We start from the raw sequence: 56,452 nt of genomic DNA on the forward strand, positions 1-56,452 counted from the left end.
GCCGCCCAACGGCGCGGGTTGCCCACCCCGGTCCCGGCCTGGTTCGACGAGCAGCTCGCCGAGCTGGACGCCCGGTGGGACGCCGACGCGGGCTGGCTCGACCGCCGCGCCGACGGCGACCGGATCACCGCGCTGCGGGACGCCGTCGACGCGCTGGTGCTGGTCGAGGGCCTGCCGCCGATCGCGGTGCTCCGCCCGCCGCCCGGCGCCGCCGCCGTCGGGCACGCCGCCGTGGCGGCCACCGGCTCCCGGATGCTCGACCGGGTACGCGCGCTGCTGGCGAAGGCCGAATCGACCGGCTACCCGGCCGAGGCGGAGGCGTTCACCGCCAAGGCGCAGGAACTGATGTCCCGGCACAGCATCGACGCGGCGCTGCTCGACGCCGCGGCCGAGCGGCCCGACCGCCCGGGTGGCGTACGCATCGGCACCGACGCCCCGTACGCGGCGGCGAAGGCGCTGCTGATCCAGGAGGTGGCGGCGGCGAACCGGTGCGAGTCGGTCTGGTCCGACGACCTGGGTTTCGCCACCGTGCTCGGCTTCCCGGCCGACCTGGCCGCGGTCGAGCTGCTGCACACGTCGCTGCTGGTGCAGGCGACCGCCGCGATGCTGCGCGGCCGGCGCGACCGGGGTAGGGGCAGCGGGCGGCGCACCAAGGGCTGGGACGAGTCGTTCCTGAACGCGTACGCGTTGCGGATCGGGGAGCGGCTGCGGGCGGCCAGCGAGGCGGCGACCGAGGAGCACGCCGACGACCGTCTGTTGCCGGTGCTCGCGGCCCGCTCGGACGCCGTCCGGGAACGCGCCGACCAACTCTTCCCCGGCACCACCCGCCACCGCCTCCAGGTACGCGACTCGGAGGGGTGGACCTCCGGCACCACCGCCGCCGACCAGGCCCACCTGAACCCCGCCCACCCCGCACCCCGCCCCCTGGCCCCCGGCCGCCCCACCCCGCAGCGTCGATCATGAAGTTAGCGGCCCCGGCAGTCCGTCTGGCCGCCGCCAACTTCATGGTCAACACGAAAAGGCGGGGAGCTGTCGGATTGGGCCGGCCGGCTCCGACCCGTTCGCGAGGCGTCACCGACGGTGGCCCGTACCCGAGGAGTGGACCGTGAAGTACATGCTGCTGATCTGGAACCGGCCCGGCTTCGTGGAGGAGCTGTCCGAGGCGGAGCGCAACACGATCTTCGGTGAGGTCGACCAGATCATGAAGGAGCTGACCGAGTCCGGCGAGCTGGTCGGCGGGGAGGCGCTGGCTCATCCGGCGCAGACCCGGACGGTGCGGTCGACGGCCGGTGGCACCGAGATCACCGACGGGCCGTTCGTGGAGAGCAAGGAGCAGTTCGCCGGCTATCTGACCGTCGACTGCGAGACGCCGGAGCGGGCCGTCGAGATCGCCGCGAGCTGGCCGGACGTGCGGCACGGCTGCGGCGTGCTGGAGGTGCGCCCGGTGATGGAGCAGACCGGGACCGACGTGTGACCTCCCGGGCGGTCGAGGACCTGCTGCGTACGCTCGCACCGCAGGTCCTCGGCGTGCTCGTGCGCCGGCACGGCCAGTTCTACGCCGCCGAGGACGCCGTGCAGGAGGCGCTGCTGGCCGCCGCTACCCGATGGCCGGCGCAGGGCGTGCCGGACCATCCCCGCGCCTGGCTGGTCACGGTGGCGACCCGCCGGCTCACCGACGAGTGGCGCAGCGAACACGCCCGCCGGGAGCGGGAGGTCGCGGTGGCGGCCCGGCAACCGGCGTACGCGGCGGTCGCCCCGGCCGCCGACGAGGAGCCGCCGAGCGGGGACGACACGCTGAAACTGCTGCTCCTCTGCTGTCATCCGGCGCTGCCGGTCAGCGCCCAGGTGGCGCTCACGCTGCGGGCGGTGGGCGGGTTGAGCACCGCCGAGATCGCCCGGGCGTACCTGGTCCCGGAGGCCACCATGGNGTGCTGCGCGTGCTCTACCTCGTCTTCAACGAGGGCCACACCGCGTCGAGCGGGGACGCGCTGCACCGGGTCGAGCTGACCGGGGAGGCGATCCGGCTGGCCCGGGAGGTGCACCGGCTGCTGCCGACCGACGGCGAGGTGACCGGGTTGCTGGCCCTGATGCTGCTCACCGACGCGCACCGGGCGGCGCGTACCGGCCCGGACGGGATGGTGGTGCCGCTGGCCGAGCAGGACCGCAGCCGCTGGGACCGGGCCGCGATCGAGGAGGGGATCGCGCTGGTGACCGAGGCGTTGACCTGGTCGCCGCCCGGCCCGTACCAGGTGCAGGCGGCCATCGCCGCGGTGCACGCGGAGGCGCCCACGGCCGCGACCACGGACTGGCCGCAGATCGTGGCGCTCTACCGGGTGCTGGCCCGGATCGCGCCGAACCCGATGGTGACGCTCAACCAGGCGGTGGCGGTGGCCATGGTGGACGGCCCCCGGGCCGGTCTGGCGCTGCTCGCGCCGCTGGACGCCGACGTCCGTGTCGCCGGTCACCACCGGCTCGCCGCCGTCCGCGCACACCTGCTGGAACTGGCCGGCGACCGGGCGGACGCCCGGTCCGCCTACCTGGCCGCCGCTCGCGCCACCACCAGCCTGCCGGAGCGCCGTTACCTGGAGGTACGCGCCGCCCGCCTGGTGACGGACAGCACGCCGGGCCGGTCCTGACGGACCGGCCCGGCGTCGTGTGCGAGGCGTACGTCAGCTCTTGAAGGCGTCCTTGATCTTCTCGCCGGCCTGCTTGAGCTTGGCGCCCGCCTGGTCGTTGCGGCCCTCGGCCTCCAGGCGCTCGTTGTCCGTGGCCCGGCCGACGCCCTCCTTGACCTTGCCCGCGGTGTCCTGGGAAGCGTTGTCGATCTTGTCGTCGAGACCCATGGGAACCTCCAACTCAGCAGTTGCGTGACGACAAGGGGTTACCCAGCGGAGTCGCCGCCCAATCCCACTCATCCGATCGGGCGGAAGCTTCGCAGCCGCAGACTGTTCGCCACCACGAACACCGACGAGAAGGCCATCGCCGCCCCGGCGAGCATCGGGTTGAGCAGCCCGGCGGCGGCCAGCGGCAGCGCGGCCACGTTGTAGGCGAACGCCCAGAACAGGTTGCCCTTGATGATCGCGAGCGTGCGGCGGGACAGCCGGATGGCGTCCGCCGCGGCCAGCAGGTCACCCCGGACCAGCGTCAGGTCGGCGGCCTCCATCGCCACGTCGGTGCCGGTGCCCATGGCCAGCCCGAGGTCCGCCCGGGCGAGCGCGGGGGCGTCGTTGACCCCGTCGCCGACCATGGCGACCACGCGGCCCTCACGCTGGAGCCGCTCGACCACCGCCACCTTGTCGGCCGGCAGCACCTCGGAGATCACCTGGTCGACGCCGACCTCGGCGGCCACCGCCCTCGCCACGGTCGCGTTGTCGCCGGTGAGCAGCACCGGGGTGAGGCCCAGCCCGCGCAGCCGGGCGACCGCCGCCGCGCTGGTCGGCTTCACCGCGTCGGCCACCGCGAGCACCCCCCGGGCCCGCCCGTCCCAGCCGGCCACGACCGCCGTCCGGCCCCCGGCCTCCGCGTCGGTCACTGCCCGCACGACCTCCTCGGGTACGTCGAGACCGCGCTCCCGCAGCAGCCGGAGCCGCCCGACGACCACCGTGCGGCCCTCGACCACACCGGTCACGCCCAGACCTTCGGCGTTGGCGAAGTCGTCGACCGGAGGCAGCGGACCGGCCGCCGAGTCGGCCACCGCCCGGGCGATCGGGTGCTCGGAGTACGCCTCCAGCGCGCCGGCCACCCGGAGCAGCTCACCGACGTCCTCGCCGGGCGCGGGCAGCACCTCGGCCAGGGTCATCCGGCCGGTGGTGACGGTGCCGGTCTTGTCCAGCACCACGGTGTCGACCCGGCGGGTGGACTCCAGCACCTCCGGCCCCTTGATCAGCACGCCGAGCTGCGCGCCGCGCCCGGTGCCGACCAGCAGCGCGGTCGGCGTGGCCAGGCCGAGCGCGCACGGGCAGGCGATGATCAGCACGGCCACGGCGGCGGTGAACGCGGCGGTCGGCCCGGCTCCGGTGCCCAGCCACCAGCCGAGCGTCCCCACCGCCAGGGCGATCACGATCGGCACGAAGACGCCAGAGATCCGGTCGGCGAGGCGCTGCACCGCCGCCTTCCCGGTCTGCGCCGCCTCCACCAGCCGGGCCATCTGGGCGAGCTGGGTGTCCCCGCCGATCCGGGTGGCCCGCACCACGAGCCGCCCGCCGGCGTTCACGGTCGCGCCCACCACGGCGTCGCCGGGACGAACCTCGACCGGGACCGACTCGCCGGTGAGCATGCTGGCGTCGACCGCCGAGGTGCCGTCGACGACCACGCCGTCGGTGGCGATCTTCTCCCCGGGGCGGACCACGAACCGGTCGCCGACCGCGAGTTGGTCGACCGGGATCCGGACCTCCTGCCCGTCGCGCCGCACCGCCACGTCCCGCGCGCCCAGTTCGAGCAGGGCGCGCAGGGCGGAGCCGGCGGTGCGCTTGGCGCGCGCCTCGAAGTAGCGCCCGGCCAGGATGAAGACGGTCACCCCGGCGGCGGCCTCCAGATAGATGTTGCCGGCCCCGTCGCTGCGGGTGATGTCGAACCGGAACGGGTGGGTCATCCCGGGCATCCCGGCGTCGCCGAGGAAGAGTGCCCAGAGCGACCAGCCGAACGCGGCCAGCGTGCCGAGCGAGACCAGCGTGTCCATGGTCGCCGCGCCGTGCCGCAGGTTGACCAGCGCGGCCCGGTGGAACGGCAGCCCGCCCCAGACCACCACCGGCGCGGCCAGCGTGAGCGAGGCCCACTGCCAGTAATCGAACTGCCAGGCCGGCACCATGGCCAGCAGGATCACCGGCAGGGTCAGCGCCGCGGAGACCCGGAGCCGGGTACGCGCCACGCGCAGCTCGTCCACCGGCTCGCCGGCCACGGTCGCCTCCGCCGAAGCGGGCGGTGGCGGCACCACGGCGGTGTAGCCGTTCTTCTCCACGGTGGCGATCAGGTCGGCCGGGGCCACGTCGTCGGCGTACCGGACGGTGGCCTTCTCGGTGGCGTAGTTCACCGTCGCCTCGACGCCGTCCATCCGGTTGAGCTTCTTCTCGATCCGGGCGGCGCAGGAGGCGCAGGTCATGCCGCCGATCGCCAGTTCGATCAGGTTCGGCGCGGTCGGCAGCGCCTTTCCCGTGGTGGTCATCGCGGCACCTCCCCGCTCGGGTCGCCGGCCACGACGGTGAACTCGGCGGTGTGCACCGCGTCGCCGTGGCGGAAGTCCAGGTAGAGACGGTACGCCCCGGCCGAGGGGACCTCGGCGGCGAACGTGACCGCCGGCCCGGCTGGCGTCCGCCCGTCGCCGGGCGTGCCCTCCGGGTGTACGTGCAGGTACGCCAGGTCGCCCTGGCGCAGCGCCACCAGGTGCCCGTACGCCCCCAGGTAGGGCTGGAGGTCGGTGACCGGACGGCCGTCCCGGCTGACCGAGAGCGTCAGCCGGCTGGTGCGGCCCGGCTCGGGCGTGCCGGTGAGCGTGACCGTGTAGTCGTCGACCGTGGTGCTGGTGGCCGGCGGCGGCAGCGGCCGGGCGGCCAGCGGGCCGGGGACGGTGACGTCGACGCCGAGCGTCAGCGGCTCCCCGCCGGCCGGCGTGAAGTCGGCGAACGCCCGCCAGACGCCCGGCCCGGCGAGCGGCGAGGCGACCCGCCAGGTGCCGTCGTCGCCCAGCTCCGGGTGGACGTGCCGGAAGCCGGAGAGGTCACGGCGGGCCACGATCAGGTGCATGCGCTTGTCGTGGGCCACCTCGTAGCGGGTCACCGGCCCACCGTCCGGACCGGTGACCCGGAACGCGAACTGGCCCGCCGGGCCGGCCGTGGGCCGGAGCGTGTAGCCGCGCTCGGAGACGAGCAGCCCGCCGGGCAGGTGGGCGTCGCCGCCCCCGTGGTCGTTGCCGGTCGCGTCGTGTCCGCCGGCGGTGGCGTCGTGGTGTGTCTCGACGTCGGGAGTGGCGGGACCGGTCAGGTGGCCGATCCCGTACGTGGCGCCGAACACCGCCGCGAGGCCGAGGGCGAAGCCGCTGAGCTTCGTCGCCGTGTTCATCGCATCCTCCGATCCTGATACCCCCCAGGGGTACGATCCGAACCGTAACATACCCCCGAGGGGTACGCTATCCTCGACGGTATGACCTCGCCGTCCACCCCGACCCGGGGCTACACCGCCAGCAAGGACCAGCTCCTCGCGCGCCTGCGCCGGATCGAGGGGCAGGTGCGGGGCATCGAGAAGATGGTCGAGGACGACCGCTACTGCATCGACGTGCTGACCCAGATCTCGGCGATCCAGGCCGCGCTCGACAAGGTCGCCCTGGGCCTGCTCGACGGGCACGCCCGGCACTGCATGCACGAGGGTGCGGCCGAGGGTCGCGCCGACGAGATGGCCACCGAGATGATGGCCGCCGTGGGCCGCCTGATGAAGCGCGGCTGACCCCCACCCGGGCCGGCCTGGCTACCATGGGCCGGCGATGCACCGGGCGTGGTCAGGACNGCGCCGACCACACCCGTCCCGCGTCTCCCGCGCCGCCGCGCGTACGCCGGCTCCTGCTCGTGACCGTGGTGCCGCTCTTCGTGCTCACCGTGATCGCGGCGCTGGCGCTCTGGCCCCGGTACGACCGGGAACCGGCGGACGGTGCGAACCTGCCGCGCTACCACGGCACGGTGACCCGCGTGGTGACGCAGCCGTGCCCGCCGACCCCGGAGACGCCGGAAGGTGGGGGGCGCTGCGGCACCGTGACCGTCGCCGCCGAGCAGGGCCCGGACGCCGGCCGGCAGGTCGAGACGCCGATTCCCGCCGGGCCCGGTGCACCCCGCGTCGAGGTCGGCGACGAGGTGATCCTGGTCGTACTGGTCGACCCGGCCGATCCGACGGTGAAGAACTACGACATCGCCGAGCACCAGCGCGGCACCCCGCTGATCTGGCTGGTCGCGCTCTTCGCCGCCGCGATCGTGGCGTTCGGGCGCTGGCGCGGGCTGGCCGCGCTGGGCGGGCTGGTGGCCAGCTTCGCCATCCTGCTCGGGTTCGTGCTGCCCGGCATCGGCGCCGGCCGGTCCCCGCTGCTGGTGGCGATCGTCGGCGCCGCGCTGATCATGTTCGTGGTGCTCTACCTGACCCACGGGTTCAGCGCCCAGACGTCGGTGGCGGTGCTCGGCACCCTCGGCAGCCTGGTCGTCACCGGCGCGCTCGGCACGCTGGCCACGGCCGCCACCCACCTGACCGGCTTCGGCAGCGAGGACGCCACCACGCTCTCCCTGTTCCAGGGCGACGTGGACCTGCACGGGTTGCTGCTGGCCGGCATCGTCATCGGCTCGCTGGGCGTGCTCGACGACGTCACGGTCACCCAGGCGGCCACCGTCACCGAGCTGGCGCACGCCAATCCGGAGCTGACCCGGCGGCAGCTCTACCGGGCGGCGACCCGGGTCGGCCGGGCCCACATCGCCTCCGTGGTCAACACCATCGTGCTGGCGTACGCGGGCGCGTCGCTCCCCCTGCTGCTCCTGCTGGTCGCCGACTCCCGCCCGGTGAGCGAACTGCTCACCAGCGAGTTCCTGGCCCAGGAGATCGTCCGCAGCACGGTGGCGACNCCGCCGGGCGACGCGACCGGGACGCCGGGTCGACGACGCCACCCGCACCCCGGCCGCCGGCCGGGCGGGACGACGACGCGCTGGCGGCGCTGGGCGGGGCGGCACCCGTCCAGCGGTGGCCCGGCGACGGCAAAAGCACGCAGAACGCATGGTGACACTCCGCAGCGTGACGACCGTTCCCAAACGCGACGCTGGTCACATGGGGTGACGTCGAATTCTCGCGATTGGTCGGCATCCGGACGTAGAACCTCGATGGGACTCTCGGGTAACCTCGCTGCCGGTCACCGCCGAAGGCGCGCACCGGCGCCTGCGGTGCCGCCGCCCAATCGCCCACGGGCGAGCCGGGGAACCAGGAACACGGGGTGAATCCGCGCGAGCGGTAGGGGCCGCTTCCGTCCCGAACCCGTCAGCTAACCCGGTCGGCGGCCGACGGAAGGGAACACTGTGACGGCACCCCTGCGCCGCTGGTCGACACCCGTGGTGGCCGTGCTCGCCGCGCTCGCCGTACTGGCCGGACCCACCCCGGCGACGGCGGCCCCCGGCACCGCGGTGCCCAACCCCTCGGGGCACGCGGAGGACGACGACCCGCCGCTGATCAGCGAGGCGGTCAACGCCGCCAACCGCGCCTACCTCCAGGCCAAGGCGAAGCTGAAGACCTCACAGGACCGCCAGAAGCGGCTGGCCGCCGAGAAGGCGTCTGCGGAGGCCGAACTGGAGGCGCTCAGCCCGCAGATCAACCAGATCGCCGCCCAGTCCTACCGGACCGGTCGGGTGGGCGCGTTCGCGCTGCTGTTGGAGAGCGACTCCCCCGACTCGTTCGTCCAGCGCGCCAGCACCCTGGACGAGCTCAACCTCTTCAACGCGCAGCGGCTCGCCGCCATCAACGCCGCCCGGAACCGGGCCGAGCAGGCGAAGCTCGCCGCCGACGCCGAGGTGCGCGAGCAGGAGAAGCAGACGAACGCCATGGCCCGCGAGAAGGTGGAGGCGCAGAAGGCGTTGAAGCTGGTCGGCGGCCTGGGCTTCACCGGCGGCCTGGTCTCCGCCACCTCACCGGTCGCGAAGGTCGGCCCGGGCCGCGGGGCCGACGGCAATTGGAAGTCGGAGTCGTGCAGCGAGGACGACCCGACCACCTCCGGCTGCATCACGCCGCGCACGCTGCACGCGTACAAGGAGGTCCGGCGCGCCGGGTTCAAACGCTTCGTGGGCTGCTACCGGCCCGGCGGCCCGTGGGAACACCCGAAGGGCAAGGCCTGCGACTGGTCGTTGCAGAACAGCGGCTTCGCGCCGTGGCACGACAACGACACCCGACGGTACGGCAACGAGGTGGCCGCCTTCCTGATCCGCAACGCCGACCGGCTGGGCATCTACTACGTGATCTGGAATCGGCAGATCTGGTTCCCGGCCAGTGGCTGGAGTTCGTACAGCGGACCGTCCAACCACACCGACCACGTACACATGTCGTTGCTCTGACGCTCGCGGGAACGCGGAAGGGGCCGCCGGTCGGCGGCCCCTTNAGCGCCGGGTCCGCCGGCGCGGCCGGCGCGGGCAGCGCGGACGGGGACTGCGCCACCGTCCGCACCTCGCCACCGCTGAGCCGGTACGACATGCCGACCACCGCGCACGCACCGCCGGCCACCCGCTCGGCGAGCACGGTGGACCGGGCGAGCAGGGTCTCCACGGTCTGCGCGATGTGGACGTCGATGATGTCGTCGAGCGACTCGACGCCCTGGCGGCCGGCGCGCAGCAGGCTGGGCGAGACGGCGTCCACCACCGCGCCGAGGTGCCCGACCGGGGCGGAGCCGGTGCGGACCGCCTCGCGGGCGGCCTGGACCGCACCGCACGAGTCGTGGCCGAGCACCACCACGAGCGGCGTGCCCAGCACGGTGACCGCGTACTCCACGCTGCCGAGCACCTCGGGGCCGGCGGTGTGCCCGGCGGTGCGCACCACGAAGAGGTCACCGAGGCCCCGGTCGAAGATGATCTCGGCGGCGAGGCGGGAGTCGGAGCAGCCGACGATCACCGCGAACGGGTGCTGGCCGTCGGCGACCGCCGCACGGTGCCCGGCGTCCTGATTCGGGTGCTGCGGCACCCCGGTGACGAACCGGTGGTTACCGGCACGCAGTTCGGCGAGTGCCTCTTCGGGATCAGTCGGGCTCACTGCTGCTCACCTCGTCCTCGCGCAAACGACCAGGCCGGCCGGCGGTGTCGGCCCCGCGACCCACGGTCACACGCCGCCGAAGGCACGTCAAGATTTCGTGATACGCATTTCATGCGTTTCGTCCGACCGGTGCCGGGGCGGGAACGACGACCGGGCGGGCCATACGATGGCCACCATGGCGACCACACCGGGCGAGGAGGGAAGCCGCCGCAACTGGACCTTCCTCACCAATCACGGGCACGTCCTGCTGGCCATCGCGCGTAACCCCACCGCGCGCCTGCGGGACGTGGCCGACGAGGTCGGCGTCACCGAGCGGGCGGCCCAGGCCATCGTCGCCGACCTGGAGGCCGGTGGTTACCTCCGTCGCACCCGGGTCGGGCGGCGCAACGAATACACGATCAACCCGACCGGTCGCTTCCGGCACCCGGCGGAGGCCGACCAGCAGGTCGGCGCGCTGCTCGCCCTCTTCGCCGCCGAGCCGGCCCGGGACGCCACCGCCCGAAGCTGACGCCGGTCCCTCCACCGTGGACACGACCGCCCGTGGGACGGCTCACCCAATCCGGGAGGATCGTCGTGCTGCGCGATCCGGCGATGACCGATAGGTTGAGACGGTGCTGCCCGTAGCGTTCGCCTCGTCCACCTGGACGGCGATGCTGCGCCGGATCGTCCGCACGACCGTGGCCAGCCTGGCGCTGATCATCGGCCTGCCGGGCGTGACCGTCACACCCGCCGACGCCGCTCTCACGACGCGGCCGGCGGTGACGATCGTGGTCCTCTCCGGTCCGATCGCGACCGACGCCGGGCCCACGCGCACCGCGCCCGTCCGGGCGGGAATCGACGCATCGGCCTTCGCGGCCTCCTCCACCACCGCTGCGCGGGTCGCCACCGGCCCGGCCGTCGCCGGCCCCACCGACGCCGACCCCGACTCCGCCGGGCCGGTTCCCGGCGTCGAGACCGTCGTCGCCGCCGACCCGGGTGGGGCGACCATCGCCCGCCGCGGGCCGCCGCGCGCCTGACCGGACCACTTCCCGGTACGCCCGGCGCAGGCCCCACCCCGGGGCCGCCACCGCCGCCCGTCCGTCCGGTCCCGCCGCGACGCCGTACCCGCCCGTGACCGGGCCCCTGTCGTTGTTCCCGATCCTTCCACCACGAGGTGCTGGTGATGCAGACCGTCTTCTCCACCGTCCTGCCCGACGTCCCCGCCGCCGCCGTCATCTGGCTGGCCCTGCTCGCCGTGGCGACGATCGTGGTCGCCGCGCTGGTCGCCCGCCCGACCCGGTTCCGCTCCGTGTTCGGCGAACGGATCAGCGAGGCCGCCCGGCCGAGCAGCATCGACCTGGCCCAGCAGGCGCGGGAGCAGGACCGGGAACGGCGGCGGTACGCGGACGAGGTGGCCGTCGCCGCGTCCCGCGCGACGGTCACCGCCGAGCGGCGGCGGGCCGAGTGGCTGACCGCCCAGGAGCAGGCCGAGACCGCCTGGCAGGCGTACCAGACGGCCGAGCAGGACGTCCGCCGGCTCGCCGCCGCCGCGGCGCTCCCGCTGCCCCGGACCGCCCGCACCCCGGCCGAGTACGCGGACCGCGAGCGCTGGCTGCACCGGGCGGCGCTGGACGCCCAGTGGCGCGACGAGATCACCGTGCGACAGCTCAGCGACATCCTCGGTGGGCACGGCTGGGACCCGAGCCGGCACCCGGTCGAGCAGGAACTGCTGCTGCGCCGGCTGGTCCGGGACAACCTCCGGGCCCGGCAGCATGCCGCGTCGGAGCGGGAGCAGGCCGCCTGGCGGGCCGCCGAGACGGCCGCCGCGGCGGCGCGGAGCCTGCGCGAGGAGGCGTACGCGGCGCTGCACCCGGCCACCGAGCCATCGGCGGCGCTCTCCATCGTCGGCCTCACCGGCCCCGAGAACACCCGGGAGCTGCCGACCCCGGAGGTCACCCGCGAGCTGACGCCGGTGGCCCGGGGGCGGGCCGCGGTGGCGGCATACTGATCGTCCGGCGGCGATGGCCCGGCTCGGCTAGCGTGATGCCGTGTCCCGTGAATCCTGGTTGCTGGTCGGCCTCGCCGTCGTCGTCGCGGCGGCGACGCTCGTCGGTGCGATCCTGCTCGCCATCCGGGTGGTCCGCACCCGCCGGATGCTCGGCGCGCTCGGCGCGGGCGGCAAGGTCGCCTTCTACGGCGCGCTGATCTACACGATCCTGCCGGTGGACCTGCTCCCCGACCCGATCTACCTGGACGACATGGGCGTGCTGGCCGGCGCGCTGTTCTACCTGGGCCGGTTGGCCGCCAAGCACCGGGCCGCGCAACGCGCCACCCGGGACGCCCCGGTCGGGTCGCTGCCGGCCGCCCCGCCCGGCGTTTCGCCCCGCCGGTGACGGATCATCGGCTCGACGCTCACACCACGCGCGAGGAGGCGGCATGTCCGGCGGTCACCGGTTGGCCCCGCACGACGGGCGGGTCGCCCGCTTCTTCGCCGACCGGCACCTCGCCACGCTGACCACGTTGCGTGCCGACGGCACCCCGCACGTCGTACCGGTGGGGGTGACCTTCGACCCGGATGCCGGGCTGGCCCGCGTGATCACCTCGGGCGGTTCGGCGAAGGCGCGGTACGTGGCCGCCGGCGGACCGGCGGGCACACCGGTCGCGGTGTGCCAGGTCGACGGCCGGTGGTGGCTGACCGTGGAGGGCCGCGCGGTCCTCCGCCGCGACCCGGCGTCGGTGGCCGAGGCCGAGCGGCGCTACGCCGAGCGCTACCGCCCGCCGCGCCCGAACCCGGAGCGGGTGGTGCTGGAGATCGCGGTGACCCGCCTGCTCGGCAACCTGCCCGACTGAGGGCCGTCCGGCCCGCCGGACATCAGCGGGTGAGCACCTGCGCCAGCACCTCGTGCACGTACGTGTTCGGGTGCTTGCCGGTGAACCGGTCGGCCAGCGGCCCGTACGCGGTGACCGGCACGTCGGCGCCGCTGTGGCCGTCGGTGGTCCAGTCGAGGTTGAAGCTCAGGTCGCTGCCCTTCACCGGGAAGGGCCCGTCCTCGGCCGAGACGCCGTCGCCGGATTCGTCGGAGGCGCCGGTGTCCTCGATGGTCAGGCCGCCGCACTCGTGGTCGCCGGTCACCACGAGCAGCGTGTCCGGGTGGGTGGCGGCGTAGTCGCGGGCCACCACCACCGCCTTCTCCAACTCGCCGAGCGCCTGGAGCATCCGGGCGCCGTTGTTCTCGTGCGCGAACTCGTCGATGCCCTCCTCCTCGACCAGGAGGAAGAAGCCCTTCCGGTTGGTCGACAGCGCCTCCAGCGCCTTCGCGGTCATGGCGGCCAGGCTCACCGGTGGGGCGTACACGTCGCCCTCGCCCTCCGACCGCTGCTGGAACAACTCCTCGTTGCCGAACAGCCCGAGCAGCCTGCCGCCGGTCGGCTCGGCCCGGGCGAGCTGGTCGGCGGTGCTGACGTACCGGTATCCGGCCCCGCGGGCCTTCGCGACGAGGTCACCCCGGGTGCCGCGACTGGCCTCGGTCGGGTCCGCGGCCGTCCGGTCCGGGTACGCCCCGGCGGTGCCGGCGGGCAGCCACCAGTCCTCCCCGCCGCCGAGGATCACGTCCGGCCTGGTGACCTCGACGTACTGCCGGGCGATCTCGTCCTGTGCGGACCGGTCGGCGGTGGTGGCGAAGAAGGCGGCCGGGCTGGCGTCGGTGACCTGCGCGGTGGTGACCAGGCCGGTGGCCCGGCCGGCCGCCTTGGCCTGCGCGCCGATGGTGGGCAGCGGCTTGCCGTCCACGTCGACGCTGACGGCGCCGTTGTAGGTCCGGATGCTGGTGGCCCAGGCGCTGGCGGCGGCGGCCGAGTCGGTGACCGGCGACCTCGGGTCGTGCGGACTGGTGGTGAGCTGGCCGGAGTGGGGCAACGTGTCCATGGTGAGCTGACCGTCGAGGCCGGCCAGGAAGAGCCGGGCCGCCTCGCGTTGGGCGGCGGCCATCCCGTCGCCGTTGACCAGGATGACGTTGCGGGCCCGGCCGTCGACCGGGGCGGCGGTGGTGACCGCGCTGCCCGGCGTCAGGCCGGCGACCACGACGGCGGCGGTGACGGGGGCGAGCAGCCAGCGCCGGGGACGGACGGTCACACGGGCCAGGTTAACCGCCGGACGCCTTCGGCTCGGCGACCCCGGCGGCCCGGGGGTACGCGGACACGACGATCCCGGGCCACCCGCGGGGGCGGCCCGGGATCGTCGGGGTGGTCAGCGTCCGGTGTCGCCGTCTCCGGTGCGCTGCTGCGCCATGTCGACGCCCTTGTCGATCTGCTGGTCGTACTTCCCACCGGTGCGCTTGTCGGCCGCGTCGCCGGCCTTCTCGATACCCTGGTCGACCTGCTTGTCATGCTTGTCGGCGAAGTCCCGGGCCTTGTCCATGAAGTCGCTCATGTCGAATTCTCCCTTCGGTACGTTGAAAGCCTTCCCTGAGGCCGGGGGCGCAAACACCGGGCGGGCGTTGACGGCCCGGGTGTCGGATTCGCCCGCGTCGGGTACCACGGCCACGATCGAGGAGGCGACGTGGACGACGACGCTGCTATGCCCGGCCCGGCCCAACCCGGGCCGGCGCAACCCGGGCCGGCGCGGCCTGAGCCGGTGCCGTCCGGGTCGGCGCAGTCCGGGTCTGGTGGGCCTGGCCCGGCGGCGTCCGGGCCTGCGCAGACCGGGTTTGGTCGGCCTGAGCCGGCGCAGTCCGGGCCGGCGCAGTCCGGGCCGGCGCAGACCGGGCCGGCGCAGACCGGGCCGGCGCAGACCGGGCCGGGTCGGGTTGAGCCGGCGGCGTCGGGGCCGCGGCAGACCTGGGCGGGGCTGCCCTGGCCGGTGCGGACGGCGGTCACCTGGAGCCTCTGTCTGCTGGTGGTGGTGGCCGGCCTCTGGCTGCTCGGGCAGATCGCGGTTCTGCTGGCGCCGCTGGCCGTGGCGCTGGCGGGCACGCTCTTCCTCACCGCGTTGCTCGACCCGGTGCTGGTGCGGCTGCGTCGGCTCCGGCTGCCGGCCGCGCTCGCCGCGCTGCTCACCGTCCTGCTGCTGCTCGGCGTCCTGGTCGGTGCCGGCGTCCTGGTCTGGAACCTGACCGCGAGCCAGTTCGGGGAGTTGAGTCAGCAACTCGACGAGGGCCTGCAACGCAGCCGCGACTTCGTCACCTCCAGCCTGCCGGTCACCGACCAACAGCTCGATCGCCTGGTCGAGCAGATCCGCCAGGGCGTGAGCGGCAGCGCCCCCGACCCGGTCGCCGGAGCGCGCAAGGCCGCCGAGGTGGCCGGCGCGATCCTGCTCGGCCTGGTGCTCCTCTTCTTCCTGCTCAAGGACGGCCGCTCAATGTGGCACTGGGTGCTGGGCCGGTTGACGGGGCCGCGCCGCGAGGTCACCGCCGCGGCCGGGCGGGCCGGTTGGCGGACGCTCGGCGCGTACAGCCGGGGCACGATGATCATCGCGGCGATCGACGCGATCGGCATCGGGTTGGCGCTGGTCGTGTTGCGCGTGCCGCTGGCCCTGCCGCTCGCCCTGATCACGTTCCTCGGCGGGTTCGTGCCGATCATCGGCGCCACCGTCGCCGGGGCGGTCGCGGTGCTGGTCGCGCTGGCCGCCAACGGTCCCACGACCGCCCTGCTCACGCTGGCCGCGGTGATCGCGGTGCAGCAGATCGAGGGGAACCTGCTGGAGCCGCTCGTGATGCGCCGGCAGGTCCAACTGCACCCGGCGGTCATCCTGGTGGTGGTCACCGCCGGCACGCTCGTCGCCGGGGTCGCGGGCGCGTTCGTCTCGGTGCCGATCGCCGCCGTGCTCTGGCGGGTGCTGGACACCGTGCAGCGGCACCGCACCGGCGAGGCCACCGGCTGAACGCCGCCAGCCGCCGGGCCACCGGACGCCGGACGCCGGGCCACTGGCCACTGGCCGCCGGTCGCCAGCCGCCGGGCCACTGGCCGCTGGCCGCTGGCCGCCGGGCCACTGGCCGCCGGTCGCTGGCCGCCGGGCCGCCGGTCAGGCCGGGTGCGGCTGACGCAGGTGGGTGACGAACCAGTCGCCGGCCTGGTCGGCCACCTGCTCCAGCGTGCCCGGCTCCTCGAAGAGGTGGGTCGCGCCCGGCACGATCCGCAGCTCCGCCACCTTCCCCAACGCGTCCCGGGCCTGCTCGTTCAGCACGATGACCTGCTCGTCCAGGCCACCGACCAGCAGCAGCGTCGGCGCGCGTACCGAGGCCAGTGAGCTGCCGGCCAGGTCCGGCCGCCCGCCCCGGGACACCACCGCGCCCACCCGCTCGGGCCGGGCGGCGGCGGCGACCAGGGCGGCGGCGGCCCCGGTGCTGGCGCCGAAGAGCCCGATCGGCAACCGCCCCAGCTCCGGGTCCGCGCCCATCCAGTCGACGATCGCGGCCAGCCGTTCGGCGAGCATCCCGATGTCGAAGCGCAGCTCGGCGGTGACCTCGTCGCGCGCCTCCTCGTCGGCGGTCAACAGGTCCACCAGCATTGTGCCCAGCCCGCGCGCGTTGAGCGCCCGCCCCACGGCGACGTTGCGCGGGCTGTGCCGCGAACTGCCGCTGCCATGGGCAAAGAGCACCACCCCAGCGGCTCCCGAGGGCACCGAAACGTCCCCCGTCAGCCCACCGTCCCCCACCCGCACCAAAACCTCACGCACTCGCCTCACCCCCGCCTCCGCTTACCCCCCACTCCGCCGATCATGAAGTTGACCGCTCTGAGAGCGCTCCCCCGGCCGGCCAACTTCATGATCGTCCGCGTCGGGGCCTATCGAGCCCCCTCTGGGTTGCCAGGTCAGGGTGCACCGTGTTCCGGGCGTTTCCTAGGAAGTGGGACGGCGATCCCGAGAGGTGGTTCGGTGAGCGGGGGAGGCGCCAGTTCGGTGAAGTGGCGGCATCGTCTTGTCGGGAAGGCACTACTTCGGCGAACTGGTGCGGGTTTCGCCGCTGGGCGAACAGGGTTGCATCGTCGGGGCACTGACATGCCCAAGAGGCATTTCGCTTCGTGATGGCCTTCTTTGGCGTCCGTCGAGGACGGCAGGGTCCGAGCACTTGGTACGAGGTAGCGCTCCTGGAGGGGCGGCTCCGTACCAAGATCGCGGGGCGAGGGTTGCGTTGACGTTGGCGGCAAGGTTTAGCGTCGGGCTTGCGGTACGGGACGGACAGGCGGGCGGGGGAGAAAGGGGGATGGGATGCGGATCGGGGAGCTGGCGGAGCGGGCCGGTACGAGCGCCCGGACCCTGCGCTACTACGAGGCCCACGGGCTGGTCCGGCCGCGCCGGTCCGCCAACGGTTACCGGATCTACGACGAGGCGGAGCTGCGTGTCGTGCACGAGATCCGGTCGCTGCTGGCGATCGGTTTCGGCCTGGACGACATCCGGCCGTTCGTCGCCTGCCTGCGCGCCGGGCACGACTCCGGCGACGTGTGCCCCGATTCGGTGGCGGTGCTGCGGCGCAAGCTGGCCGAGGTGGACGACTACCTCGACCGGCTCGGCTCGGTCCGCCGTCGGCTGCATGACCAACTCGCCCGCGCCATCGCCCAACGGGAGGAAACATGCCTCAGGACACGCGGACCGGCCGGCTGACCCCGGTCACCGACGAGACGTTCGCGGCCACCGTGCTCGCCGCCGACCGGCCGGTCGTGGTCGACTTCTGGGCCGACTGGTGCCCGCCCTGCCGGGTGGTGTCGAAACACCTGGAGGAACTGGCCGAGGAGTTCGGCGACGCGCTGCGCTTCGTCACCCTCGACCTCGACGAGAACCCGGCCACCGCGCGGGCGTACCAGGTGATGTCCGCGCCGACCATGCTGGTCTTCCGCGACGGCCAGGTGGTCGGCTCGATCGTCGGTGCCCGGCCGAAGGCCCACCTGCGGCAGAGCTTCGCCCTGCGCCTGGACGGTTGAGCCGCCACCGGGCGGGAACGCGCGGGGTGACCACGGACCCCGACCGATCGCGAGGATGTCAGATGGCGAAGCAGGACCGGTCCCGGGAACGGGAACCCAGCGACCAGGAACGCCGCGAACAGGAGCTGACGGACTCGCCGGAGTGGGCCGACCGGGCCGCCTCGGCGCGTACCGCCGACGATCCGCGGGCGACGGCGCCGCGCGACGCCGGCGGGCGGCCGTCCAACGGCCGCCAGTTCTGAGGTACGCGGGCCCCAGCGGCCCCGCCCACCCGGGCGGGGCCGTTCAGCCGGCCTGTTCCGGTAGGTGCATCAGCGGGGCGCGGCCCGCCGGCTGCTCCGGCTGCGGTCCGGCCGGGTGGGCCGGCGGCACCGGCACGGTGACCGGTCGGGCGCAGGTGACCCGCAGCGGCTCGCCGTGGTGCAGCAGGTCCAGCACCGTGTCCGGGCCACCGTTGCGCAGCGAGTACGTCGTCTGGTGCGGCCGGACGTCGACGCGTAGCCGCATGGACCGCCACTGGAGGGAGAACTCCAGGCGGCTGAGCCGGCTGGAGAGCCGGGGCGTGAAGGAGAGCTTCCCGTCGTGGTCGCGCAGGCCGCCGAAGCCGGCGACCAGCGCGATCCAGGCGCCGGCCAGGGAGGCCATGTGCACTCCGTCGCGGGTGTTCTCGTTCAGGTCGTGCAGGTCCATCAGCGCGGCCTCGCGCAGGTAGCGGTGGGCCAGTTCGGGGAAGCCCACCTCGGCCGCGAGCACCGCCTGGGTGCAGGCGCTCAACGACGAGTCGCGGACGGTACGCCGCTCGTAGTAGGTGAAGTTGCGCAGCTTCTCGGCGGCGCTGAACGCGTCGCCCCGCCAGTGCATGGCCAGCACCAGGTCGGCCTGCTTGACCACCTGCTTGCGGTACAGGTCGAAGTACGGGTAGTGCAGCAGCAGCGGGTACTTCTCCGCCGGGGTGTGCTCGAAGTCCCACTCCTGCAACCGGGTGAAGCCCTCCACCTGCTCATGCACGTCGATGTCCGAGTCGTACGGGATGTGCATGTCGTTCGCGGCGTCCCGCCAGGCGGCGGCCTCCTCCTCGGTCACGCCGAGGTCGAGCGCCTGGTCGCGGTAGCGCATCGCGCAGTCGGCGGCGGTGAGCAGGTTCCGCTGCGCCATCAGGTTGGTGTAGACGTTGTCGTTCTTCACCGCGGTGTACTCGTCCGGGCCGGTGACGCCGTCGATGTGGAACCGGCCGGCGCGGTCGTGGTGGCCGAGCGACCGCCACAGCCGGGCGGTTTCGACCAGCAGTTCCAGCCCGATGTCCCGCTCCAGCGCCTCGTCGCCGGTGACCAGTACGTAGCGGCGCAACGCGTCGGCGACGTCCGCGGCGATGTGGAACGCGGCGGTGCCGGCCGGCCAGTACGCCGAGGACTCCGGCCCCTCGATGGTGCGCCACGGGAACGCCGCGCCTTCCAGGTTCAACGTGCGGGCCCGTTCCTGCGCCTGGGCCATGGTGTCGTAGCGCCACTGCAACGCGTCCCGCACCGCGCTCGGCTGGGTGTACGTGAGCACCGGCAGCACGAACATCTCGGTGTCCCAGAACGCGTGCCCGTCGTACCCGGGTCCGGTGAGGCCCTTGGCGGAGATCGGCCGCCGTTCCGCGCGGGCGCCGGCCTGGAGTACGTGGAACAGGCCGAAACGGACGGCCTGCTGGACCTCCGGGTCGCCCTCGACGCGCACGTCGGCGGCGTCCCAGAACTCGTCGAGGTATTCCCGCTGCGCCCGGCGCAGCCCGTCCCAGCCGTCGAGGCGGGGGGGGGNGCAGTGCCGGCAGCGAGCGGCGGCTGGACCAGCCGTACGTCAGGTACTTGACCACCCGCAGCTTCTGGCCGGGCTTGAGCACGCAGCCGATGGTGGTGCGGACCCAGTCCTCGTACCCCTCGGATTCGATCGTGGTGCGGTCCGGGCCGTGCACGTCGTGGCTCATGCCGACGGCGACGCGCAGGCCGCTGACCTTGGTGCGGTGGATGAGCAGGCCGCCGTCGTCGGTGGTCAGTTCCTCCTCCGCCTGCAACGGCGACTCCAGTACGGCGGCGACGCGGGGGTCGCGGCTCTGCGGCGGCAGCGACTCGTTCGCCACCAGCTCGGACTGGAGGATCAGCCGCAGCGGCCCGTCGACCGCCTCCACCTCATAATTGATCATCGCGACCGAGCGGTGGGTGAACGACACCAGGCGGGTGCTTCGGACCTTGACCTCCCGGCCGGCCGGGGAGCGCCAGTGCAGTTCCCGCTGGAGCGTGCCGGCCCGCAGGTCGAGGACCCGTTCGTGGGCGAGCACCTCGCCGTAGCGGACGTCGAGCGGTTCGTCGTCGACGAGCAGCCGGATCAGCTTGCCGTTGGTGACGTTGACGATGGTCTGCCCCGACTCGGGGAAGCCGAAGCCGGCCTCCGCGTACGGCAGCGGGCGCAGCTCGTAGAACGAGTTCAGGTAGGTGCCGGGCAGGCCGTGCGGTTCGCCCTCGTCGAGGTTGCCGCGCAGCCCGATGTGCCCGTTGGAGAGCGCGAAGACGGATTCGGACTGGGCCAGCACGTCCATGTCGAGGCGTACCTCGCGGATGTGCCAGGGCTCGACCGGGTACGACCGTTCCCGGATCACGCGGCCGGCTCCGTCGTCAGCAGGTCGGCGAGGTCGGTGACCACCACGTCGGCGCCGTGCGCCCGCAGCTCGTCGGCCTGGCCGACCCGGTCGACGCCGATCACGTACCCGAATCCGCCGGCCCGGCCGGCGGCCACCCCGGCGAGCGCGTCCTCGAAGACGGCGGCCTGCGCCGGATCGACGCCGAGCATCCGCGCGCCCTCCAGGAACGTGTCGGGCTGCGGTTTGCCGCGCAGCCCGCGCTGGCGGGCGACCACGCCGTCGACCCGCGCCTCCAGCCAGCGGTCCAGCCCGGTGACCTGCACCACCGCGGCACAGTTGGCGCTGGCCGAGACGACCGCGCGGCGCAGCCCGGCCCGGGTCGCCGCCTCCAGGTAGCGCACCGAGCCGTCGTAGACGTCGACGCCGTCGTGCTCGATCCGCTGGAGCAGCACGACGTTCTTGCGGTTGCCGACGCCGTTGACGGTGTCCGCGTCCGGCGGGTCGTCCGGCGAGCCCTCGGGCAGCGTGATGCCGCGTGAGGCCAGGAACGATCGCACCCCGTCGGCGCGCGGTTTTCCGTCCACGTACCGGTTGTAGTCCGGTCCGGGGTCGAACGGGCGGAACGGCTCGCCGGTTTCGACGGATCGCCGCCGCAGGAACGCGTCGAACGTCTCGGCCCAGGCGGCGTTGTGCACCCTGGCGGTCTGCGTCAACACACCGTCCAGATCGAAGAGACACGCGGTAACGTGCGCGGGTAGGCCCAGCATTGTTTGAATCTATCCAGGCGGTTCACCGGGCAAACCCGGTTCACGCGTCAGCGGTTCGGGCGCAGCGTCCAGGTGACGACGAGCGTCGAGGTGACGGTGCCGTCCTCGGTGCCGATCTCCACGTCGACGCCGAACTCCGGCCGCCGCCCGGCGTCCAGCTCGGCCAGCACGTCGGCCGGCGGCCGTCCGAGCCGCGCGGTGGCCAGCAGCGCCCCCGTCGCCACCTTGCGGTAGCCGATGGTCGCGGTCACAGCCAGGGGTACGGCCCGGTCGAGCACCTGCCCGAAGGCGGCCAGGACCACCGCCCCGGAGGCGGTCTCCCCCAGCGTGAACATGGCCCCGGCGTGCGGGCCGCCGACGTGGTTGTGGTGCGCCGGGTCGTCGGGGAGCCGGACCACGGCCCGGACTCCGCCGTCGGCCTCGGGCGCGACCTCAACGACCTCAATGCCGAGGGTACGGGCGAACGGCACCGCGTCGAGAAGACCGGCCGCCACCTGCCGAGAGTCAATGGACATCCCCAAACGCTACTCGCCGGTAACCTACCGGGCAAGGCTGGCGCGGGTGACATGGTGGACACTTGCGGCAGTCACTCTCGGCGACACCGCCGACACAAGGCTTCGCCGGAGAACGCTATGACGTGTAGGCATAATTATGCCGCTGGGGTATATCGCCAGACGGCCGATGCTCTCCCCCGCGCGACACCGGCAACGGACGGCAGGCGTACCCGCCGCTCGACGTCAGCCTTCGACCTGGGGACCGCTCGGGCGCCCGAGTGCCGTGCGTTCCCGACGTACCTTTTCGACCATTGCGATATCGGAGTCGAGGTTCGGACGGCCGATCTGGCGGCCGATTTCGACGATGCGTTCGAGTTCGACGATCGCCTGATCGAGGTTCCCGCCGGCCCGGTGCGCCATGGCGATGCCGTACCGGGTAGCCACTTCGCCGACCCGGTTGTCGATCTCGCGTTGAATCGGCAGCGCCTGCTGGAAGTGGACCAGTGCCTGCCGGTGCTCACCGAGCCTGCCGTACACCCTACCGATGTCTGTCAGGGTGAGGGCTTCGCCCATCCGGTCCCCCACCTCCCGCCGAATCGGCAGGGCCCGCTGGTAACAGACGAGGGCCTGCGGGAGGTCACCGAGCTGAACGTACATGCCGCCGATGTTGTTCAAGGTGATGACCTCGCCGGCACGGTCACCAACCTCCTGGGCGAGGAAAAGAGACTCCTCGTAGTAGGCCAGAGCCCGCCGCCAATCACCCAGCCCGGCATGTGCCCCGCCGACGTTGTTGAGAGTGGTGGCTTCACCGGCCCGATCACCAATCTCCCGCAGGATGGGCAGGGCCTCCCCGTAGTAGACGAGAGCCCGCTGCTGGTCCTTGAGTTCGTCGTGAACGAGACCGATATTGTTCAAGGCGGTGGCCTCGCCGGCGCGGTCACCAGCCTCCCGCCAGATGGACAGGGCCTCCGCGTAATGAACGAGAGCCCGCTGCGGGTCACCGAGCCCGTGGTACACACCACCGATGTTGTTCAAGGTGATGGCCTCGCCGGCACGGTCACTCACCTCCCGGGTGAGGGGAAGTGCCTCCTCGTAGCGAGCCAGAGCCTGCCGCCGGTCACCGAGCTTGCTGTACACGAGACCGATGTTGTTGAGGGCGGCGGCCTCACCGGAACGGTTACCGAATTCCCGCGCGACGGGTAGGGCCTCCTCGTAGTAGGCCAGAGCCCGCCGCCAATCACCCAGCCCGTCGTGCACCTCGCCGATGTTGTTGAGGGTGGCCGCCTCATTTACGCGATCCCCGTCCTGCCGGTACAGGTGCAGCGCCCGTTCGTAGCTGCCCAGCGCCTGCCGCGGCTGTCCCGTCGAGGACAGCGCCCACCCCAGGTCATAGAGGGCACCGGCGTCCGGCCCCAGGCTCAGCGTCGCGTTCGCGAGGGCCGTGACGTCGGCGAACCGGGACGTCGGCAGCCAGATCCGCGCGAGGCTACGCCCGACGCCACGGGCGATCTCCGCCTCCCCGCCCGCCACCGCGAGCCGGTGCACCTCTGCCCACTGGGCGGGCGTGGTCACGACGCGGATCCGGTGGTCGGTTCGACGACCCAGAGTTGGTAGAGGGAGCAGGCGGCGGCGGCGCAGGCAGCGGTGTGTTCGTCGTCGGTGAGCAGGGGTCGCAGGAGCGGCCGCAGGACGTTGGAGACGTAGTAGCGGGCCTTCTGGGTCTGCGGGTCGGTGCCTTCTTCGAGGAGGCCGAGCGCCACGGCACGGCGGAGGTGGCGGTCGGTGTCCGGGTGGTCGTGGATCGCGTGGACGGTCTCCACGGGCACGGGCAGCTCGACGACGTTGACCTTGGCGAGCATCTTCCGCAGCTCGGGGTCCTGGGAGTCGAGGAGGTTGCGGGCGAGGATGCTCTCCCGGAACTGGTCGGCTTCGCGCTCGATGGCGGAGATGAGACCGCCGAGATCGAGGGCGGTGTCGGCCACGATGCGGTCGAGCCAGTCGAGGAGGCGGGGGTTGCCGGCCGCGGCGTCGATGGCGCGGCCCCGGATGGTGGCGTCCACCGGGGAGCCGGGCCGCAGGTTCGGCAGACTCGTGATCTTCTTGGCCTGCTCGACGCTGGTGAACGTCTCCAGGGACTCGACCACCATGGTGGTGCCGGCCGGCGGCGGGAAGCGGTAGCGGCTGGTGATGACGACGCGGCTGGGGCTGCCGGCCTCCCGGATCGCCTGGAGCAGGGCGGGAAGGATCTCGGCCATCTCGGCCGAGAGCACATGGCCACCGTCGCGCGGGTCGAGGTTGCCGTCCTCGAAGTCGTCGAACACGAACAGGCAGGGGGTCTGCGCGAGCGGCCCGTCGAGGAGGTAGCGCAGCCGTACGGCGAGGGGGGCCTGGTCGTTGGCGAGCAGCGCGTTGGCCTCGATCTGCTCCTCCATCGTCGGAAAGCGGATCTTGGCGGTGAGTTCCCGGAACCGGGTCAGGTCGACGCGGCCGTACCAGACAGCGCGCTGGTGGGTGGGCATGCGTTCCAGCAGCCGGGAGGCGAGACTGCTCTTGCCGAGGCCCCCCATGCCGTGCAGGACGAGCGCCTGCGCCGCGCCCGGCTCGTCGTGGGGCTGTTTGAGGGTACGCAGGCAGCGTTGGATCGCACGACGTCGTCCGACGAAGGCGGCGCGGGAGGCCACCCGGGACAGTCGGGTCTGCGGGTCCAGAAATTCCTGATCCGCGGCCCGCACCTGGGTCCGCGCCCGACCCCTGGTGTGCAGGGGAGTGACCATCGGCGCGAGCGGTGACCGGTCGGCGTAGACCCGCAGCAGATGCCAACTGCTGCTCCGGTTGGTGTAGAGGTGGTGGCGGGCCTCGACGATGGCCCGGTCGAGCGGCTCCCCGTCGGCCAGTGCCTGGTAGAGCTGGGCGGCGAAGTCGGTCGCGGACACGTCACCGACCGGAAGCGCCCAGCCCAGCACGGCGGGGGCGCCGGCACGGACCAGGCTCTCGCTCATCGACGGGAGCGCGCCGTTGTCGGGGGCGTTCGCGGTGAGGCAGCCGGAGACGAACACCAGGCGGGGCCAGCGGCCCGCCATCGCCTGGGCGATCTGCTCGGCGGTCACGGCGGCGAGCCCGCCGAACTCGTTCTCGGCCAGGAAGACGGGCCGCCCGTCGGCCGTGACGGTGGCGTGGCCGCTCAGGTGCAGCAGGTCGAAGTGCCCCTCGCCGTGGTCGCGGCTGAGCAGGCGCAGCCCGTTCAACGTGCCGCTCTCCTCCACCACCAGGTCGGTGCCGGTACGCGACGTCGCGGACAGGATGGCCGCCTCCTCCGCCTCGTACGCGAGCACGGGCTCGACGCCCTCGGGAGAGGTCGCCATGAAGAGCACCCGCAGCGGCCGGTTGCCGGGCGTCACCTGCGGCGGGAGGGCACTGCGGGTGCCGATGGCGCGCACCGGCAACAGCGGCGCGTGGCCGGACACGGTCAGATGAATGCCGTCGCTGGCGAGCAGCTCCCAGGGCAGGTGCCGCAGCCGCTCCCCGGCGGTGATCCGCAACGTGACGCCCGGCGGGAGATCCAACAGCGGCGTCAGCCACCGTTCGTCGCCGTCGAGGAAGGCGAACAGTCTCGTGCCGAGATCGCGTAGCGGCGCGGAGCCGAACACCTTCTGCGCGATCGCATCCGTGCCGTAGCTCTTCTCCACGGCCTCGGTCAGCTCCACCACCGCTGCCGCGTCCAGGCCACGGACCTTCGGTGGGCCTTCCCCGGTGAACAGGCGAAGCTCGGTGCAGCCGGAGGCCTGCTCGAAGATCTCCAGGTCGATCGTCGTCATCTGAGTCACCGGGAACGCCCTCGTTCGTCAGTCCTGCGAGGTGGTCTGCTGGAAGGTGATCTCCAGTTGGCCCCGGTCCACACGGGACACGTCGAGTTGCGTGCCGTCGTCGAGCAGAATCGTGACGGTGACCCCGTCCGGCCGGCGGGCCTGCCACCAGTCCCAGATCGTCTTGGCCGTGCCGACGCCGGCGAACACCAATCCGACCACGGCGGTCACCAGCTCGGCGGAGCGCTGCACCTCGACGGGCGACACGCTCTCACCCGGCTGAGCGGTCGCGGCGAGGGTGGCTCGCAGGTCCGTCGCCCATCGCACCGCGTCCGCGCCGGACACCTCGACCGTGGCAGTTCCCATCGCCTAGCCCTCCATCATTTGCTGCAACTGAACAAGGAATTCGCGCATCTCGTCCAACCCGGGATTCCCCGTCTGCTCGGCCAGCGCGATGGCGCGCCGTTGGACCTCGATCGCGGCGTCCACCTGCGCCATCCGCATCAACAGGATGGCCTGGTTGAAGCTGAACAGCGCCTCCGAGTTGCGGTCACCGACGGTACGGGCAATCTCCAGACCGGCGTCCAGGGCGCTCTTGGCCCCCACGTGGTCACCCCTCCGAAACCTGATCCCGCCGATGTTGTTGAGCGTGACGGCTTCGCCGTCCCGGTCACTCACCTCCCGGCGAAGCGACAGTGCCGACTCGTAGTACGTCAGGGCCTTCTCCGAGTCACCGGCAGCGTCGTGGATGTAGCCGATGTTGCTCAAGGTGGTGGCCTCACCGGCGCGGTCACCGACCTCCCGCCGGATGGGCAGGGCCAATTCGTAGTACGTCAGCGCCTTGCGCCGGTCACCGAGCCCGCTGTGCACCATGCCGNGGACGGTCGCCTCACCGGCGCGGTCACCGACCTCCCGCTGGATGAACAGGGCCAATTCGTAGTACGTCAGCGCCTTGCGCCGGTCACCGAGCCCGCCGTGCGCCCTGCCGATGTTGTTCAGGACGGTCGCCTCAGCGACGCGGTCACCGACCTCCTGCACGATGGGCAGCGCCAGTTCGTAGTACGTCAGCGCCTTCCGCCGGTCACCGAGGTATTCGTGCACCGCACCCACGTTGTTCAGAAAGGCGGCCTCACCGGCGCGGTCACCGACCTCCCGCATGATCGGCAGCGCCAGTTCGTAGTACGTCAGCGCCTTGCGCCGGTCACCGAGCCCGCTGTGCACCATGCCGNAGGCGGTCGCCTCGGCGACCCGGTCACCGATCTCCCGCATGATGGGCAACGCTCGCTCGAAGTACACCAGCGCCTGCCGCCGATGACCGACCTTGTCGTACACGAGGCCCATGTTGTTCAACGTCGCTGCTTCGTTGCGGCGGTTGCCGCTTCCTTGGTAGAGGCGCAGGGCCTGCTCGTAGCAGGTCAGGGCCGCCCGCCGCTGCCCGGTGGCGGAGAGCGCCCACCCCAGGTGATAGAAGGCGCTGGCGTCTGGACCGAGGGTCAGTGTCGCGTTGGCGAGGACCACGACATCGGCGAAGCGGGACCTGGCCAGCCACGCCTGGGCCAGCGGCTCCCCGACATTGCGGGCGATCGTTGCCTCCCGGCCGACCACCGCCAGCCGGTGCACCTCCACCCATCGGGCGGCCGTGGCCGCGGAAGCGCCCTGGATCAGGCGCTCCGCCTGCCCGGTCCGCCCGCCGTCGACCATCCCGTACGACCCCGACGTCACGCCAGGCCCTCCCCTTTCGCCCGCAGCCCCCCGCGCCGCCCGGTCCACCGCACCGACCTCCGCCCATCATCGCTCATATCGACCACGTCGATGATCGGAAGAGCGGCGTCACGACGATCAGCGTCGATGCGGACGTCGGCCCATGACCCGCAGCGCAAGCCGCAGCGATGCACCCGGACCTGCCCGTCCCCGATAGAGGCCAGTCCGCGGAGTCCTCCAGCACGCCCTTCTTGGCGAGCCTCGCCCGAGAGATGTCGACATAGCGACACACCCTGCCGATCCGCACGGCCTCATGACTCGGTGACGCCGTCCAGGATGGTGGTCAGGTTGCGGCGGAACGTCTCCTCGGCGTCGAGGTGGGCGCCGTCGACGACCAGCCGGGCGATGGTGGGATAGCGGCCGGTGTCGAGCATCCGCCTCAGGTATGGGCCGTGCGCGGTCTGCCACGCGGACACGTCCGTACCGGTGGATCGGGCGGTGCGCCGCTCGGTGATCTCCCGGCGGAGCGCGCCGACGAGGTACGCGCTGAGGGCACCGGAGGCGCGCTGGAGGTCGTCGATGTCGCGTACCCCCGGGGCCTGGTTGAGCGCCGCGGCGGTGGACTCGCCGACGGCGAGCGCGTGTGGCCCCAGGTGGGGTCGCGCGCCGAGCAGGTCGACGAACCACTCGTGGTCGAGGGCGGCCTCGCGGGTCGCGCGGGCGATGGTCAGCACCGTGGCACGCCAGTCGGCCTCGGGGAGCCGGGCGGCCTCGGCGATCCGGGCGTAGACGGCGTCGACCATCAGGTCGAGCAGTTCGGACCGGTTGACCACGTAGTCGTAGAGCCGCATCGGGCCGACGCCCAACTCCTTGGCGAGCTTGCGCACCGACAGCCCGTCGAGGCCGTGTGCGTCGGCGAGCCGGATCGCCGTGGTGGCGATCGTCGCGCGGCTCAGCGGCACCGGCGCCGACCGGGGTTGGGGTTCGGGCCGTTCCCAGACGGGCAACGGTACGTTACCGTACGGCGTATCCATGAAATACAGCGTACGGCAAGGGAGTCGACGATGCGCATCGCGATCGCCGGTGGCGGCCTGGGCGGCCTGACGCTGGCCCGGATCCTGCACCGGCACGGCATCGACGCGGTAGTTCATGAGCGCGAGCCACACCGCGCCGCACGGTCGCAGGGCGGATCGCTTGACCTGCACCCGGAGTCCGGGCAGCACGCCCTGGCCGAGGCCGGTCTCGACGACCGATTCCGGTCCGAGGCGCGGCCGCAGGGCGAGGAGCATCGCGTCCTCGACCCGGCCGGCCGCGTGCTCGTGCACCACGAGCCACGGCCCGGCTCGTTCGCCGGCCGCCCAGAGATCGACCGGCGCGTGTTGCGTGACCTGCTGCTCGACTCGCTTCCCGGCGACACGGTGGCCTGGGGCCACCGGCTCGTCGACGCGACGCCACGACCCGACGAGGGTTTCGACCTGACGTTCGACGGCGGCGACCGCGCCGGCTGTGACGTCCTCGTCGGCGCGGACGGCGCCCGTTCGGTCGTCCGACCGCTGCTGACCGACGCGCCCCTGCGCGCCGTGTCCACGGTGGTGGAACTCACCATCGGCGACGCTGACCGACGTCACCCGGAGATCGCCGAGATGGTCGGGCCCGGCAACTTCTGGTGCGTCGGCGTACGCCGGATCCTGTCCGCGCAGCGCCTCGGCGACGGCAGCATCCGGGTCGGGATCTCTCTGCCGGCGGACGAGCGCGACCTCGACACCTATCGCAGCAAGCGTGCCCTGCTCGACCTGTTCGACGGCTGGAACCCCCGCCTCACCGCCCTCATCGAAGCCGGCGACGGCACACCGATCCCGCGCCGGATCGAGGCGATGCCCACCGGCACCCGCTGGGACCACCGGCCGGGCGTCACGCTCATCGGCGACGCCGCGCACCTCATGCCGCCGGTCGGCGAGGGCGCCAACCAGGCGATGCTCGACGCCGCCGAGCTGGCCACGGCGTTCGCCGCCGACCCCGCGACGGCCATCCGGGCGTACGAGGAAACGATGTTCACCCGGATCCAGCCGATCGCGGAGATGTCCGGGCGGGTCCAGGCGATGATGCTGTCCCCCACCGCAGCCGAGGACATCGTCCGCTTCTTCACGCCACGGGCCACCGAGCCGGCGCAGCCCTGACCCGGACGTCCGCCCGGCCCGGCCGGCGGTCGGTCAGGCGCGCTTGGTGTGCGCGACGAACGCCGCCCAGCTCGCCGGCGTGAACGTCAGCGCCGGCCCCTGCCGGTCCTTGCTGTCGCGGACCCCGACCACGCCGGGCAGATTGTCCGCCACCTCCACGCAGTTGCCGCCGTTGCCGCTGCTGCGGGTGCTCGTGCGCCAGGTCGCGCCGGTCAGCTCCATCGTTTCGCCGCCTCCGAGATCGCCGCCAGGGTCGCCCCGTGCGGCATCGCCTCCGCGCGGACGGACTCCCAGGTCTGCCGGAGCGAGTTCACGTCCGCCGTTCGTTCCACGATTGTGCCGTGCATCTGGTTGTCGAGGTATCCCACGTCGTCGCCGTCGGGCGGGGTGGCGAGCACGAACGCGCCGTTGAGCCCCGGGTAGGCGCCGACCGTCTCCGGCACCAGGTGCAGGTGCACCCGGATCCGGCGACCGACCTCGACCAGGTGCGCCAACTGCTCGCGCATCACCTTCGGGCCGCCGACCGGGCGGGTCAGCACCGAATGGTCGAGCACCACCACCAACTGCGGCGGNACGCCTCGCCGACGAACTGCGCGGCCCCCTCGTAGAGCGCGCGGGCGTACTCCTCGGTCTGCAACAGGCCCGGGAACACCAGCGGCTCGTAGCTGCGCAGCGCGGTTGCCTCCTGCTCGATGCTCACCCACTCGCGGAACCACGGCAGCAGCGACTCCTGCACCAGCGCGGCCCGGATGCGGACCAGCAGCCCGCCGCCGTTCAACACCTCGTCGCAGCGCTCGGTGAACTCGGCGCGCGGCGCGCGGCGACACTGCTCGACGGCCGCCACCAGCGACGCCGAATAGCTCACCCGCTCACCCAGCGCCTCCTGGGTCAGCTCGGCCTCGCTGCGTAACCGGCGTAACTCACCGGCGAAGAGTTCCCACAACGACATACGGATCATCTGCACACCTCTGCACGCGGCTGCACACGGAAGACGGCCGATCGGACGGCCCGGATGGTGGGGGTGGAACGCCTTTCGACCCTAGCGACGCGGTGACGAGACTGTCACGCAGCGAAGCCAAACTCGTCCGAAACCCGCTAGCGGGAGGAGCGCCCGTGATCAGCCACCAGCTCGGACAGCCACCGGACGGGCCGGTCGGGGACCGCCCCCGCCCGTACCCCCGGCACGTCCCACCGCACACGCCGCTGCGTCCGATGTGGTGTTGCCGGGCGTGCGGCCAGCCGTGGCCATGTCCCACGGCCCGGCTGCTGCTCCGCAGCGAGTACGAGGACAACCAGGTCGGCCTGTCGATCTACCTGTGCGGGCTGTTCTACGAGGCGACGCGCGACCTCTACCGCCTGAACCCGGACGACGCGCCCTCCCCCACCGAGCTGTTCACCCGCTNCCGTCGCGGCCATGATGTCCGACAGCGAACTCGCGGGCCAGCCGGCCGCCTACTGGACCGGGGTGGCCTACCAGTCACTCATCGCCTTCACCCGCGCCCGGCACGCCGAACTCGGCTTCACCCAGCCCCAGTTCTGGCTGCTGCGCAACCTCTCCCCGAACGACCTGCTGCCGTCCGGCGGCGGGATGACCGTCCCCGAACTCCGGCAGGCGATGCGCTCCTACCTGCGGGCCGAGGACGACCTGGCCGCCGAGTCGGAGGTGCTGGTGCGGCGCGGGTGGCTGGCCCGTGACGAGGACGGACGGCTGTCGATCACCGAGGCGGGGGAGGCGGCCCGCCTNCATCCACGAAGGCATCGACGACGCCGACTACGTCACGGCGCTCAAGGTGCTCCGCCAGATGATCACTAACACGGGCGGCGGGTGTTAAGCGGGGCCCCCTCCTCTACCGGAGGCGTTAACAGGGGCCCCCGCCTTTCACCGCCAGCCGACGTCGATGCGGTCGCCTCGCTCGTCGAAGAAGTGCAGCGCGTCCATCCGTACCTGCACCGCCAGCGGGTGCCCGGACGACACCTGCGGGTACGGGGCCAGCCGTACCGCCAGCTCCGCCGGACGGCGGTGGTGCCGGCCCGGGTCCAGGACGCTGGTGCGGTTGCCGCCTTCGCCGTTCGGGCCGGTCTCCGGCGTGTCCGTCGCCCGGCCGGTGAGCCGCTGCACCACCTGGCCGAACCGGCGCATGCCGCGCTGGCCGGGGGCGGTCCGCTCGACCGGGGTGCTCATCTCGTCCACCACGATCGCGGTGGCGCCGATGTCGAGGAAGGCCAGCGACTCGTGGCCGTGGTGCTCCAGGTAGCGGATCCGGCCGTGCAGCACGTCGCCGGGTGTGTCGGGGGCGACCGGGGTGAGCGCCTCGGCGCGCAGACCGACCACGATCCGCTCACCGTGGTAGTGCGCCACGGCGCGGCTGCGGATGTCGTCCCAGGGCAGGTAGATCGACTGCTCGCCGAGGTTCAACGTGATGTACCGGTCGAGGTGGACGTAGACCGACGCCTCCAGCAGGTTCATCCGGGGGCTGCCCAGGAACGCGGCGACGTAGAGGGTGGCCGGCCGGCCGTACACCTGGGTGGGGGTGCCCACGTCCTGGAGCACGCCCTTGCGCATGATGGCCACCCGGTCGGCCATGGTGAGCGCCTCGGCCTGGTCGTGGGTGACGTAGATGGTGGTGACGCCCAGCTCGCGGGTGAGCGCGGAGATCTCCGCCCGCAGCTCGGCGCGGAGCCCACTGTCCAGGTTCGACAGCGGCTCGTCCATCAGGAAGAGGCCGGGCCGCCGCACGATCGCCCGGCCCATGGCGACCCGCTGCCGCTGGCCGCCGGAGAGCTGGCTCGGCTTGCGGGCGAGCACGTCGCCGATGCCCAGCGCGCTGGCCACGTCCTGGATCCGCTCACCGCGCGACCCGGGCTCGACGCCGCTCAGGCGCAGCGGGAAGCCGATGTTGTCACCGACCGTCATGTGCGGATAGAGCGCGAAGTCCTGAAAGACCATGGCGATCTTCCGGTCCCTCGGCGGCAGGTCGTTGGCCAGATCGCCGTCGAGCATGACCGCGCCGGAGGTCGGATCCTCCAGCCCGGCCACCATCCGCAGCACGGTGGACTTGCCGCAGCCCGAGGGGCCGAGCAGCACCATGAACTCGCCGTCGTTGACATCCAGATTTATCTTGTCGACCGCGATTGTCCCGTCCTGGAACACCTTGGTGACATCCTTGAGCGCGACGGTCGACACCGTCACCTCCCCAGTTCCTCGCCCGAACCCGGAAATGACTCTGACCAGGATCATCGGGTTCGCACATCGGGTAAACGTGCCATGTTCGTCTCGTGACAGTCCTATTACGCGGTTGTACCGAGGAACACCCGGCGCACCACGCGCTCGGCGGCGTGCCCGTCGTCCAGCGCGCAGAACCGGGCCCGGAACGCCGCCCGCGCCCGCTCGGCCGTCTCGTCGCGTACCGCGCCGGAGCGGAAGACGTCGAGCAGCGCGGGGAACGTCCGCGCGACCGCGCCCGGCGGCTCGGCCAGCAGGTCGAGGTAGACCCCCCGGGCCACCCGGTACGCGTCCCAGTCCGGGGCGTAGACCACGATCGGCCGGTCCAGCACCGCGTAGTCGAACATCGCCGATGAGTAGTCGGTGACCAGCACGTCCGCCGCCAGGTAGAGGTCCTCCACCCGGTCGTACGCGCTGACGTCGGACACCCCGTCGGCCGGGGAGCCCTCGGGGCGTCGATCCCGGTCGTGGAAGTAGTGGCTGCGCATCAGCAGCCGCCCGGATGGGCCGAGCACGTCACGCAGCCGGTCCGGGTCGAACGGTGGCCGCCAGCCGGGCAGGTGCTCCCGGTGCGTCGGCGCGTAGAGCACCACGTACTCGTCGGGTCCGAGGCCCAGCGTGGCGCGGACCTGCCGGCACTTCTCGGCGGTGGCCCGGACCAGCCGGTCGTTGCGCGGATAGCCGACCTCCAGCGTGGTGTAGTCGGCCGGGTACGCTCGCTCCCACATCTGGGTGGAGAAGCTGTTCGAGGTGACGCTGTAGTCCCAGCGGTCCACCCGGCGCAGCAGGTCGGCGAAGTCCATCCCCATCGCGCCCACCGGGTAGCGCTGCTGGTCCAGCCCCATCACCTTCACCGGCGTGCCGTGGTGGGTCTGCACATGCACCGAGCCGGGGCGCTTGCGGACGAAGTCGGGGAAGTTGACGTTGTTGACCAGCCAGCGGGCCCGGGCCAGCACGCGGTGGTACTCCCGGGTGCCGGCGACGACGTACTCCACGCCCGCCGGCAGCGCGGCCACCCGGTCCCGCCGGACGACCCAGACGCCGCGCACCTGGGGGGCGAGCCGGCGGGCGGCCTCGTAGATCGCGGCCGGGTTGCACGCGTAGCCCCGGTACCAGTAGGCGGCGTAGACCGCCAGCGTCGGGTCGATCGGCCGGCGCAGCTCGGCCCGGTAGTACTCGCGCAACGCGGTGTCCCGGGCGCCCCGCACCACCGGCGTCGCCCGCCGCCGGGCCCGGCCGGCCGACCGGCGCGCGGTCTCCGCCACCCGGTGGGCCTCGCGCAGCGCGCTGAACGTCCGCCACCGGCCGCTCGCCACCAGCCGGTGCTTCAGCCCCTCCACCCCGGGCGGGACCGGATAGCCCTCGGGCGGCCGGAAGCGGACGAAGTCGGCGTGCATCTGGGCGAAGAACGGGGCGCGCAGCTCGGGCGCGATCCGCCGGCCGTTGCCGAGCACGGTCAGGTAGTGCCAGATCATCCGCTCGAAGACCGCCGGTCGCAGGCCGACCACCGCCGGGCCCCACCGGTCCATCAGCCGGAACACCCGGTGCCACTGGGCGAAGACCTCGAAGTGCCGGTCCCCCCGGGTGCGGGTGATCGCCCCGGTACGGCGCTGCCGGTAGTTCAGGCAGATCCGGTCCAGCACGCCGATCCGCTCCGCCGCCAGCAGGCCCGGATAGCTGAACGAGACGTCCTCGTACCAGCCCGGCGCGAAACGGAGCCCGCGCTCGACGAGGAACTCCCGGCGGACCACGCGATTCCAGGCGGTGTGCAGCAGCCGCAGCGTCTCCGGCCGCTCCCGCAGCGGGAACGTGACCGCGCCGGGCGGCACGGGGAAGACGTCCCGCATGGCGCTGCGGGTGCCGAGGTTGTTCCAGTGCGCCCGCAGGTGGTCCACGATCAGCACATCCGGCGCGGTGGCGCGGAGCCGGTCGGCGACGGACGGCAGGCAGCCCGGCACCAGCCAGTCGTCCCCGTCGACGAACCACACGTACGCGCCGATGGCCCGGTCCAGCCCGACGTTGCGGGCCGGACCGAGCCCGACGTTCTCGGCGAGCCGGACCGGGTGGACCCGGGGGTCCCGGGCGGCGTACTCGGCCAGGATCTCGCCGCTGCCGTCCGGGGAGGCGTCGTCCACGCCGATCACCTCGACGTCGCCGAACGGCTGGCCGAGGATCGAGTCGAGGCATTCCCGCAGGTAGCCCTGCACCCGGTAGGCCGGCACGACGAAGCTGATCAGCGTCATCCCGGCCCGCCCTCCGTCAGCCCGGCGAGGGGGCACCCCCACGGGCGCGGGCCGGCAGGACCACCCAGGCGAGGACCACACTCGCGACGAAAACCACGAGAAGGTACGCCCCGAGTGTAGCCAGGGCGAAGCCCACAATCCCGGCAGATGCCGCGACTGCCAGCAACACCGAGCGCCCCGCCCAGCCCAGCGTGGCCGCGTGCAGCGGTGGCGCCGACTGCCGCTTCTCCAGCCGCGCGGTCAGGTCGTAGTGGTGCAGCGTCAGCACCAGCACGTACCCGAAGATCAACCAGGCCGGCGCCCGCCCGGCCACCCCGACCGCGATGGCGAACAGGTACTCGGCGGCCCGCAACGCGGCCGGCACCAGCCAGTCCAACGCCCCGGCGTGCGGCGCCCGCGAGCCCTGCGCCGCGCCCAACAACAGCACGAGCGCCACGACCGGCACCCAGATCGGCAGGTCACCCCCGCCGTGCACCGCCAGCAGCGCCCACCCCAGCGTCCCCGCCGCGCCGAGCGCGCCGAGCACCGCCAGCAGCAGCGGCCGCCGCGCCGTGGGCAGCGTCCGCGCCAGCAGGCCGTCGTCGCGGTGCAGACCCGCGTCCACCGTGGTCAGCACCGGCACCCGCATCCACCGCGCCCGCAAGGTCCGCAACCCCCCGGTGTACGCGAACGCCAGCACCCCCCACACCAGGACCGCGCCCAGCGCCACCAGCGGCCCGAACAGCGCGGCGGCCAACGCGATGAGCGCCCACCGCTCCCCGATCGGGAACACCACGGTCCGCTTCAGCCAGTACGACACCGAGCCGGTGTCCGCCTGCACCCGCGTCGACGCGGCGTTCAACTTCCCACCGATCCCGCCCGCGTCCCCGGCCACCACCTTCGGCCGGCGGGCCGCCTCGTCGTGCAGCGCGCCGTACCAGGTGTCGGTCATGTGCCGCACCGTCTGCAACGTCATCGCCGCCAGCGCCAACGCCCAGCCGTAGCGGAACCCGGCGTGCGTGGCCCCGTAGCCGAGACCGGCGTAGACCACGTACTCCTTGAACCGGTCGGCCATCGTGTCCAGCCAGCCGCCCCAGGCGCTGAAGTGCCGGGTGTAGCGGGCCAGTTGGCCGTCCACGCAGTCCAGCACGAACCCCAGGTAGAGCAGGACCGCGCCGGCCACCAGCGCGGGCCGCCCGCCGACGCCGAACAGCACCGCCGCCGCCACCGCGAAGACCACCGAGACCAGGGTGACCCCGCTCGGGCCGAGCCCGATCCGGGCCGCCGCCTTCGTCACGTACGGCGACCAGGTGCTGACGAAGAACGTGGTGAAGAAGTCGTCCCGCTCCTTCACCGACAGCTTCAGCTCGGCCCGGTCCTCGTCCACCGCCGCCACCGCCGCCTCGGCGGCAGCCCGTCCGGCCGCGTCGCCGACCCGGTGCGCCACGAGCAGGCGTACCCGATGGGCGAAGATCAGCGTCCCCCGGGCGGCGAGTTCGGCCACGACCCGGTCCACCGCGGCGAGCGTCCCGCCCGCCACCGTCGCCGCGCGGATGGCCTCGGCGAACGCCGGCAGGTCGGCCGCGCCGACCCGCAGCGCGCCACCGAACACGCCGGTCGCGTCCGCGTCGCCGACCGCGACCACCTGCCCGCGTTCCTCGCGCACCGTGGCCTGCCCGGCGGCCGGCGGATCGGTGAGCACCAACGCCACCGTCGGCCCCACCGGGCTGGTCGCGAGATGCTTCAGTACGGCCGTGTGCGCCACCAGATCCGCGCCGCTGACCAGCACCGGGCCGGTTGCGGCGGTGACCAGCTCGGCCAGTTCGCCCAGGTCGGCGGCGACCCGCACCTCGTCCGCCCCGGCCCGCCGCCACTGCGCGGCCAGTCGGTCCGCCGGCGGTTCCCCGGCCTCGGTGGCTCCGCCCGCCGCCGGGTCGGCGGCGAGCACGATCGCGAGCGTCACCGCTGCGCCGCGTCGGCGTAGGCCGCCAGCGCCTCGTCGATCGTCCCGTCGACGGTCAACCGCCCGGCGTCGAGGTAGAGCCCCCGACGGCAGAACCGGGTGAGGTCCTTGTCGTTGTGTGACACCAGCACCAGCGTGCGCCCTTCCGCGAGAAGTCGCTCGATGGTCGCATAGCACTTCGCGCGGAACTCCGCGTCCCCGACCGCGGTCACCTCGTCCACCAACAGCACCGGGTGCGGCAGGTGTGCGATCACCGCGAAACCCAGCCGCACCTTCATCCCCGACGAGTAGTGCCGCACCGACGTGTCGATGGCGCGTTCCACCTGCTCACCGGCGAACGAGACGATCTCGTCGAAGTGCCGGCGCAGGTACGCCGAGGAGAGCCCGTGCAGCCCACCCACCAGGTACAGGTTCTCCCGGCCGGTCAGGTCGCCGGAGAACCCGGCCGACAGCTCCAGCAGCGGGGCCACCCGCCCGTGCACCCGGATGGTGCCCTCGTCCGGAATCAGCACACCGGCGATCAGCCGCAGCAGCGTGCTCTTGCCGGTGCCGTTGCGTCCCACCACGCCGACCGTCTCGCCCGGCTCGATCCGGAACGACAGGTCCCGCAGCGGCCAAAACCGACCGGCGTCCGGGTCGCGGGCTCCCCGGTGCACGATCAGCTCCCGCAGCCGGAGCTGCCGACGCCGGTTACGGACGAAGCGGATGCCCAGCTCGTCCGCCTCGATGATCGGCGCCACCGCTACAGTTCCTTCAGCACGGCCGGCTCCAGGCGGCGGAACGCCCACCAGCCGAGCGCCAGCACCAGCACGCTCCCCACCACCGTGACGGTGAGCAGCCGGGCGTCGGGGAACTCGTCCGGGTACCAGACCGCGTGGTGGAGCTGGAAGATCCCCACCAGCGGGTTCAGCTCGTACCCGAGCTTGACCCAACCCGGCATCCGAGAGTCGCGGACCAGGTTGAACGGGTAGATGATCGGGGTGGCGTAGAACAGCAGCCGGATCACCAGCCGCATGGTTCGCTCGATGTCGCGCATCAGCACGTTGCCCGCCGACAGCAGCAGTGCCAGGCCCACCAGCAGCACGAACTGCACGGTCACCGCCAGCGGCAGGGCGAGCAGGCTCCAGCCCGGGTGGATCTTCCCCTGGGCCGCGTAGAGCGCCGCGACGGCGGCCAGGATCGGCAGGCCGGCCAGATACTCGGCGAAGCGGCCGGCGACCCGCCCGATCGGGAAGATCGGCCGGGGCAGGTTCATCGTGGTGATCAGCCGGGCCTGCCCGGTCAGCGCGTTGGCCGCCTCGGTCAGCNGCCGGCCGCCTCACCCAGGTGCCGCCGGGTCGCGCCGGAATAGAGCACGCCGAAGACGAACCAGTAGATCAGGCCCATGCCGAGGGGTTCGATGAGCGACCAGAGGTAGCCCAGCACCGACTGCTGGTACTTCACCGCGAGGTCCCGCCGGATGAGGATGCGCAGCGAGGTGCGGGCGGACCAGAGCGCCGCGACGCCGGACGTCACCGCACCATCGTCGCGCTCTTTTTCGCGGCGCTTCCCGGCTCGGGCACCGGATCACCCCAACGGGGTCAGCACTCGATCACGTTGACCGCGAGCCCGCCCCGCGCCGTCTCCTTGTACTTGACCTTCATGTCCGCGCCGGTCTCCCGCATGGTCTTGATCACCTTGTCCAGCGACACCGCGTGCACCCCGTCACCTCGCAACGCCAGCCGGGCCGCCGTGATCGCCTTGATGCTGGCCACCGCGTTGCGCTCGATGCACGGGATCTGCACCAGCCCGCCCACCGGGTCGCAGGTGAGCCCGAGGTTGTGCTCCATGCCGATCTCGGCGGCGTTCTCCACCTGCGCCGGCGTGCCGCCCATCGCCTCGGCCAGCCCCGCCGCCGCCATCGAGCACGCCGAGCCGACCTCACCCTGGCAGCCCACCTCGGCCCCGGAGATCGATGCGTTCTCCTTGAACAGCACGCCGATCGCACCGGCCGCCAGCAGGAACCGGACCACCCCCTCCTCGGAGGCGCCCGGCACGAACCGGGTGTAGTAGTGCAGCACGGCCGGGATGATCCCGGCGGCCCCGTTCGTCGGCGCGGTCACCACCCGCCCGCCGGCCGCGTTCTCCTCGTTGACCGCCAGCGCGAACAGCGTCACCCAGTCCATCGCCCGCAGTGGGTCGTCCGCGCCGGTCTCCGCCTCCAGGCCGCGCCGCAGCTCGGCCGCGCGTCGGCGGACCTTCAACCCACCTGGGAGTACGCCGTCGCGGGTGCAGCCGTTCGCCACGCACTCCCGCATCACCCGCCAGATGTCCAGCAGCCCCGCGCGCACGTCGGCCTCGCTGCGCCACGACAGTTCGTCGGCGAGCATCACCTCGCTGATCGACAGGCCGGTGTCGGCGGTGACGTCGAGCAGCTCCGCCCCGGTGCGGAAGGGGTACCGCACCCGGGTGTCGTCCGGCCTGATCCGGTCCGCCCCGGCGGCCGCCTCGTCCACCACGAACCCGCCGCCGACCGAGTAGTAGGTACGCGCCCGCACCTCGTTCCCGGCCGCGTCGAACGCCGCGAACGTCATCCCGTTCGGGTGGTACGGCAACGAGCGGCGGCGGTGCAGCACCAGATCCCGGTCCGGGTCGAAGTCGACCTCCTGGCTGCCGAGCAGGGCGAGCCGCCGCCCGTCCCGGATCGCCGCCACCCGTGGCCCCACCTGATCGGTGTCGACCGTCTCCGGGGCCTCCCCCTCCAGCCCGAGCAGCACCGCGCGGTCACTGCCGTGGCCGTGACCGGTGGCGCCCAGCGAGCCGAACAGCTCCGCCTGCACCCGGGCCACGTCGGCGAGCTGCCCGTCCGCCTTCAGACCCGTCACGAACGTCCGGGCGGCCCGCATCGGCCCCACGGTGTGCGAGCTGGACGGCCCGATACCGACACTGAAAAGATCGAAAACACTGATCATGGCTGCACTTTCCTCGCCGTCGTCCCCGTCGTGCGGTTCCGAACCGGTGCGGTGCCGCGCCCTGCGACGCACGGCCGGCGCCCGGGGTGGGGGCGCCCGACCGGCGAGCCTACCCGCCCAGCTCACTACCCGCCCCGCCCCGGACTCAACACCGCTTCCCACCCCTCCGGTGCCCCCTACGCCAGTTCGGGGAAGTAATGGCATCGAGCGCGCGTTGACAGCACCACCTCGGCGTACCGGCTTCGCGTCAGTGCGCGCCTGATCGCCGTTTCGGCGAGGTGGTTGCTTCCCAGCGAGCTGATACCGCCACTTCGCCGACCTAGCGGCGAGGCACCCGACGGATCGCTGATGCGGACGTGACACCCGGGCCGAGCGAGCCAGACCCAGCCCGGGCCGGGCCGGGCCGGGCCGGCGCACGCCATGCCCCCGGTCTGCCGCGTCGCGTCGCGGGCGTGTCGCAGCCCGCAGATATGAACAGGTGGCACCGGCATACCCCACAGGCATAATTATGTCTCTCAGGTATACCGCCAACTGTGCAGCACATGCTCCCGCTCCGATCACCCTCAGTAACCGAACCGTATTCGCGGGGCCACCCCGCCGGCCCGCAAGGCGCAGCAGCCAGCAGCCAGCAGCCAGCAGCCAGCAGCCAGCAGCCAGCAGATCCTTGCGCATCACCGTCCGCCTCGGACCGCAGTCCGCCTCGACGAGGACAAGCTGGTGGAGACCGCCGGCCGGATTCCGCCAGGTGACCACCGGCGGGATGGGGTGGAGCCGAGCGGGGCGGGGCGGGGCGGGAGGCGGACGGGGCATCGGCGGGGGTGGGGGCGTCGGCGGGGGTGCGCGGGGGTAAGCACCTACGGGTGCCCGGGTCGCCGATCATCCTCGGGGCCGAGGGCACGGTGCGCACCGGAGACCTAGCGTGGAATCAGCGCGGCGGATCGCCGCAGAAGTGGGAGACGACGATGAGTCGCAAACTGGTCCGGCCCCGCCAGGGGCGCATGATCGCCGGTGTCTGCGCCGGCCTGGGGCAGCGGTTCGGCATGTCGGCCGGCATGGTCCGGCTGCTGTTCCTGCTGTCGCTGCTGCTGCCCGGCACCCAGGTGATCGTCTACCTGATCCTGTGGGTCCTGATGCCGAACGAGGACCGTTACCTCGCCACCCGCTGAGTCACCCGGCTGACCCGTCGCGCCCGCCCCGGAGTGGCCGGGGCGNTCACCTTCTCGTAGCCGAGGGAGCGCAGCAGCCCCTCCAGCATCTTGCGGGTGTTCTCCTCGGCCCGCTCGCCGAGCCCGCTGTCCCGGGCCGCCGTGGTGATCCGGTCCTCGGCCAGCTTGTAGACCTGCTGTTGCCGGTTGGGGTCGCCGGCCACCAGGTCGTTGATCCGGTTGATCAGGCCCCGCTGCTGGGCGACGACGTAGCTCTTCTCCAGGTCCAGGTTGGTCTCGCCGAGCTGCGGCGCAGGCAGCTTGATCTCGGCGGTCTTGCCGTCGTCGGAGACCACCACGGCCCCGTCGGCGATCTTCGTGAAGTCGACGTACGCCTCGACCCGACCCGCCCCGACGAAGAGCGTGCGCTCGTTGAGCAGGAAGTCGGGCACGTTCCGCCGGTCGTTCTGCACGTCGACCACCACCTGGAAGTTGCCTTCCGCGGCGACGTAGCGGCTCAGGTCACGGATCGACTTGAGCAGCGGCGGCTGGCTGCGGTCGGTCTGCTCCTTGGCGAACGGGTTGCGGAAGTCGGGCAGCAGGTTGGTCGCCTGCACGCCGAGCAGCACCACCACCGCCAGCGCCGCCGCACCGAGCACCCACAGCAGGCCCCGGACGGGGCCGCCACCGGCCGCCGGCCGGTCGGCGGGGTCGGCCGGATCGCCGGGATCGAACCCGGGCGCCGGATCCGCCCGCTCGTGCAGGGACTCGCTGGTCGGGTATTCCGGGAACTCCCTGGTGGGCTGCTGGGTGTCACCGTCGCGGGCCATCGCCCTCACCGTCCTCGTCCGACACATCGACTGACAATGACGGTACGGGCACCGTGCGACACTCGCTCGTCGAGTGCCCCGATCGGGTGCAACCGCAGGTCAGGCGAACGCGGAGAGCCCGGTGAGCCGCTGCCCGATGACGAGCTGGTGGATTTCCGAGGTGCCCTCGTAGGTGAGCACGCTCTCCAGATTGTTGGCGTGCCGCATCACCGGGTAGTCGCCCGAGACGCCGTTCGCGCCGAGGATCGTGCGGCACTGCCGGGCGATGGCGAGCGCCTCCCGCACGTTGTTGAGCTTGCCCACGCTCACCTGCTCGGGCCGGAGCGCGCCGGCGTCGGCGAGCCGGCCCAGGTGCAGCGCGAGCAGCATCCCCTTGTTCCACTCCACCGCCATATCGGCGAGCTTCGCCTGGGTGAGCTGGAAACCGGCCAGCGGCCGACCGAACTGGGTGCGCGTGGTGGCGTACTCCAGGGTCGTCTCCAGGCAGTCGCGGGCCGCGCCGAGCGCGCCCCAGACGATGCCGTGCCGCGCCTCGGTGAGGCAGCTCAGCGGCGCCTTCAACCCGATCGCGTCGGGCAGCCGGGCGTCCGCCGGCAGCCGCACGTCGTCGAGGGCGATCTCGCCGGTGAGTGAGGCGCGCAGCGACATCTTGCGCGAGATCTCGCGCGCCGTCACACCCGGCGTGTCCATGGGTACGGCGAAACCCCGCATGCCGTCGTCGGTGCGGGCCCAGATCACGGCGACGTCGGCGATCGGCGCGTTGGTGATCCACATCTTGCTGCCGGTGAGGATCCAGTCGTCGCCGTCGCGGCGGGCCCGGGTGGCCATCGAGGCCGGGTCGGAGCCGTGGTCCGGCTCGGTGAGCCCGAAGCAGCCGATCGCGTCGCCGGTCGCCATCGCGGGCAGCCACCGCTGCTTCTGCTCCTCGCTGCCGAAGCGCCAGATCGCGTACATGGCCAGCGAGCCCTGCACCGACACCAGCGAGCGGACGCCGGAGTCGCCGGCCTCCAGCTCCAGGCAGGCCAGCCCGTACGCGACCGCGGACGCGCCGGCGCAGCCGTACCCGGTCAGGTGCATGCCGAGCAGGCCGAGCTTGCCGAACTCGCGGGCCAGGTCGCGCGCCGGCACCTCACCGTCGAAGTACCAGCCGGCGACGTGCGGGCGTACCCGGTCGGTCACGAGCTGGCGCACGACGGCGCGGATCTGCCGCTCCTCCTCGCTCAGTGACGCGTCGAGGTCGAGCAGGTCGAGACCGGTCACGGCGGTCACTCGCCCTGGTCGCCGAGGACCAGCACCCGGGCGTGGATCTGATTGCGCTGCTGCAACGCCGCGCGCAACGCCCGGTGCAGGCCGTCCTCCAGGTAGAGGCCGCCGTTCCACTGCACCACATGCGGGAAGAGGTCGCCGTAGAAGGTGGAATCCTCCGCGAGCAGCTTGTCCAGCGCCAACTCTCGCTTGGTGGTGATGAGCTGATCCAGCCGCAGTGGACGCGGTGGGATCTCGGCCCACTGCTTCAGCGTGAAGTTGTGCTCCGGGTAGGGACGCCCGTCCCGGACCGCCCTGAAGATCACGGCGTGCTCTCCTCCCCCAGGCCCGGCTGACGATGTGGGTGCCAGCCTAACCGCTCAGCTCCACCGCCCCCGTCGCACCACATCATCCACCGGACGGTGCCCCCGCCGCAGCGATGGTGACCGATGGTCGACAGCACTGTAACCGATCGTGACAGCACCGATCGGGTGGAGTTCCGGCGGCACCCCGAACGCCTCCCGGTACGCCTCGGTCCGCTGCGGCGGAATGCCGAAGAAGCAGGCGCCCAGCCCCTCGTCCACGGCGGTGAGCAGCATCAGCAGCGCGGCGAAGCCGGTGTCCACGTACCAGTAGGGCACCGGCCAGCGTGCCTCGGCGCGGTCCGCCCAGCCCTTGTCCGGTTCGGCGTACCGGTCCAGGTAGGCGTCCCGGTTGGCGTGCGGCACCACGATCAGCGGCGCCCGGCGCATCCCGGTCAGCCAGCGCTCCCGGCCGCCGCCGTCCGGCGTGGTCGCCGTCCAGAACCGTGCCCGGTCGGCCGGCTCCTCCAGCACCAGGAAGCCCCACCCCTGGGCGAACCCGGCCGACGGGGCCCGCACCGCGTGCGCCAGCAACCGGTCCACCACCTCGGGCGGCACCGGCCGGTCGGGGTCGTAGTTGCGCACCATCCGGCGACGGCGGACGACCTCGGCGAACTCCACGCTCAGACCGCCGGCCGGACGCCCCAGGCACCCCGCCAGGTCTGCCCGGCGTCGAGCGTGATCACGTCACGGCCGGACCGGAACGCATCCGGCGGGCAGGTCATCGGCTCCACCGCGACCGAGCGACGGTGCCGTTCACCGCCGAGCGTGTCGCCGGTGAACACCTGCCACCAGCCGAACTCGCGGTCCGCCCAGATGCGCAGCCCGGACGCGCCGTCCGGCGCGTCGAGCGTCACCGCCGAACCGCCGTCGGCGTCCCGCTCCACGTCGCCGAAGGCCTGGTCGAGCACCAGGTCGCCGATCGGGCGGGGGTTGGTGAAGTCGAACTCGGTGCCGGTCACCCCGGCCACGCCCACCGGCAGCAGCCGGCCGTCCAACACCACCCGGCTGCGCCCCGGCACGCGCAGCAGCAGGTCGTCCACGCCGACCTCGGGCAGCCGGAAGTAGGGGTGCACGGAGAAACCGAACGGCGCCGGCTCGGCGGAGAGGTTCGTCACCTCGTGCTCGGCGCGCAGGCCGTCCGGGCCGACGCTCCACCGGCTGCGCAGCCGCAGCGCCCACGGGTAGCCCGGGGTGGGCGGCAGGTCGTAGCCGAGCGTCACGCTGTCGGGCGAATGCTCGACCAGCTCCCAGCGGGCCCAGGTGACCAGGCCGTGCAGGGCGTTGTGCCGCTCCGGCTCGGTCAGGTCGAGCTGGAGCGAACGGCCCCCGAACGTGTACGCGCCGTCGCGGATGCGGTTCGGCCAGGGCGCCAGCACATGCCCGGCCGAGCCGGGGCTGATCTCGTCCTCGGCGTACCCGTCGAGGTAGTCCAGCCCGTCATGCCGGTAGGCCCGCAGCCCACCGCCCACCTCCACCACGACGGCCTCGTGGCCGTCGGCGGCGATGGTCCACTGTGTCCCGGACGGTGCGGGCGCGTCTTTCCCCATTCGGCGACCCTACCGTCAGCGACGGTCCTCGGCGGGGGTGGTGGCGCGATAGCGGACCAGCGTGGGGAAGACCGTCACCAGCAGCACGGCCAGCACGGCGGCGGCGAGACCACCGCCGACCATGGCGAAGCCGGTGCCGAACCCGGCGGCCATCGCGCCGGCCCGCAGGTCGCCCAGGCGCGGGCCGCCGGCCACGACCACCGTGTTCACGCCCTGGAGCCGGCCGCGCATCCGGTCCGGCGCGTACACCAGCAGCATCGACTGCCGCAGCGTGGCGCTGACCAGGTCGGCGGCGCCGGCCACGCCGAGCAGCAGCACCGCCAGCCAGAGCCGGCCGGCCAGCCCGGCGAGCGCGATGGCCACGCCCCAGCCGACCACCGCCACGGTGAGCGCCAGCCCCTGCCGGCGGACCCGGCCGATCCAGCCGGAGGTGAGACCGCCGAGCATCGCGCCGATGGCGATGGCGCTGTAGAGCCAGCCGACCGCCGCGCCGCCGCCGAAGCGGTCCTGCGCCAGCTCGGGGAAGAGCGCCCTCGGCATGGCCAGGATCATCGCGATCAGGTCGATGGCGAAGGAGAGCAGCAGCACCGGCGTGGTGGCCAGGTAGCGGAAGCCGTCGACGATGCTGCCCAGCCCGGCCTTGCGGACGCCGCCGCCCGGGTCCGGCTCGGGTGGCATCGCCGGCAGCCGCAGGGTGGCCCAGAGCGAGACGGTGAACAGCAGCGCGTCCAGCCCGTACGCGATGGGCAGCGCCGCGTCGACGCGCCAGGTCGCGAAGATCAGCCCGGCGGCGAGCGGGCCGGCGACGGCCGCCGCGGTGAACGTGGTGTAGTTCAGCGTGGTGGCGGCCGGGACCAGCTCGGTCGGCACCAGCCGGGGCAGGATCGCGCTGCGGGCCGGCGAGGTGATCGCGAACGCCACCGACTGCACGCCCACCAGCAGCAGGAGCAGCACCGGGCTGCGCGCCCCGGCCAGCGACTGCACCAGCAGCCCGAGCGTCGCGGCCCAGAGCAGGGCGCCGGCGGCGAGCAGCACCCGTCGCCGGTCCCGGGCGTCGGCGACCGCGCCGCCCCAGAGCCCGAAGATCAGCAGCGGCACGAAGCCGGCGACGCCGAGCAACCCGACCCAGAACGAGCCGCCGGTGAGGTCGAACATCTCCACCGGAACGGCCACGGCGGTGAACTGGAAGCCGAACATCGCCACCGCGTTGCCGAGCCACACCCGCCGGTAGGCGGGCACGCCCAACGGGCGCAGGTCGATCGCCCAGCGGCGGGGTTCGCGCCGCCGGGCCGCCGTGACCTTCGTCACGGCGCGAGCCGCTCGACGTTCCAGACCCCGTCTTCGGTACGCCGGAAGCGCAGCCGGTCGTGCAGTCGACCGGCCCGCCCCTGCCAGAACTCCACCGTCTCCGGGCGGACCCGGAACCCGCCCCAGTGCGGCGGCGCGGGGATCGGCTCGACGTCGGCGAAGCGCTCCGCCGCCGCCCGGTACGCCGCGTCCAGCGCGGCCCGGTCCGGCACCACGGCGGACTGGGCGCTCGCCCACGCGCCGAGCTGCGAGCCGCGCGGCCGGGTGGCGAAGTACGCCTCGGTCTCGGCCCGGTCGACCCGCTCGACCCGACCGGTGACGGTCACCTGCCGCTGCATCGGGAACCAGGGAAAGACCAGGCTGGCCCACGGATTGGCGGTCGCCTCGACGCCCTTGCGGGAGCCGTGGTTGGTGTAGAAGACGAAGCCCTCCGGGTCGTACCCCTTGAGCAGCACCGTGCGTCCGCTGGGCCGGCCCCGCGCGTCGGCGGTGCCCACCACCATCGCGTTCGGCTCGGGCAGCGGATGGGCCACCGCGTCGGCGAACCAGCGGGCGAACTGGGTGTGCCAGTCCGGCGCCAGATCCGGCTCGGAAAGGCCCTGGTCGGCGGCGTACTCGTTACGCATGCCGGCCGGAGCGGGTGTGTCGCCTGTCACTCTCGCCGTCCTTGTCCGGGGCGTTCCGGCGTCCCCCGACGCTGGCCAGGCCCCGACGCCTAGTCTTCTCCTACCCGCGCTCGCGTCCACCGGCGGGGATGTCGCGTGGCGCACAGTGGCGGTGGGTCGCGCGCGTGGTTACTCACCGGGCAAGATGTTCCGCACCACATCCCTGAGGGGTCGCCTGAGCTGCGGGACCGGATCAGCCCGCCCGGGCGCACCGAGCCGGAAGCCAGGAGACGACATGTCCGATTTCAAGCCGGGCCTGGAGGGCGTCGTAGCCTTCGAGACCCAGATCGCCGAACCCGACCGCGCGGGCGGATCGCTGCGTTACCGGGGCGTGGACATCGAGGATCTGATCGGTCAGGTCTCCTTCGGCAACCTCTGGGCGCTGCTGGTGGACGGCCGGTTCGGGCCGGGCCTGCCGCCGGCGGAGCCGTTCCCGGTGCCGGTGCACTCCGGCGACATCCGCGTCGACGTGCAGTCGGCGGTCGCCATGCTGGCCCCGTACTGGGGGCTCGACCAGCTCCTCGACATCTCCGACGCCCAGGCCCGCGAGGACCTGGCCCGGGTGTCGGTCACCGCGCTCTCCTTCGTCGCCCAGTCGGCGCGCGGCCTGGGCCTGCCGGCGGTGCCGCAGAAGGAGATCGACAAGGCGGAGACCATCGTCGAGCGGTTCATGAAGCGGTGGCGGGGTGAGCCCGACCCGCGGCATGTCAAGGCCGTCGACGCGTACTTCATCTCGGCCGCCGAGCACGGCCTGAACGCCTCCACGTTCACCGCCCGGATCGTCGCCTCCACCGGCGCGGACGCGGCGGCGTGCATCTCCTCCGGCATCGGCGCGCTCTCCGGCCCGCTGCACGGCGGCGCCCCGTCCCGGGTGCTGACCATGCTAGAGGCGGTCGAGCGCAGCGGCGACGCCGAGGGCTACGTCAAGGGCGTGCTCGACCGGGGCGAGCGGCTGATGGGCTTCGGCCACCGGGTCTACCGGGCCGAGGACCCGCGCGCCCGCGTGCTCCGGCGCACCGCCAAGGAGCTGGGCGCGCCGCGCTTCGAGGTCGCCGAGGCGCTGGAGAAGGCCGCGCTGGCCGAGCTCCAGGCCCGCCGCCCGGACCGCGTCCTCGCCACCAACGTCGAGTTCTGGTCGGCCGTGGTGCTGGACTTCGCCGAGGTGCCGGCGCACATGTTCACCTCGATGTTCACCTGCGCCCGGATGGGTGGCTGGTCCGCGCACATCCTGGAGCAGAAGAAGCTCCAGCGGCTGGTCCGCCCGTCCGCCACCTACGTCGGGCCGGGCACCCGCAAGCCGCAGCAGGTCGAGGGCTGGGACGCCATCCCCCACGGCGTCTGAGATGTAAGGAGGGGCCCCCGCTTAACGCATTCTGCATAGGCGGGGCCCCTTCTTAACATCCGCGCTGTGGCGTACGCCTCAGCAGCCGGCGTGGGACGCGCGGTGGGGTCAGGCCGGGCGGGTGCGAGGATGAAGGCCGGCAGCGCTGCCGGCCGGGTGCGGAGCCCGGCCGTCCCGTGCGCTCGACGCACGAGTCGGCCGCCGACCGCGCCCGCAGGAAGGGCCCGCCCTCGCCCATGCGGAAGGATCGAGACAACCGTGGCTGACGCACCGACCATCCGGATTCCCGACGACCTCAGGCCCGCCGACGGACGCTTCGGCTGCGGCCCGTCCAAGGTCCGTCCGGCGGCGGTCTCCGCGCTCGCCGACGTCGCCACCAGCTACCTGGGCACGTCGCACCGGCAGAAGACGGTCCGCGACCAGGTCGCCCGGCTACGCCAGGGCATCGCCGAGTTCTTCTCCCTCCCCGAGGGCTACGAGGTGATCATCGGCAACGGCGGCACCACCGCGTTCTGGGAGGTCGCCACGTTCGGCCTGGTGCGCGACCGGGCCCAGTTCGCCAGCTTCGGCGAGTTCGGCGCGAAGTTCGCCAAGTCTGTCAAGGACGCGCCGTTCCTGGGCGAGCCGACCGTACGCAAGTCCGAGGCGGGCAGCGCCCCGACGCTGGTCGCCGAGGCCGGCGTGGACGTCTACGCCACCCCGCACAACGAGACCTCCACCGGCGTGGCGGTGCCGATCAGCCGGGTGCCCGGCGCCGACGAGGGCTCGCTGCTGCTGGTGGACGCCACCTCCGGCGCCGGCGGGCTGGACGTGAACGTCGGCGAGACCGACGTCTACTACTTCGCCCCGCAGAAGTGCTTCGGCTCCGACGGTGGCCTCTGGCTGGCGCTCATGTCGCCGGCCGCGCTCGCCCGGGCCACCGAGATCAAGTCCTCCGGCCGCTACATCCCGGCCTTCCTCGACCTGGTCACCGCGATCGACAACTCGCGGCTGGAGCAGACGTACAACACGCCCGCGCTGGCCACGATCTTCCTGGCCGCCGAGCAGACCGACTGGATGAACTCCCAGGGCGGGCTGGCCTGGGCGGCCAAGCGCACCGCCGAGAGCGCCGGCATCGTGTACGGCTGGGCCGAGCGCTCGGCGTTCGCCACGCCGTTCGTGTCGGACCCGGCGCTGCGCTCCAACGTGGTCGCCACCGTCGACTTCGCCGACGGGGTGGACGCCACCGCGATCGCCAAGGCGCTGCGCGCCAACGGCATCGTGGACACCGAGCCGTACCGCAAGTTGGGCCGCAACCAGCTTCGGGTCGCGCTCTTCCCGGCCGTGGAGCCGGCCGACGTGGAGGCACTCACCGCGTCCATCGACTACGTGGTCGAGCGACTCTGATCGTCTGATCACGCTGGGTGGTCGTCGGGGCTCCGGCGGCCACCCAACGTGATCATTGCCGCAGCTCAGTCACGACATGCCGGGGTGTCGCAATCCCCATGGCCGGGTAGATGAGCGTACGGTGGTGCGAGACGCCCGGGTGGCCGGCTCGTGGCGTGACGGCCAGCGAAGCGGGACGGAGGCAAGCCCATGCGCCCAGTACGCTTCGTCGCCCTCTCCGAGGACGGCCAGGCCCTGGTGCTCACCGACGAGGTGGGCCGCCTGCTCGCGCTCCCGATCGACGAGCGCGTCGCCTCGGTGCTGCACGCCGAGCCGGGCGCGACCCCGCTCGCGGTGGTGCCGGCCTCCACCGACCCGACGCCGTCGCTGTCCCCGCGCGACATCCAGGCCCGGATCCGATCCGGCGAGTCCGCTGAGGACGTCGCCCGCATCGCCGGCGTGCCGGTCGACCGGGTGCTGCGCTACGCCGGCCCGGTGCTCCAGGAGCGGGCCATGCTCGCGCAGCATGCCCGCCGCACCCGGCTGAAGGGCGCGGAGAAGCCGACGCCGCTGGCCGAGGTGGTCAACGGTCGGCTGGCCCAGCACGGCATCGACACCGAGAAGATCTCCTGGGACGCCTACCGCCGCGACGACGGCACCTGGCGGATCATCGCCACCTGGCCGTCCGGCAAGGCCACCGCGCAGGCGGTGTGGGATCTCGACAAGTCCCGTCAGCTCGTCGCCCCACACGACGACATGGCGCAATATCTGTGCGCCGAGCGGCCCACACCCATCCTCGGCCAGGAGCCGGCGCCCGAGCGGGGCGGCCACGCGCTGCCCGGCCCGTCGCGCGGCGAGCCGAGCCGCGGCGGGCACGGCCNGCGCCGGCCGGGACGCGCTGCTCGCCTCGCTGGACCGGCCGCTCGGCGGCACGTCCGGCCGTGGCCTCGACACCCGTACCCCGGCCGCGCTCGCCGGGCCGGACGCCCCGCGTCAGCGGGCCGTCGCCGGTGGCGCCGCCGCGCTGCTCGGCGGCGGGCAGGGCTCGGCGTTCGACGACGACTCGGACGCGCCGAAGGAGGTCCCGGCCGTGCCGTCGCTGGCCGTGCTGCGGCCCCGGCGCACCGGTGCCGCAGCGGCCACGTCCGGCGGCTCGGGCACCGAGTCCACCGACGCCGGTGGCAAGCCCCGCAAGCGGCTGCCGAGCTGGGACGACGTCCTCTTCGGCAGCGGCCCGGCGGCCCGCGAGTCCTCCTGATCGAGGGTCCACCCTGAGGCAGCGGTTAGGCACTCTGAGTGCCCGCGTGTCAGGGTGTACCCATGGAGTACACGAACCTGGGACGCACCGGCCTGTCGGTGAGCCGGCTCTGCCTCGGCACCATGAACTTCGGGACGCAGACGAACGAGCCGGACAGCTCCGCCATCATGGACCGCGCGCTGGAACACGGGATCAACTTCTTCGACACCGCAGACGTCTACGGCGGGAAGCCCGGCGAGGGCGCCACCGAGCAGATCGTCGGCCGCTGGTTCGCGCAGGGCGACGGGCGCCGCGACAAGGTCGTCCTCGCCACCAAGGTGTACGGCACGATGAGCGAGTGGCCCAACGACCAGGGCCTGAGCGCCCGGCACATCATCCGGGCCTGCGAGGACTCGCTGCGCCGCCTCCAGACCGACACCATCGACCTCTACCAGATGCACCACGTCTCCCGGACCACGCCGTGGGAGGAGATCTGGCAGGCGATGGAGACGCTGGTCGCACAGGGCAAGGTGCTCTACGTCGGATCGTCCAACTTCGCCGGCTGGCACATCGCGCAGGCGCAGGCAGCCGCCGACAAGCGCAACTTCCTCGGGCTCGTCTCCGAGCAGAGCATCTACAACCTGCTCACCCGGCACGTCGAGCTGGAGGTCGTCCCGGCCGCGCAGCACTACGGCCTGGGCATCATCCCCTGGTCGCCGCTGCACGGCGGGCTGCTCTCCGGGATCATCCGGAAGGTCGCCGACGGCAGTGCCGGCCGGGGCGCCACCGGCCGGTCCGCCAGGGTGCTGGCCGAGCACCGGACCACCATCGAGGCGTACGAGAAGCTCTGCGCGGACCTCGGCCACGACCCGGCGGACGTGGCCCTGGCGTGGTTGCTCTCCCGACCGGGCGTGACCGCCCCGATCGTCGGCCCGCGCACCATGGACCAGCTCGACCGCAACCTCAACGCGCTGGACGTCCACCTTGACGAGGCCGCCCTGACCCGCCTCGACGAGTTGTTCCCGCCGATCGGCAACGGCGGCCCCGGCCCCGAAGCCTGGGCCTGGTAGCTGTAAGGAGGGGCCCCCTATTAACGCATTCTGCATAGGAAGGGCCCCTTCTTAACCGCCGCCTCCGGCGGGGCGGCGGGGCGGCGGGGCGGCGGGGTCAGAGTGCCCAGGCGGCGAGGCGGGTGTAGCGGGGGCGGGCACCGAGCCGGCTGCGGACCAGGACCAGCTCGTCGGCCGGCCACTCCGGGCCGGCGTACCCGTGCAACGTCTCCCGGTCGGCGCGTACGTCGACGCGGTCGCCCGGGCGAGCGATGGTCAGGTGCGCCCGGAACGGCTTGTCGTCGTGCGGCAATCCGGCACCGTGCAGCCGGTGCCGGATCAGCCGGGCGAGGGTGCCCAACGCATCCACCTCGCCCTGCACGTCCACCCAGAGCACAGTGGAGCGACCCTGGCCGAAGCTGCCTCCACCGCCGAGGCGTAGCCGTGGCGGGCTGCCCCGACCGTCCCGGAAAGTTTGCGCGGCCAGCCCCAGCGCGCTCTCGGCGTCGACCAGGCGGTCGTCCGGCACCTCGCCGAGGAAGGCCAGCGTCAGGTGCAGGTGGGCCGGGTCGGCCAGCCGGACGGCGACGCCGACGGCCGAAGCGGCGGCGACGCGCAGCGCGGCGACCTGCGCGGTCAGGTCGGTGACCGCTGCCGGGGGCGGGTAGACCGCCGCGAACAACCGCACCGGTCAGCGGTGGCGCTGGTGGTGCGCCGCGCGGGCGGCCGGCAGGGTCAGCCCGGCGGCGTGCAGCAGCCCTTCGACGCGTACCCGTTCGATCTCCCGGTCGACGCCTGTCAGCTCGGCGAGGTGCTCGGCGATGCCGAGGGCGTGGCAGGCGGCGCGCAACCGTTCGTCGTACGCCTCGATGACCGCGCCGTGCCACACCACCGAGCGGTCGGCGGCGGCCAGCCGGTGGCCGCCGAGGCGGCGCAGGTCGGTGGCGAGCTGTTCCAGCGGGCGGCGGCCCTCCCGCTCGAACTCGGTGAGGTCGATGTCGCGGGTCAGCGCCTCGGCCTCGATGGCCTGGTCGAGCCGGGCGATGGTGCGGCGTTCGCAGCGTTGTTCCCGCCACTCGGCCCAGCCGCAGGCGACCCGGTCGAGGATCTCGTCGGCGCAGAAGAGCAGCGCGAAGAGGGCGGGCAGGCAGCAGACGGCGAGGATCGCCAGCGCCAGCAGCAACCCCTGCCCCCATCCCACGCATCGACGCTAAGCCCTCCCGCACCCACCCCGCCACCCCAATGCGAAAACCGATCGGTACGGCTGTTAAGCGGGGCCCCCTCCTATGCAGAATGCGTTAACAGGGGCCCCCTCCTTTCACTCGGAGACCACGTAGAAGCGGGGCATCGGGAGCACCTGCAGGCGCAGCCGGGCACCGGAGTGCCGCAGTTGCCAGGCCAGCGCCAGCAGCGCGGCTACCAGCGAGATCAACCCGCCGATCCAGATGCTCGCGCCGGCTCCGAACGTCTCGGCCGTCCACCCGATGATCGGCGCGCCGACCGGGTTGGTGCCCAGGAACACCAGCACCCACAGTGCCATCACCCGGCCCCGGAAGGAGGCGTCGACGCCGAGCTGCACCCGCTGGTTGGCGGCCTGGGCGAAGTAGATCATGAAGAACCCGGCGGGCAGCAGCAGCGTCACGACCAGCCAGTACGCCGGGGCGAGCCCGACCAGCGTGCCGAAGACCGCGCAGGCGATCGCGGCGCCGAGCACCAGCCAGACCGAGGGCCGGCTGCGCCGGCCGGTGCCGGCGAGCGCTCCGACCAGCGCGCCGACCGCGAGCGCGGTGCTGAACAGGCCGAACGAGGCGGCGCCGGTGTGGAAGACGGTCTTCGCGAGCGCGGCGAGGGNAGGATGTCGGGGCGGCGTGCCACGTACCGGAGGCCGTCGACCACCCGGGCCTGGTCCCGCTCGCCGACCGGCGGCAGGTCCTTGCGGTGCAGCTCGGCGGGGCGCATCCGGACCACGTTGACCAGCGGGGCGATCGAGCTGAGCGCGGTGACCAGGAAGACCGGGCCGACGTCGAAGGCGGCGATGGCCAGGCCGGCGACGGCGGGGCCGACGATCCGGGCGGAGTTGAACACGGCCGCGTTGAGCGAGAGCGCGTTCGGCAGCAGTGGCACGCCGACCAGTTCGGAGACGAACGCCTGCCGCACCGGCGTCTCGACCGCGTTGGACACGCCGAGCAGGGCGGCGAACGCGAAGACGTGCCAGAGCTGCACCAGGCCGGTGAGGACCAGCAGGCTCATGCCGAGCGCCAGCACGGTCCAGAACGCGTTGGCGACGAAGAGCAGCATCCGCTTGTCGTACCGGTCGGCGAGGCGGCCGGAGAGCAGCGTGAGCAGGAGTACGGGGGTGAACTGCAACGCGGTGACGACGCCGAGCGCGGTCGCGGAGTTGTCGCTGAGCTCAAGGACGAGCCAGTCCTGGGCGATGAACATCATCCAGACGCCGATCAGTTTGATCAGCTGTCCGGTGGCGAAGAGTCGGTAGTTGCGGACTCGTAGGGACTGGAACATCGTGCTCAGCTTGGCCTGCACTCTAGGTGCGCCTCCTCGCGTCGGGTACGCCTCATCGACAAAGGACGAAGCGAACCGCGCGACGCGAGGTCAGGCGCGAGCGATCCCCTGGAGGATCTCCGCGGCCCGCCGCAGCGTTTCGCGTTCGGACTCGGTGAGCGCGCCCAGCCGGTCGGCCAGCCACTCGTTGCGGGCGCGCTCGAACTGGTCGAGCACGGCCCGTCCCCCCTCGGTCGCCGCCAGGATGACCTGCCGTCCGTCGGTCGGATGGGGGGTGCGCTGCACGAGGCCGCGCTCCTCCAACTTCGCGACGATCTTCGTCATCGTGGGCGGCTGCACCCGCTCGACGTCGGCCAGTTCCCGTGGCGTGAGGGCACCCGCCAGCCTGAGGCTGGTGAGCGCCGACAGCTGGGTGACCGTGAGGTCGCCGACCGGTCGGGCCTGCCGGACCCGCCGGTTGAGTCGGGTGATCGCATCTCGCAGCTGGGGGGCCAACTGCGCCGGTGGCACGCGTTCCGCCGTCACCGTCCGCTCCGTCACAGTCGTTAGCTTAACTAATGAGCCTGGCTAACGACGTGCGTTATGACCAGGCTCACCAGCGTCACAGCACCACGGACTCGATCGGCCCGCGCAGGAAGTAGAGGATGAAGAGCACGGCCACGCCGTACAGCAGGGGGTGGACCTCCCGGGCCTTGCCCTTCGCCAGCTTCACCAGCACGTAGCTGATGATGCCGGCCCCGATGCCATTCGAGATCGAGTAGGTGAACGGCATCAGCACGATGGTGAGGAACGCCGGAAGGGCGATCTCGTAGTCGGTCCAGTCGATCGTGCGGACCGCGGTCATCATCAGGAAGCCGACCACCACCAGCGCGGTCGACGCGGCCTCGAAGGGCACGATCGCCGACAGCGGCGCCAGGAACATGGCCAGCAGGAACAGGGTGCCGGTGACCAGGTTGGCCACCCCGGTCCGCGCGCCCTCGCCGACCCCGGCGGCGCTCTCGATGTACGACGTGTTGCTCGACACCGAGGCCGCGCCACCCGCGGCGGCGGCGATCGAGTCGACCAGCAGGATCTCCTTGGCCCGCGGCGGGGTGCCCTGCTCGTCGAGCATGTCCCCCTCCTGGCCGATCGCGACCATCGTGCCCATGGTGTCGAAGAAGTCCGTGATCAGCAGCGTGAAGACGAACATCAGCGGGACCAGCCAACCCACCCGGGTCCACGAGTCCAGCACGTTGAAGTTGCCCAGCAGCGACAGGTCCGGCAGGTCCACCACCTGCTTCGGCAGCTCGGGCACGTTCAGCGCCCAGCCCTTCGGGTTCGGCTTGCCGTCGACGAAGGACGGGCCGATGTTGCCGATCGCCTCGACGATGATGGCCAGCACGGTCGAGGACAGGATGCCGATCAGGATCGCGCCGCGCACCCGGCGTACCACCAGCACCACGGTGACCAGCAGGCCCACCACGAAGACCAGCATCGGCCAGCTGACGATCTTGCCGTTGATGCCCAGCCCGACCGGCACGGTGGTGTTCGCCGCGTCCGGCAGCCGCCGGACGAACCCGGCGTCGACCAGGCCGATGATGGTGAGGAACAGGCCGATGCCGACGCCGATCGCGGTCTTGAGCTGCGTCGGCACCGAGCGGAACACCGCGGTACGCAGCCCGGTGAGCACCAGGATGCCGATCAGCACACCCTCGATGACCACCAGACCCATCGCGTCCGCCCAGGTCATCTGCGGCGCGATCTCGAAGGCGACCAGCGCGTTCACACCGAGCCCGGCGGCCAGCGCGATCGGGAACCGGGCCACCACCCCCATCAGGATGGTCATCAGGCCGGCGACCAGCGCGGTCGCCGCGGCCAGTGCCGGGATGGCCAGCGTACGTCCCTCGCCGTCCTCCGCGCCGCCGAGGATCAGCGGGTTCAACACCACGATGTACGCCATCGTGAAGAACGTGGCGAAGCCACCGCGGATCTCCCGTCCGGGCGTCGACCGGCGGGCGGAGATCTCGAAGAAACGGTCGAACGCGTTGCGCGGATGCGCGGGGTCGGGCGGTGTGCCGTGGTCCGCCGGCGGGGCAATGGCCATCGGGTCCTCATCATGTTGATCAGCCAGTTGTGTCGCGCGCATCGTCGCAGATCACCCGGCAGACAGGAAAGAACGATCACGTACGCTGAGTCGGTGCCCCAGGAGCAACCGCCGCGGCCGGAGCCGCTCGACCCGCCGATGGTGCCGTTCGCCGTCGCCGGGCTGGTCGCCTGGGCGGTGGCCGGTCTGGTGC

The 56,452-nt window shown here is 72.7% G+C and carries 49 protein-coding genes, 9 pseudogenes and 1 riboswitch (1 of these 59 cut by a window edge); of the genes and pseudogenes, 23 read left to right on the top strand and 35 right to left on the bottom strand.

All coding sequences use genetic code 11. The features are described from left to right. The 3 genes and pseudogenes from B1205_RS04190 to B1205_RS04200 all read left to right on the top strand — a co-directional run. A partial coding sequence (locus B1205_RS04190) for a DUF2786 domain-containing protein (protein ID WP_254909715.1) occupies positions 1–963 on the top strand: 963 nt, incomplete at its 5' end. A gap of 151 nt (positions 964–1,114) precedes the next feature. Beyond that, entirely contained in the window at positions 1,115–1,474 is a 360-nt protein-coding gene (locus B1205_RS04195) for a YciI family protein (protein WP_254909780.1), read from the top strand. Further along, positions 1,471–2,636: pseudogene (locus tag B1205_RS04200) on the top strand (RNA polymerase sigma factor). The gene B1205_RS04195 and the pseudogene B1205_RS04200 overlap by 4 nt, the downstream one beginning before the upstream one ends. A gap of 33 nt (positions 2,637–2,669) precedes the next feature. Here B1205_RS04200 and B1205_RS04205 read toward each other — a convergent pair. The 3 genes from B1205_RS04205 to B1205_RS04215 form a co-directional block, all read right to left on the bottom strand. Next, the gene (locus tag B1205_RS04205; RefSeq protein WP_013283784.1) at positions 2,670–2,843 is read right to left on the bottom strand and encodes a CsbD family protein; all 174 of its coding nucleotides are present in this window, start codon (positions 2,841–2,843) and stop codon (positions 2,670–2,672) included. A 68-nt stretch (positions 2,844–2,911) separates the two neighbouring features. Continuing rightward, complete coding sequence (locus B1205_RS04210; RefSeq protein ID WP_089154426.1) at positions 2,912–5,161, bottom strand: heavy metal translocating P-type ATPase; 2,250 nt, start codon at positions 5,159–5,161, stop codon at positions 2,912–2,914. Next, the gene (locus tag B1205_RS04215; RefSeq protein ID WP_089154427.1) at positions 5,158–6,054 is read right to left on the bottom strand and encodes a hypothetical protein; all 897 of its coding nucleotides are present in this window, start codon (positions 6,052–6,054) and stop codon (positions 5,158–5,160) included. The genes B1205_RS04210 and B1205_RS04215 overlap by 4 nt, the downstream gene beginning before the upstream one ends. A gap of 81 nt (positions 6,055–6,135) precedes the next feature. Here B1205_RS04215 and B1205_RS04220 point away from each other — a divergent pair, with 81 nt between their 5' ends. The 3 genes and pseudogenes from B1205_RS04220 (at position 6,136) to B1205_RS04230 (ending at position 9,059) form a co-directional block, all read left to right on the top strand. Then, positions 6,136–6,435: a metal-sensitive transcriptional regulator gene (locus B1205_RS04220; RefSeq protein WP_089154428.1), complete on the top strand. Its 300-nt coding sequence runs from the start codon at positions 6,136–6,138 to the stop codon at positions 6,433–6,435. 26 nt (positions 6,436–6,461) lie between these two features. After that, positions 6,462–7,744, top strand: a pseudogene (locus B1205_RS04225) (YibE/F family protein). A gap of 154 nt (positions 7,745–7,898) precedes the next feature. Beyond that, a riboswitch (cyclic di-AMP (ydaO/yuaA leader) is annotated at positions 7,899–8,029 on the top strand. A gap of 4 nt (positions 8,030–8,033) precedes the next feature. After that, entirely contained in the window at positions 8,034–9,059 is a 1,026-nt protein-coding gene (locus tag B1205_RS04230) for a coiled-coil domain-containing protein (protein ID WP_089154429.1), read from the top strand. Between the two features lie 37 nt (positions 9,060–9,096). Here B1205_RS04230 and B1205_RS04235 read toward each other — a convergent pair. Continuing rightward, positions 9,097–9,747 (bottom strand): annotated as a pseudogene (locus tag B1205_RS04235) (carbonic anhydrase); the annotation flags it as partial. 166 nt (positions 9,748–9,913) lie between these two features. On the opposite strand from B1205_RS04235, the gene B1205_RS04240 reads away from it, so the two are divergent. The 5 genes from B1205_RS04240 to B1205_RS04260 all read left to right on the top strand — a co-directional run bounded on the left by B1205_RS04240 (position 9,914) and on the right by B1205_RS04260 (position 12,576). Further along, entirely contained in the window at positions 9,914–10,255 is a 342-nt protein-coding gene (locus B1205_RS04240) for a helix-turn-helix transcriptional regulator (protein ID WP_089154430.1), read from the top strand. Between the two features lie 103 nt (positions 10,256–10,358). Further along, positions 10,359–10,763 carry a hypothetical protein gene (locus B1205_RS04245; RefSeq protein WP_089154431.1) on the top strand — a complete coding sequence of 135 codons (405 nt, stop codon included), beginning with the start codon at positions 10,359–10,361 and terminating at the stop codon, positions 10,761–10,763. Positions 10,764–10,909: 146 nt separating this feature from the next. Beyond that, on the top strand, positions 10,910–11,734 hold the full coding sequence (locus B1205_RS04250) for a hypothetical protein (RefSeq protein WP_089154919.1): 825 nt from the start codon (positions 10,910–10,912) through the stop codon (positions 11,732–11,734). A 40-nt stretch (positions 11,735–11,774) separates the two neighbouring features. Beyond that, the gene (locus tag B1205_RS04255; RefSeq protein WP_089154432.1) at positions 11,775–12,119 is read left to right on the top strand and encodes a YkvA family protein; all 345 of its coding nucleotides are present in this window, start codon (positions 11,775–11,777) and stop codon (positions 12,117–12,119) included. A gap of 43 nt (positions 12,120–12,162) precedes the next feature. Next, a complete protein-coding gene (locus B1205_RS04260) occupies positions 12,163–12,576 on the top strand; it encodes a pyridoxamine 5'-phosphate oxidase family protein (protein WP_089154433.1) in 414 nt (137 codons plus the stop codon). A 22-nt stretch (positions 12,577–12,598) separates the two neighbouring features. Here B1205_RS04260 and B1205_RS04265 read toward each other — a convergent pair whose 3' ends face one another. Both B1205_RS04265 and B1205_RS04270 read right to left on the bottom strand, forming a co-directional pair. Beyond that, positions 12,599–13,858 carry an alkaline phosphatase gene (locus B1205_RS04265; RefSeq protein WP_089154434.1) on the bottom strand — a complete coding sequence of 420 codons (1,260 nt, stop codon included), beginning with the start codon at positions 13,856–13,858 and terminating at the stop codon, positions 12,599–12,601. A 114-nt stretch (positions 13,859–13,972) separates the two neighbouring features. Continuing rightward, a complete protein-coding gene (locus B1205_RS04270; protein ID WP_089154435.1) occupies positions 13,973–14,155 on the bottom strand; it encodes an antitoxin in 183 nt (60 codons plus the stop codon). A 429-nt stretch (positions 14,156–14,584) separates the two neighbouring features. Between B1205_RS04270 and B1205_RS04275 the strand changes: the two genes are divergently transcribed. Next, the gene (locus tag B1205_RS04275) at positions 14,585–15,604 is read left to right on the top strand and encodes an AI-2E family transporter (protein ID WP_254909716.1); all 1,020 of its coding nucleotides are present in this window, start codon (positions 14,585–14,587) and stop codon (positions 15,602–15,604) included. Between the two features lie 141 nt (positions 15,605–15,745). Here the strand turns inward: B1205_RS04275 and B1205_RS04280 are convergent, their stop codons facing one another. Next, a complete protein-coding gene (locus B1205_RS04280) occupies positions 15,746–16,408 on the bottom strand; it encodes a dienelactone hydrolase family protein (RefSeq protein ID WP_089154436.1) in 663 nt (220 codons plus the stop codon). Positions 16,409–16,930: 522 nt separating this feature from the next. Here B1205_RS04280 and B1205_RS04285 point away from each other — a divergent pair. From B1205_RS04285 to B1205_RS04295, 3 genes are all read left to right on the top strand, one after another. Then, positions 16,931–17,323: a MerR family transcriptional regulator gene (locus tag B1205_RS04285; RefSeq protein ID WP_089154437.1), complete on the top strand. Its 393-nt coding sequence runs from the start codon at positions 16,931–16,933 to the stop codon at positions 17,321–17,323. Next, positions 17,293–17,640, top strand: coding sequence for a thioredoxin (gene trxA / locus B1205_RS04290; RefSeq protein ID WP_089154438.1), 348 nt, complete (start codon positions 17,293–17,295; stop codon positions 17,638–17,640). Before B1205_RS04285 ends, trxA begins: the two co-directional genes overlap by 31 nt. A 62-nt stretch (positions 17,641–17,702) precedes the next feature. Beyond that, positions 17,703–17,882 carry a hypothetical protein gene (locus tag B1205_RS04295; protein ID WP_089154439.1) on the top strand — a complete coding sequence of 60 codons (180 nt, stop codon included), beginning with the start codon at positions 17,703–17,705 and terminating at the stop codon, positions 17,880–17,882. A 43-nt stretch (positions 17,883–17,925) separates the two neighbouring features. On the opposite strand, the pseudogene B1205_RS04300 reads toward B1205_RS04295, so the two are convergent. The 8 genes and pseudogenes from B1205_RS04300 to B1205_RS04335 all read right to left on the bottom strand — a co-directional run bounded on the left by B1205_RS04300 (position 17,926) and on the right by B1205_RS04335 (position 28,056). Beyond that, positions 17,926–20,275, bottom strand: a pseudogene (locus tag B1205_RS04300) (glycoside hydrolase family 65 protein). Next, a complete protein-coding gene (locus tag B1205_RS04305; protein ID WP_089154440.1) occupies positions 20,272–21,024 on the bottom strand; it encodes a beta-phosphoglucomutase family hydrolase in 753 nt (250 codons plus the stop codon). Before B1205_RS04305 ends, B1205_RS04300 begins: the two are co-directional and overlap by 4 nt. Before the next feature lie 47 nt (positions 21,025–21,071). Continuing rightward, the gene (locus tag B1205_RS04310) at positions 21,072–21,539 is read right to left on the bottom strand and encodes a DUF4442 domain-containing protein (protein WP_089154441.1); all 468 of its coding nucleotides are present in this window, start codon (positions 21,537–21,539) and stop codon (positions 21,072–21,074) included. Positions 21,540–21,761: 222 nt separating this feature from the next. Then, a complete protein-coding gene (locus B1205_RS04315; RefSeq protein ID WP_089154442.1) occupies positions 21,762–23,090 on the bottom strand; it encodes a tetratricopeptide repeat protein in 1,329 nt (442 codons plus the stop codon). After that, complete coding sequence (locus B1205_RS04320) at positions 23,087–25,333, bottom strand: CHAT domain-containing protein (RefSeq protein WP_089154443.1); 2,247 nt, start codon at positions 25,331–25,333, stop codon at positions 23,087–23,089. Before B1205_RS04320 ends, B1205_RS04315 begins: the two co-directional genes overlap by 4 nt. 27 nt (positions 25,334–25,360) lie before the next feature. Next, positions 25,361–25,687, bottom strand: coding sequence for a hypothetical protein (locus B1205_RS04325; RefSeq protein WP_140157970.1), 327 nt, complete (start codon positions 25,685–25,687; stop codon positions 25,361–25,363). 3 nt (positions 25,688–25,690) lie between these two features. After that, a complete protein-coding gene (locus B1205_RS04330; RefSeq protein ID WP_441338448.1) occupies positions 25,691–27,022 on the bottom strand; it encodes a tetratricopeptide repeat protein in 1,332 nt (443 codons plus the stop codon). A gap of 311 nt (positions 27,023–27,333) precedes the next feature. Next, a complete protein-coding gene (locus tag B1205_RS04335) occupies positions 27,334–28,056 on the bottom strand; it encodes a TetR/AcrR family transcriptional regulator (RefSeq protein ID WP_089154445.1) in 723 nt (240 codons plus the stop codon). A gap of 30 nt (positions 28,057–28,086) precedes the next feature. On the opposite strand from B1205_RS04335, the gene B1205_RS04340 reads away from it, so the two are divergent. Then, on the top strand, positions 28,087–29,199 hold the full coding sequence (locus B1205_RS04340; protein WP_089154446.1) for an FAD-dependent oxidoreductase: 1,113 nt from the start codon (positions 28,087–28,089) through the stop codon (positions 29,197–29,199). A 33-nt stretch (positions 29,200–29,232) separates the two neighbouring features. Here B1205_RS04340 and B1205_RS04345 read toward each other — a convergent pair whose 3' ends face one another. Both B1205_RS04345 and B1205_RS04350 read right to left on the bottom strand, forming a co-directional pair. Next, entirely contained in the window at positions 29,233–29,421 is a 189-nt protein-coding gene (locus B1205_RS04345) for a DUF397 domain-containing protein (RefSeq protein ID WP_089154447.1), read from the bottom strand. Further along, positions 29,412–30,157: pseudogene (locus B1205_RS04350) on the bottom strand (helix-turn-helix domain-containing protein). The gene B1205_RS04345 and the pseudogene B1205_RS04350 overlap by 10 nt, the downstream one beginning before the upstream one ends. Positions 30,158–30,312: 155 nt before the next feature. Between B1205_RS04350 and B1205_RS30880 the strand changes: the two are divergent. After that, a pseudogene (locus B1205_RS30880) lies at positions 30,313–30,600 on the top strand (hypothetical protein); the annotation flags it as partial. 478 nt (positions 30,601–31,078) lie between these two features. Here B1205_RS30880 and B1205_RS04365 read toward each other — a convergent pair. The 6 genes and pseudogenes from B1205_RS04365 to B1205_RS04390 form a co-directional block, all read right to left on the bottom strand. After that, positions 31,079–32,383: an ABC transporter ATP-binding protein gene (locus tag B1205_RS04365; protein ID WP_089154921.1), complete on the bottom strand. Its 1,305-nt coding sequence runs from the start codon at positions 32,381–32,383 to the stop codon at positions 31,079–31,081. 104 nt (positions 32,384–32,487) lie between these two features. Continuing rightward, positions 32,488–34,665, bottom strand: coding sequence for a bifunctional glycosyltransferase/CDP-glycerol:glycerophosphate glycerophosphotransferase (locus tag B1205_RS04370; protein WP_089154448.1), 2,178 nt, complete (start codon positions 34,663–34,665; stop codon positions 32,488–32,490). 16 nt (positions 34,666–34,681) lie between these two features. Beyond that, the gene (locus B1205_RS04375) at positions 34,682–36,607 is read right to left on the bottom strand and encodes a CDP-alcohol phosphatidyltransferase family protein (RefSeq protein WP_089154449.1); all 1,926 of its coding nucleotides are present in this window, start codon (positions 36,605–36,607) and stop codon (positions 34,682–34,684) included. Then, the gene (locus tag B1205_RS04380) at positions 36,604–37,347 is read right to left on the bottom strand and encodes an ABC transporter ATP-binding protein (protein WP_089154450.1); all 744 of its coding nucleotides are present in this window, start codon (positions 37,345–37,347) and stop codon (positions 36,604–36,606) included. Before B1205_RS04380 ends, B1205_RS04375 begins: the two co-directional genes overlap by 4 nt. 2 nt (positions 37,348–37,349) lie before the next feature. Next, positions 37,350–38,122, bottom strand: a pseudogene (locus B1205_RS04385) (ABC transporter permease). A 65-nt stretch (positions 38,123–38,187) separates the two neighbouring features. Next, positions 38,188–39,558, bottom strand: coding sequence for an L-serine ammonia-lyase (locus tag B1205_RS04390; protein ID WP_089154451.1), 1,371 nt, complete (start codon positions 39,556–39,558; stop codon positions 38,188–38,190). A 962-nt stretch (positions 39,559–40,520) separates the two neighbouring features. On the opposite strand from B1205_RS04390, the gene B1205_RS04395 reads away from it, so the two are divergent. Next, positions 40,521–40,724: a PspC domain-containing protein gene (locus B1205_RS04395; protein WP_089154452.1), complete on the top strand. Its 204-nt coding sequence runs from the start codon at positions 40,521–40,523 to the stop codon at positions 40,722–40,724. On the opposite strand, the gene B1205_RS04400 is transcribed toward B1205_RS04395, so the two are convergent. The 7 genes from B1205_RS04400 to pdxH form a co-directional block, all read right to left on the bottom strand. After that, entirely contained in the window at positions 40,706–41,533 is an 828-nt protein-coding gene (locus B1205_RS04400; protein ID WP_089154453.1) for a DUF4230 domain-containing protein, read from the bottom strand. The genes B1205_RS04395 and B1205_RS04400 overlap by 19 nt on opposite strands. A gap of 99 nt (positions 41,534–41,632) precedes the next feature. Continuing rightward, a complete protein-coding gene (locus tag B1205_RS04405) occupies positions 41,633–42,793 on the bottom strand; it encodes an acyl-CoA dehydrogenase family protein (protein ID WP_089154922.1) in 1,161 nt (386 codons plus the stop codon). A 5-nt stretch (positions 42,794–42,798) separates the two neighbouring features. Continuing rightward, the gene (locus B1205_RS04410; RefSeq protein ID WP_089154454.1) at positions 42,799–43,104 is read right to left on the bottom strand and encodes a type II toxin-antitoxin system VapB family antitoxin; all 306 of its coding nucleotides are present in this window, start codon (positions 43,102–43,104) and stop codon (positions 42,799–42,801) included. 54 nt (positions 43,105–43,158) lie between these two features. Next, the gene (locus tag B1205_RS04415) at positions 43,159–43,761 is read right to left on the bottom strand and encodes a nitroreductase family protein (RefSeq protein WP_089154455.1); all 603 of its coding nucleotides are present in this window, start codon (positions 43,759–43,761) and stop codon (positions 43,159–43,161) included. A gap of 2 nt (positions 43,762–43,763) precedes the next feature. After that, positions 43,764–44,690 (bottom strand): aldose 1-epimerase family protein, encoded by a 927-nt coding sequence (locus B1205_RS04420; protein WP_089154456.1) that lies wholly within the window; start codon positions 44,688–44,690, stop codon positions 43,764–43,766. Positions 44,691–44,705: 15 nt separating this feature from the next. After that, positions 44,706–45,998, bottom strand: a complete 1,293-nt coding sequence (locus B1205_RS04425; RefSeq protein WP_089154457.1) for an MFS transporter — start codon at positions 45,996–45,998, stop codon at positions 44,706–44,708. Next, entirely contained in the window at positions 45,995–46,624 is a 630-nt protein-coding gene (gene pdxH, locus B1205_RS04430) for a pyridoxamine 5'-phosphate oxidase (protein WP_176308464.1), read from the bottom strand. The genes B1205_RS04425 and pdxH overlap by 4 nt, the downstream gene beginning before the upstream one ends. Before the next feature lie 274 nt (positions 46,625–46,898). Between pdxH and B1205_RS04435 the strand changes: the two genes are divergently transcribed. The 4 genes and pseudogenes from B1205_RS04435 (at position 46,899) to B1205_RS04450 (ending at position 51,677) form a co-directional block, all read left to right on the top strand. Further along, on the top strand, positions 46,899–48,005 hold the full coding sequence (locus B1205_RS04435) for a citrate synthase 2 (RefSeq protein WP_089154459.1): 1,107 nt from the start codon (positions 46,899–46,901) through the stop codon (positions 48,003–48,005). A gap of 258 nt (positions 48,006–48,263) precedes the next feature. After that, positions 48,264–49,391: a phosphoserine transaminase gene (gene serC, locus B1205_RS04440; protein WP_089154460.1), complete on the top strand. Its 1,128-nt coding sequence runs from the start codon at positions 48,264–48,266 to the stop codon at positions 49,389–49,391. 189 nt (positions 49,392–49,580) lie between these two features. Continuing rightward, positions 49,581–50,628: pseudogene (gene sepH, locus B1205_RS04445) on the top strand (septation protein SepH). A 62-nt stretch (positions 50,629–50,690) separates the two neighbouring features. Next, the gene (locus tag B1205_RS04450) at positions 50,691–51,677 is read left to right on the top strand and encodes an aldo/keto reductase (RefSeq protein WP_089154461.1); all 987 of its coding nucleotides are present in this window, start codon (positions 50,691–50,693) and stop codon (positions 51,675–51,677) included. Positions 51,678–51,774: 97 nt separating this feature from the next. Here B1205_RS04450 and thpR read toward each other — a convergent pair whose 3' ends face one another. The 5 genes and pseudogenes from thpR to B1205_RS04475 all read right to left on the bottom strand — a co-directional run bounded on the left by thpR (position 51,775) and on the right by B1205_RS04475 (position 56,259). Continuing rightward, positions 51,775–52,344: an RNA 2',3'-cyclic phosphodiesterase gene (thpR, locus tag B1205_RS04455; protein ID WP_089154462.1), complete on the bottom strand. Its 570-nt coding sequence runs from the start codon at positions 52,342–52,344 to the stop codon at positions 51,775–51,777. A gap of 3 nt (positions 52,345–52,347) precedes the next feature. Further along, a complete protein-coding gene (locus B1205_RS04460) occupies positions 52,348–52,857 on the bottom strand; it encodes a hypothetical protein (RefSeq protein ID WP_089154463.1) in 510 nt (169 codons plus the stop codon). A gap of 117 nt (positions 52,858–52,974) precedes the next feature. Beyond that, a pseudogene (locus B1205_RS04465) lies at positions 52,975–54,197 on the bottom strand (MFS transporter). 69 nt (positions 54,198–54,266) lie between these two features. Continuing rightward, positions 54,267–54,716, bottom strand: a complete 450-nt coding sequence (locus B1205_RS04470; protein WP_176308422.1) for a MarR family winged helix-turn-helix transcriptional regulator — start codon at positions 54,714–54,716, stop codon at positions 54,267–54,269. Positions 54,717–54,777: 61 nt separating this feature from the next. Beyond that, entirely contained in the window at positions 54,778–56,259 is a 1,482-nt protein-coding gene (locus B1205_RS04475; protein WP_089154465.1) for an NCS2 family permease, read from the bottom strand. Between the two features lie 93 nt (positions 56,260–56,352). Between B1205_RS04475 and B1205_RS04480 the strand changes: the two genes are divergently transcribed. After that, positions 56,353–56,452 carry the start of a DUF2530 domain-containing protein gene (locus B1205_RS04480; RefSeq protein WP_089154466.1) on the top strand. Its footprint extends 164 nt past the window's final position, so only the first 100 of its 264 coding nucleotides appear in the window; the start codon lies at positions 56,353–56,355; its stop codon lies off the right edge, out of view.

It is taken from the genome of Micromonospora sp. NBS 11-29, assembly GCF_002140155.1.
Lineage (GTDB): Bacteria > Actinomycetota > Actinomycetes > Mycobacteriales > Micromonosporaceae > Micromonospora.

Excerpts from the sequence above, each read along its gene's own strand:
- B1205_RS04195 (WP_254909780.1), top strand. The coding sequence starts at position 1,115 with ATGCTGCTGATCTGGAACCGGCCCGGCTTCGTGGAGGAGCTGTCCGAG.
- B1205_RS04205 (WP_013283784.1), bottom strand. The coding sequence starts at position 2,843 with ATGGGTCTCGACGACAAGATCGACAACGCTTCCCAGGACACCGCGGGC.
- B1205_RS04210 (WP_089154426.1), bottom strand. The coding sequence starts at position 5,161 with ATGACCACCACGGGAAAGGCGCTGCCGACCGCGCCGAACCTGATCGAA.
- B1205_RS04215 (WP_089154427.1), bottom strand. The coding sequence starts at position 6,054 with ATGAACACGGCGACGAAGCTCAGCGGCTTCGCCCTCGGCCTCGCGGCG.
- B1205_RS04220 (WP_089154428.1), top strand. The coding sequence starts at position 6,136 with ATGACCTCGCCGTCCACCCCGACCCGGGGCTACACCGCCAGCAAGGAC.
- B1205_RS04240 (WP_089154430.1), top strand. The coding sequence starts at position 9,914 with ATGGCCACCATGGCGACCACACCGGGCGAGGAGGGAAGCCGCCGCAAC.
- B1205_RS04250 (WP_089154919.1), top strand. The coding sequence starts at position 10,910 with ATGCAGACCGTCTTCTCCACCGTCCTGCCCGACGTCCCCGCCGCCGCC.
- B1205_RS04260 (WP_089154433.1), top strand. The coding sequence starts at position 12,163 with ATGTCCGGCGGTCACCGGTTGGCCCCGCACGACGGGCGGGTCGCCCGC.
- B1205_RS04270 (WP_089154435.1), bottom strand. The coding sequence starts at position 14,155 with ATGAGCGACTTCATGGACAAGGCCCGGGACTTCGCCGACAAGCATGAC.
- B1205_RS04285 (WP_089154437.1), top strand. The coding sequence starts at position 16,931 with ATGCGGATCGGGGAGCTGGCGGAGCGGGCCGGTACGAGCGCCCGGACC.
- trxA (WP_089154438.1), top strand. The coding sequence starts at position 17,293 with ATGCCTCAGGACACGCGGACCGGCCGGCTGACCCCGGTCACCGACGAG.
- B1205_RS04295 (WP_089154439.1), top strand. The coding sequence starts at position 17,703 with ATGGCGAAGCAGGACCGGTCCCGGGAACGGGAACCCAGCGACCAGGAA.
- B1205_RS04305 (WP_089154440.1), bottom strand. The coding sequence starts at position 21,024 with ATGCTGGGCCTACCCGCGCACGTTACCGCGTGTCTCTTCGATCTGGAC.
- B1205_RS04310 (WP_089154441.1), bottom strand. The coding sequence starts at position 21,539 with ATGTCCATTGACTCTCGGCAGGTGGCGGCCGGTCTTCTCGACGCGGTG.
- B1205_RS04320 (WP_089154443.1), bottom strand. The coding sequence starts at position 25,333 with ATGACGACGATCGACCTGGAGATCTTCGAGCAGGCCTCCGGCTGCACC.
- B1205_RS04325 (WP_140157970.1), bottom strand. The coding sequence starts at position 25,687 with ATGGGAACTGCCACGGTCGAGGTGTCCGGCGCGGACGCGGTGCGATGG.
- B1205_RS04335 (WP_089154445.1), bottom strand. The coding sequence starts at position 28,056 with ATGGATACGCCGTACGGTAACGTACCGTTGCCCGTCTGGGAACGGCCC.
- B1205_RS04340 (WP_089154446.1), top strand. The coding sequence starts at position 28,087 with ATGCGCATCGCGATCGCCGGTGGCGGCCTGGGCGGCCTGACGCTGGCC.
- B1205_RS04345 (WP_089154447.1), bottom strand. The coding sequence starts at position 29,421 with ATGGAGCTGACCGGCGCGACCTGGCGCACGAGCACCCGCAGCAGCGGC.
- B1205_RS04370 (WP_089154448.1), bottom strand. The coding sequence starts at position 34,665 with ATGACGCTGATCAGCTTCGTCGTGCCGGCCTACCGGGTGCAGGGCTAC.
- B1205_RS04390 (WP_089154451.1), bottom strand. The coding sequence starts at position 39,558 with ATGATCAGTGTTTTCGATCTTTTCAGTGTCGGTATCGGGCCGTCCAGC.
- B1205_RS04395 (WP_089154452.1), top strand. The coding sequence starts at position 40,521 with ATGAGTCGCAAACTGGTCCGGCCCCGCCAGGGGCGCATGATCGCCGGT.
- B1205_RS04420 (WP_089154456.1), bottom strand. The coding sequence starts at position 44,690 with ATGGGGAAAGACGCGCCCGCACCGTCCGGGACACAGTGGACCATCGCC.
- pdxH (WP_176308464.1), bottom strand. The coding sequence starts at position 46,624 with ATGCGTAACGAGTACGCCGCCGACCAGGGCCTTTCCGAGCCGGATCTG.
- B1205_RS04435 (WP_089154459.1), top strand. The coding sequence starts at position 46,899 with ATGTCCGATTTCAAGCCGGGCCTGGAGGGCGTCGTAGCCTTCGAGACC.
- B1205_RS04450 (WP_089154461.1), top strand. The coding sequence starts at position 50,691 with ATGGAGTACACGAACCTGGGACGCACCGGCCTGTCGGTGAGCCGGCTC.
- B1205_RS04475 (WP_089154465.1), bottom strand. The coding sequence starts at position 56,259 with ATGGCCATTGCCCCGCCGGCGGACCACGGCACACCGCCCGACCCCGCG.